Origin of the sequence: Waltera intestinalis, from assembly GCF_009695995.1 — a bacterium.
Taxonomy (GTDB): domain Bacteria; phylum Bacillota; class Clostridia; order Lachnospirales; family Lachnospiraceae; genus Acetatifactor; species Acetatifactor intestinalis.
In genome coordinates this window covers 1-57671 of record NZ_VUMU01000009.1, presented here as the reverse complement: position 1 = coordinate 57671, position 57671 = coordinate 1, and the positions used below count along the sequence as shown (strand labels likewise).

The following is a 57671-nucleotide window of genomic DNA, read 5'->3' as shown; positions in this document are numbered from 1 at the left end:
TCAGCCTCGTTGATCTTATCGCCTTTTGCGAATACCAGAACTTTTACAGTCTTACCGGTTCCGTTAGGCAGTACAACTGCGCCACGGATCTGCTGCTCAGCGTGACGTCCGTCACAACCGGTTCTGATGTGAACCTCGATGGTCTCATCGAATTTAGCAGTTGCAGTTTTCTTAACCAGAGCGATAGCATCGTTAGGCTCATAGAATGTAGCGCGATCTACCAGCTTGGCAGCTTCGGTATATTTCTTACCATGTTTCATTATTTTACCTCCTAGGTTCCAGCGGCAATCTCATTGTCGATTGCCTCCCAAATATTTATAAGTTACTCCTCAACAACAATACCCATGCTGCGTGCAGTACCAGCGATCATGCTCATAGCTGCTTCCAGGCTTGCTGCATTCAGATCCGGCATCTTCATCTCAGCGATCTCCTGAAGCTTAGCCTTGGAAATGGTAGCTACCTTGGTCTTGTTGGGAACGCCGGAACCGGACTTGATGTTGCAGGCTTTCTTTAACAGTACTGCTGCAGGGGGAGTCTTTGTAACGAAACTAAAGCTTCTGTCTGCATATACAGTAATAACTACGGGAATGATAAGATCTCCCTTGTCTGCTGTTCTTGCGTTGAACTGCTTTGTAAATTCAACGATGTTCACCCCGTGCTGTCCAAGTGCAGGACCAACAGGGGGAGCCGGTGTTGCTTTGCCGGCAGGGATCTGTAACTTGATATATCCTTCTACTTTCTTTGCCATTGTGGCACCTCCTATAATGTGGTAATTCGGCGCAGGCTGCCTTGTTACTTGCCTCCTGCTCCCACTGGAACGTTGCCGTTCCTTTTGTGCTGCCTCTCTCAGGCCCTTGCGGATCCGAGAGTTTATATTTTATTCCGGAAGTCTCCGGAAGAAAATATCTTTGTAAGCTTCATTAAAGCTTTCTGACCTCTGCAAAGCTGATTTCCACAGGGGTCTCTCTTCCAAACAGTTCTACATTGATCGTAGCTGTCTGTTTGCCATAGTCCAGTTTCTGCACCACGCCGACAGTATCTTTCCATACTCCGGCCACAACAGCAATGCTGTCGCCCTCGCCAAAGTCGATCGATACATTTTCGGTCTTAATGCCCAAAGGCTTCATCTCAGCTTCTGTAAGAGGTACAGGTTTACTTCCGGGACCTACGAATCCGGTCACGCCACGGGTATTACGAACGACATACCAGGTATCATCGTTCATTTCCATATTAAGAAGTACGTATCCGGGGAACATCTTCTTGGATACCGTCTTGCGGGCTCCGTCCTTCAGTTCCACCACATCCTGCATAGGGACTCTTACTTCAAGAATCTGTTCTGCCAGATTCTTGTTGTTCTCTATGGTCTTCTCGATATTGGCTTTGACCTTGTTCTCATATCCTGAATAGGTATGGACTACATACCATTTTGCCTCTGCCATACAATCACCCTCGCTCTATAATGATGTTAAGAAGTTTACGCCGTACTGAATAAAATAATCCAGCACCGCAATAATCACACCAACTACAACTGAAATTGCAACAACCGCTACGGATTGCTTCAATGTGGATTGTCTGTCTGGCCATGAAATTTTCTTAAATTCAGCTTTTGCGCCTTTGAAGAAACTGGGGCGCTTCTGTTTTTCTGCGGAATCTCCCATTTCGACCTCCCATGCTAGAACGGCTGATTATTTGGTTTCTTTGTGCAATGTATGTGTTTTGCAGAATCTACAATACTTCTTGGTTTCCATTCTATCAGGATGAGTCTTCTTATCCTTGGTAGTATTGTAGTTACGCTGCTTGCACTCGGTACATGCTAAAGTAATTTTTGTACGCATTTTTCTACCTCCACGTGTTTTCTGATCTCTAAATTTAAGCATAAAAAAAAGACCTAAATCTCATCTCGCTTGGATACTATAACATAATCCTCGGCTTTCGTCAACTGTTTTCCCGAAAATCCAGCTGTTTTTCTTGTTTCTTCTTATTATATATGCTATAATAGCCTCGTAAAAGTGGATGACTGTATTTTTTCATAAAATATCCTTGATCACGGAGGAGAAAGGAGATATCTATGGGTTCTGTTCTCAACACGGTATACAACAACTATCTGGCGGCATATTCTCCCAGACAGCTGACGAAGTATGACACACATAAAAAAAGCGAACTCCGCAGCGTATATAATTCCATTGTAAAACTGAACAAAGATGCTCCCTGGTATCTTCCGACCACCAACAAGGACACACAGCACTACGCCGTATCTCTGAAGGAAAATGCCCGTGAGCTTCATAACGCGATCGCACAGCTCGGCGGTCTGGAGCAGGACAGCATGTTCCGTAAAAAAAGTGCTTATTCCACAGACACCGAAGTAGCAGAAGCAGCCTATATTGGTTCCGACGCTTTGACAAGTACTTCTCCGGAATTTGATCTTGAGGTAAAAGAACTGGCTACCCCGCAGGAGAACCTGGGATATTTTCTCCCGGATCTGGCTACCACGCTTTCCCCTGCGACCTACTCCTTTGATATTTCCATCAACGATATGAACTATGAATTCCAGTTCAATATCAACGAAGGAGATACGAACCGCCAGATCATGGATCGTCTCTCCAGGCTGATCAACAATGCGGATATCGGTATCCAGGCAAATGTTGCAGAGTCCGATTCCCGTTACGCGCTCCGGCTGACCTCTGATGCGACCGGTGTACCGGCCAACAAGGCATATCATTTCCGCGTAAGTGACGATCACACCAGCAAAGCCTCCGGTGTCGTAGGCAATATGGGGTTGAATTATATCAGCCATTCTGCCGGCAATGCATGCTTCCTGATCAATGGTGAAGAGCGTTCTTCTTCCTCCAACCATTTCACGGTTGGCAAGCTGTTCGATGTACAGATCAAAGCCGTAAGTCCCGAAGATAAGCCGGTGCATATTGGTCTGAAGACAGACACCGAATCCATCACTGACAATATCAACCAGCTGATCGGCAGCTACAATAGCTTCATTCGGTCTGCAGCTTCTTATCTGGAGACCCAGTCCAGAAGCAGACAGCTGGTCCGTGAATTTTCATCAATTGCTTCCCATTACGGCACTTCTCTGGAAAATATGGGAATGCACCTGCAGGATGACGGTATTCTCTCTGTCAATGATGAAAAATTACAGCAGGCAGCGGCATCAGCAGGAAATGATCTATCATCTTTCAGCGTATTGAAGGATTTCAGCAGTTCCCTGTTGCGTAAGAGCGATCAGGTCTCCCTGAACCCTATGGATTATGTAGACAAAAAAATAGTGGCCTACAAAAATCCCGGTCACAATTTTATCAGTCCCTACACCACCAGTGCTTACAGCGGCATGATGTTTAACAGCTACTGCTGATCCTTTCACAGATCAAAGCAGTAGCTGTTTTTGTTTGTCTTTATTTTGTTTTTTTCGCCTTGGCCTTGTACTTATCGATCTGTACAAAATCGTCCATCAGTTCCAGGATCTTATCACGTCCCGTCTGATTCAGCTTCACATAATTCTGCATAACACGATTTTCCAAAAGCTGTGCCCCCAGAGATGCATCTCTCTCCAGAGAGGAAAAATCCACAGGATTCAGGCTCAGCTTGTCGCACATTTTGATCACTGTTCCGTACGCCATCCCTTCAATACCGCGCTCAAGAGCGGTTACCAGTGTACTGTAAGGAATGTTCATCTCCATTGCAAACTGTCTGACACTGCGATACTGTCTTAAAATTTCTTTCTTTAAAATCTCCGCCTTAGTCATATTTATTCCTCCGCATATCCTCCATAATTGGTACAGCTTTAATATACGATTTTGCGTTTTCCATTTCAAGTTAAAAACAGAAAATTAAGAATTTCGACGAAATTTTAACAATATTTTTATATTTCTTCCAGCTGCTCCAACCAGATCCTGGCGCAGGCGTCAGACGGCATCCGCAGGTCTCCTCTGGGCGACAATGCCACGCTTCCCACCTTGGGGCCGTCCGGCAGACAGGACCGTTTAAATTGCTGGGCAAAGAATCTTCGGTAGAAATTTATCAACCATTTTTTAATGATTTCGTCACTGTATCTTCCCGAAAATGTATCTTTTGCAATCCTGTAGATCTTATCCGGAGCATATCCGCAGCGAAGCATATAATATAAGAAGAAATCATGCAGTTCGTAAGGCCCTACCAGATCTTCCGTCTTCTGTGCAATGTTTCCTTCCACCGGCGGGAGCAGCTCCGGACTGACCGGGGTATCCAGCACATCCTTCAATACTGCCGTAAGTTCCCTGTTTTCACAGGTATCCGCATAATAGTCCACCAGATGCCGCACCAGTGTCTTGGGTACACCGGCATTGACGCCATACATGGACATATGGTCTCCGTTGTAGGTGGCCCAGCCCAGTGCCAGTTCCGACATATCTCCTGTACCGATGACCAGTGCATTTTCCTTGTTTGCGATGTCCATCAGCACCTGCGTGCGTTCCCTGGCCTGCCCGTTTTCATAGGTAACATCATGGCATCCCATATCCTGCCCGATATCGGCAAAATGTCTGGTCACAGATTCTCTGATATCCACTTCCCGCAGGGTTACACCCAGAGTCTCCGCCAACAGGCAGGCATTTTCATACGTCCGGTCCGTTGTTCCGAAGCAGGGCATGGTCACTGCTATAATTCCTTTTCTGGAAAGTTGCAGCAGGTCAAAGGTACGTACCGTCACCAGCAGTGCCAATGTGGAATCCAATCCTCCGGAGATTCCGAGGACCGCCGTCTTTAATCCGGTATGCGCATACCTTTTCTTCAGTCCGTATGCCTGAATGGACAAAATATCCTCGCACCGTCTGTTTCGAAGTGCAGGATCCTCCGGCACAAAAGGATGTGCGGCAAATTTGCGATCCAACCGGGTCTGTGCAAGCTTTACGGAAAAAGGGACCACGCGGTAATCTTTCTCCGGCTTCTGTCCGAACATTCCCATTCTTCTGCGTTCATTCACAATTCGAAGCACATCCAGATCCGCATATACAATTCCGGAAGAGAATCGGGATGACTGTACAAGCAGCGTACCATTCTCCGCGATCAGGTCATGTCCTCCGAATACCAGATCCTGGGTGGATTCTCCCTCTCCTGCGGAAGTATAGATATATCCGCACAGGAGTCTTGCGCTTGCAGATTTTACCAATAACATGCGATAGTCATCTTTGGAGACGGTCTCATTGGATGCAGAGAGGTTTGCGATCACCGTGGCTCCCGCAAGTGCATGAGATGTGGAAGGAGGTTCCGCCACCCACAGATCCTCGCAGATTTCACAGCCGATCACCAGTTCCGGAAGTTCTGTGCAGCGAAACAGAAGGTTTATTCCAAAGGGAATTTTCCGCCCGGATAATTGATATTCCGTTACGGTCTCCTCCCCGGGAGTGAAATGTCTTCCCTCATAAAATTCTCCGTAGGAAGGAATGTTTTTCTTCGGGATCATTCCCAGGATATCTCCGTGATGTAATACCGCCGCAACATTGTATAACCGGCCGTCTTTCTCTATCGGAAGTCCCACCAGTATCACGGCATCCATTTTTGCAGTCTGCGCCGTGATCCGAAGCAATGCTTCCTTTGCCTCTTCCAACAACAGGTTCTGAAGAAACAGATCCCCACAGGTATACCCCGTGATACACAGTTCCGGAAATACCACTATTTTTGCTCCATGAGAGACCGCTTCCTCCATCTGTTCACAGATCACCTGTGCATTATAAACCGGATCCGCCACCCGGATCGCCGGTGTGGCGGATGCTGCTTTGACAAATCCCTGTTTCATAGACTTCCTCGCTTTACAGAATCAATCCTGAATCATTTCCTTTAATTCATCCACGGTAAAGTTATAGTTTTTATTACAAAAATGGCAATTCACTTCTATCTCTTTGCCATCATCGATCATGGACTGCAATTCTTCTCTTCCGATACTGATCAGAGCTTTTCTCACACGGTCTTTGCTGCAATTACAGGAAAATTCCACCGGAAGTGTATCCGTAACTTCCAGATCCATTCCCTCCAGCAGAACACCCAGCATTTCCTCCGGTGTCTTGCCGGCATCCAGCATTGTGGTGACGGAAGCAAGATTTTTGATATTCTCCTCCAGCTTACTGATCGTCTCCTCCTCTGCAAAAGGCATCAACTGCACAATAAAACCGCCGGCCTGTCTTACGGTATTATCTCTGTTCATCAACACTCCCAGTCCCACAACAGAGGGAACCTGCTCAGATACTGCAAAATAATAAGTCAGATCCTCTGCGATCTCACCGGTCTGAAGATCCGTCTGTCCCACATAGGGGTCTTTCAGGCCCATGTCGCGGATCACGCTCAAGACACCGGCGCCCACTGCACCGCCCACATCCAGTTTGCCCTGGGCATTGGCAGGCAGGATCACATCCGGCACATTGGCATACCCCTTCACATGTCCGTTCCTATCCGCAGTCACCGTCAGTCCGCCGATAGGACCATTTCCTTTGATCTGCAGGGTGATCAGTTCATCGTCTCCCTTCAGCATACTGCCCATCATAACCCCGGCACTGAGCAGTCTTCCCAACGCTGCCGTAACCACGGGGCTTGTATTATGTGCCGCCCGTGCAGTCTCCACTGTCTCTCTTGTAGTGCATGCGAATGCCCGGATCTGTGCATTTGCTGCAGTTGCACGTACCATATAATCTTTCATTTATTTCACGTACCTTTCTGTCGGCAGCTCCTTTTGCTGCTCTTTTGCTACAATATATACTCTCTCGCTGGTCGCCGTTGCTGCCTCTCCGGTATCGGAATCCATGATTTCGAGGACTTTAAGTCCGGCCTGTTCCAACAGCGCCCTCATCTGTTCCGCAGTATATCCACGTTGCAAATGTGTCTCAGTGAATCTGCGGAAAATATCTTCCTCTTCCTGCACGAAAATGGTGAGATCATACTCATTGATCTCCTCTTCGGGATCATAATAATTCTCCCAGATAAAACTGCAATCCTGTCTGTTCTCCGCAATAGTGGTATTACCGATGACTTCCCGGTATTTGTAGGCGGTATTAAAATCAAAGATAAATACCCCGCCGGGATAGAGATAATTGTTCACCAGCCGGAATACCTGCAAAAGTTCCTCTTCTTCCAAAATATAATTGATGGAATCACAGACGCTGATCACCGTACCCACGGTAGAATACAGATCCAGTTCCCGCATATCCTGATGCAGATAAAGGATCTCCGAACCGCTCTCCGCTTTTTTATCCATGGCAATATTCAGCATTTCTTCAGAATTATCCACGCCAATGCAGTCATAGCCTTTTTGATACAGCATTTCCGTCAACGTACCTGTGCCGCAACCCAGATCCACCACCAGATTACGCTCGGAATCCAGAATTCCCTCCGCATCCCGCTCCGGCTTCGACACTCCATAGGCTGCGATCAGCCGGTCCAGACGTTCGCACCACATTTCATAAGGGGTATTGTCCATGAGTTCATCATATACTCTTGCAAAATCGGTATAAATCTCTTCTGTGTTTTCCATAGCTACAGCATCTCCGTTTTCTTAAAAAATAGTCCCAAGTGCCCCGAACACTCCCATGCTGAGCAGTCCCATGATCACACCTGCCAGTACTACTCCCAACATCACGGCAATCACGCTGGACTTAAAGTCCATGTCTAACAGACTGGCTGCCAGAGTTCCGGTCCATGCACCGGTTCCGGGAAGCGGAATTCCCACAAACAGAAGCAGTGCCACGAACAGACCTCTTCCGGCCTTCTCCTGCAGCTTCTGTCCACCCTTGTGGCCTTTTTCCAGACAAAAAGTAAAGAACTTACCGATGACCGGCTTGTCTGCGCCCCACTCCAATACTTTTCTGGCAAAAAAGAAAATAAAAGGCACCGGAAGCATATTTCCCAGGATACAGATAATGTAGCTGGGCAACAGCGGCAGATTCATTCCCACCGCAATGGGAACAGCGCCTCGAAGTTCAATCAACGGAACCATAGATACCAGAAAAATGATCAAATACTTTTTTAACATGTGTTTACTCCAATTCTTTTATTTTTTAATTATACCCGCTTTTCCAGATATTCTTTCAGAAAAGCGATCAGACGGTCCATTTCCTCATCCGTACCGACCGAGATACGCAGGGAGTTGGAAATGCGGGGTTTGTTCCAGTGTCTGACATAAATATCCGCCTCTCGAAGTGCCCGGAACAATTCTTCTGCCGGAACTTCCTTATGAGAAGCAAAGATAAAGTTTGCCTTGGAATCCGGGAAAGTAAATCCCAGGCTCGTCAGTTCCTTTTTCACCCGCTCTCTCGTAGCTATAATTTTAGCCGTGGTTGCTTTAAAATAAGTATCATCCTTCACTGCTTCCACGCCCATTACCTGCGAAGGCAGGTTCATGGTGTAGGAGTTAAAGGAAAACTTCACGTCATTCAGATAGTGGATCAGTTTCTCGTTGCCGATGCAGAAACCGATACGCATTCCCGCCATAGCTCTGGACTTGGAAAACGTCTGAACGACCAACAGATTTTCGTACTTTTTAAGTAACGGCAGTGCACTTTTGCCACCGAAATCCACATAAGCCTCGTCCACGATCACTACCACATCCGGATTTGCCTGCAGGATCTCCTCAACTGTTTCAAGAGATTCCTCCACGCCGGTAGGAGCGTTGGGATTCGGGAAGATGACACCGCCGTTAGGCTGTTTATAATCTTCCGGATGGATATGCCAGTTTTCATCCAATGCACAGGTGCGATATGGGATCCGGTACAGATCTGCCCATACATCATAAAAGGAATAGGTGACATCCGGGAACAGAATCGGCTTACCACTGTTAAAAAAAGTCATAAAGGCCATAGACAATACATCGTCCGAACCGACTCCCACGAATACCTGCTCCGGTTTTACATCATAATATGCTGCCAGGGCATCCACCAGCGGCTGGGCATTTGAATCCGGATATAATCTGAGTGCTGCACTCTCCATATTTTCCGCCGCTTTTCGCACCCCGGGTGCGGGAGGATACGGGCATTCATTTGTATTTAATTTAATCATATTGGGCCGGTTCGGCTGTTCCCCTGCCACATAAGGAACTACCTTACGTACATTTTCTTCCCATTTCATAATTTCACTCCTCACTCCTGCTATTCAACTCTTCCCGATAGCTTGCTGCCTGTTCCGAAAGTCCCAGGCGATCATAGCATCGAACCAGTCCCTCCAGCGGTTCTGCCCCGGAAGTCCTTAGTGCCAGTACCGGCTGCGTTTCATATACCGCATTGTAATACCAGATGACCGCTTCCTCCAAGTCCCCGGATGTCTCGTAGAAATGCCCCAATTCGCAGCAGATCTCCGAGCAGCCGTCTCCGGCGATCACCTTTAAGGTGTATTTGAAAAAGCTCACCGCATCTCCCCGCAGTCTTGCCGCTTTTGCTGCCACACAACAGCCTTCCGTGATCTCATCTCCGCTTCTGTCCGGAGAAGCCACCTGCATCTGAAAATAGTTCTCCGCCTCCAGAAAATCCCTGTCCGCTCCACCCAGGAACAATTCTCTTGCATACATTCCATACAACCTTCTGGAAAGCTGTCTTCCTGCTGCGATCTGTTTACGGAAATTGGCAATATCCCTGCCTGCATGATTCTGCTCCGGCATATGGGTGATCACAATATCACTGTCATAGACAACCGGTTCCAGCCGGACCATTTCATGAATTGGTTCTTCCCATATAAAATTTCTCAGTCTCTTAAACAGCTTCGGTCGATATTCTTCATCAAAATTATAAACCGTACCGTTGTGCAGCTGGTTGCCGTATTTCATCTGTACAATTTCAATTTCGGGCAGAAGCGTTTCTTTTAACACCTGAAACCTTGCCCGGTTCTCTTCCGAGAGAACCTCATCCGCATCTGCGGAATAAATATACTCACAAGTTGCCTTGGAAAAAGCAAAATTCCTCGCTGCACTGAAATCATCGATCCATGTAAAATCATAAACCCGATCCGTGTATGTCTGTGCGATCCGTCTGGTCGCATCCACAGAACCTGTATCCACGATGACGATCTCATCCACCAGATCTTTTACGCTGTCCAGACATCTTGCCAGGATCCGTTCTTCATTTTTCACGATCATGCATAAAGAAATTGTGATCATCTGCATTCACCGTTCCTTTATAACATCTTATAATACCTTAGATAAAAATTCCTGTAATCTGGGACTCTGCGGATTGGTGAAAAATTCCTGAGGGGTATTCTCCTCCACAATATTTCCGCCATCCATGAAAAGCACTTTTGTACCTACTTCTCTGGCAAATCCCATTTCGTGCGTTACGACCACCATTGTCATACCGCTCTCCGCCAGTTCCTTCATAACTTCCAGAACTTCTCCGACCATCTCCGGATCCAGTGCGGAAGTCGGTTCATCGAATAGCATTACTCTTGGATTCATGGCAAGAGATCTTACAATGGCAATTCTCTGTTTCTGTCCGCCGCTGAGGGATGCGGGATAAGCATCTGCTTTTTCCTCCAGTCCTACACGTTTTAACAGTTTCAGAGCATTTTCCTTTGCTTCTTCTTCGCCCATCAGCTTTAACTTCACAGGCGCCAGCGTAATATTATTCATGATCGTAAGGTTATTGAACAGATTAAAATGCTGGAACACCATTCCCATATGCTGACGGACTTTATTAATGTCAATCTTAGGGTCTGTGATATTCTGTCCGTCGAACCATATTTCACCACTGGTAGGTCTCTCCAGCAGGTTCAGGCAACGTAAAAATGTACTTTTGCCGGATCCGGAGGGGCCCACTACTACGATTTTTTCACCGGGATGAATATGATAACTTACCCCTTTTAACACCTGATTATCTTCAAAGCTTTTATGCAGATCTTTAACGATTATCACTCTTACGCAGTCTCCTTTCCAGTTTTGCAAGCAGGATGGACAATACCTTGGTCAATACAAAATAGATGAAGGCAATACCAAGCAGCGGTGTAAATACATCGAACAGCTTGGAAGTCATCTGATTGGCCACACGGGTAAGATCGCTCATTCCTACATAACCCACAATAGATGTCTCCTTGATCAACACGATAAATTCGTTGCCCAGCGGAGGCAGAATGCTCTTGAATGCCTGAGGAATAATGATATAACGCATGGTCTGGAATTTATTCAATCCCAGAGATCTTCCCGCTTCCATCTGTCCTTTATCCACCGCCAGAATTCCCGCTCTGACGATTTCTGCCACGTATGCTCCGGAATTAATACCGAACGTCAGGCTGGCGATCAGAACACTGTTTTTGCAGGTAGCCAGAATACCGGACCACATGATCAGCAATTGGACCGTGGTAGGCGTACCTCGGATAATATCAATATAGGCGCTCGCAATACGGGATGCTATAGTCTTCGAACCGTTTTTTCTCGTAGACAATTTTAAAAATGCTGCAATCGTTCCAATCAGGATACCAAGCAGTGCCGCAAAAAAAGAAACCTCTAAGGTTACTCCCAGGCCTTTCAGATAAAGCTTCCATCTGTCAGCTTCAATGAAGGCTGCATAAATATGTTGCCAGATATTTTGCATGTTATTTCCTATGCCTTTCTTGTAAATGTATAAATTTCCATTGCCTACCTTAATATAGCAAAAAGAAGAGAATGGCACAAGCCATTCTCTTCTTTTTTCGTGTATATTTTGTATAAAAATTACTCTCCGATGTACTGAGCTACCAGAGCATCAAAGGTACCATCTGCCTTAAGGTCTTCCAGTGCCTGATTGATCTGATCTACCAGTTCGCTTCCCTTGGGAAGTGCGATCGCATATTCCTCGGTCTCGAATCCAAACTCTGCACCATCGATGATCTTAACTTTGCCTTCGAACTTGGTGTTGAATACTTCTGCAGGGTTTTTGTCGATAATAACAGCATCTACTCTGCCATTTACCAGATCATTTACAGCATCTACAGCTCTGTTGTAAGTCTGAGCGGTAGCACCTTCAATATCTTCTGCCAAAAACATACCGGTAGTTCCCAGCTGACATCCAATGGTCTTATTCTTCAGATCATCTGCAGTTGCAATATCGGAATCTGCTGCAACGATCACATACTGTACTGCCTCGTAATAAGGATTGGAGAAATCCACCTGCTCCTTACGCTCGTCAGTTACGGTCATACCAGCGATAGCACCGTCAATTCTGTTGCCGATAGAGCTTACCAGAGAGTCGAACTCCATGTTCTCTACCTGAACTTCCATGCCCAGCTTCTCACCTACTGCCTTGATCAGAGCGACATCAAATCCATCGGGTTCTCCGTCATCACCAACATACTCAAAGGGAGGGAACTCAGCATTTGTACCGAATACCAGTACGCCGCCCTCTGTCTTATCGGCTGCTTCCGTTGTTGCAGCAGCTTCCGTTGTTGCGACAGCAGTCTCTGCCACACTGCTTTCAGCAGCCTGAGAACTCTCATTGGTTGCGGAATCAGAACCACAGCCTGTCAGCATTGCTGTGCACATTACAGTTGCAAGTAACATTGCGATTGCTTTTTTCATAATATTTTCCTCCTGTCTGTGTTTTGGAAACCACTATGGTTTCTAAACTTTAGTTACTATAGCACTTTTTAAAAAGATACGCAACTGTTTATGCATAAATATACGTTGTTCTAAAAACACTTTCGAGGAACGTTACGGAAAAAAATGCTGTGATAATATAAGGAATAAACGGCTGTGGTTCGCGCAGTCTGCCTCTTGGAGTAACATTTCCCCGAAACAGCTGCACGATTGTCAATAACACGACTGAGAGAAACATCTGTAGCAGAACCCCCACCATTCCGACTGCATTTCCGCACTCCGCCAAAGCACAGACCGAAAATGCATGACAATCCGCTTTTCCGTACATTCTGCTGAAGAGAAGCTGCTGCAGCATGACAAACACCAGTACAGCGACGATACCATGAAATCCTCCACCCGCCGTCAGTCCCAGGATTCCGGCCCACGGGAGGCACCACCACCATACATAATTATACACCCAGCAATTTCTACGATCCATGTATGCCGCACTCAGAAGGCCTCCGGCCAGCAGACAGCCGGCCAGCAGTCTGAGATTACTCACGACCCACCCATATTCTGTGCATTGCTCCGAATAGTTTACGGCCATCGCACCGAACACAGTCATGACATACATGAAAATCCTGTCACTTCCGTACCATTTTTCTTTATTCCCGCCAACTTTCAGCAGCCACTTTGCACTGCCTGAAATGATGATCGTCGCAAGTACTATTTTCCCCATGTCATCACCTCAGTCTGGTCCGCAGGTCCTCCAATACACTGCCTTTTACTCCGATCACGCTGATTCCTGGATGGTCCTCAAGCTTTTTATCTCCTTTATATGCCTTCACCGTAACTTCAAAATTCTCGTTTTCAGGAGTATACAAAGGCACCATAAACTGTAACTGTTCCGTAATACGATATCCCGGCTTGTCCCTATAGTCAAAAATACGATTCAGCTCCGGGCACAGATCTGTCATTTCTTTGGGGAAGATCACTTCCACACGATCCGCATATCCCCAGACTGTAAAAGTCAAGATACCGCTCTCACCGCAACGGAAGGCTGCATCCTGTGGTTCCCGTATTCTGATAATGTCAGCCTCCAATCCGAATTCCGTCGTTCCTTCGGATATTTCCGTTTCATTTCCCACCTGATCGCATGCATATGCAAACACAGTAAAGTCTCCGCTGAACAGAGCATCATCTTCTGTGATTTCCATCCGTATACTGCCATCTGCATCCGGATGATATGTTTTACTTACAGTATTGTCTGTATTTTGTATATTCACATAAAACTCCTTCACTCCACTGACAGCATCACTAGCCGTTATTGTTACATTCACCTTTCCGTCCCGCCTGTCGATCAGTTCCCTGTTCTCCAGCATTTCCATTCCATATATCACCGGCGGCTCTCCATCCGCGATCAGAGTAATCTTATTTTTTTCATCCAGTTCATGAAGCGAATAGATTTTACCTGCAACGGAATCGGCCTCTGCAATGGGAATTACTTGTATCCTCTGTCCGGACCGGTCCCCTGTGATCGTAAATTTTTGTACACCGGTAAGACTTTTACCTGAATCTGAGCGAACAGTAAATGAATACGGATATTGCTGTAATACTGTGGTTCCTTCCGTAGCATAAATTAAACCTTCAGCATCTGTGCGGACAGTTTCCACAGCTGTATCTGACGAAGGCGTACGGATAATATTCCGGGCTATTGTCCCTTCTTGTGTCCTTGTCTCATAAATTGTCTCATTCAGCTGATATTGCAAAGAGGCCACCCCTTTCAGATATGCCTGATGCTTTAATGTGATCGGAGTTCTTCCGTCAGCGCGTACATACCAGCACCTTTCTTCCGATGACGGAGCTACATTTCCGTCTTCTCCTTCCGGAATCAACTGGCCGGTATAAATCTTCCATGGCACCTCTGTTTCTTTGATGGTGAAATGTGTTGTAGCTCCTATATTTCCGGCAACATCTACTGCTGCCACATGGAGATACTTCGTGATTTTGTCAGCTGTCACATTTGTATGCGGTTCTGTGTTGAAATGTCCGTTAATTTTCGTTACATTCGTATCTTTTGCGTCATCTATAACCAGATAATATCCTGCAATCCCACTGGTCAATCTGTTTTGTGTAATATTCGATTCACAAAGCCGTACTGTACTTCCGGTCAGATATGATTCTGCCTTGTGATAATATACCGTTCCATTGTCCTTCGGCACCTGCCAGGTAACACGTACGCTTTTTTCATCTATTGCCTCATAAATCGCTTCTGCCGGTATTTTATCCGGCAGTGCACAATCTGTTGCCACAATACCGTTTAAATGTGATGTTTCCTGATATCCTACCATTTGGGATCGAATCTCCACACTTCCGTCGCCTCTGTTATTACCACTCATGCTTTCAAATATTTGTACACAATCCTCATTCACATAGTTACTTCCTCCATAGGCCGGTTTAGACGACAGCACCTGGCCTTCCGTATATCCACAGGTCGATGTCATTCCGCCGGTGAAATTCAATCCGGTAAGAGATGATGAAAACCAGGCATTGCTGCAATCGTGATAAAACTTAAAGTGCAAATATACTTTTGTAGTTCCCTCCGGCAAGTTAAAGTGAAATGTTCCTGAAAATTTACTTGTGCCCGGAGCTCCACCCCAGGAGCCATCCTCATTCTGCCACGAAGAGTTTGGTGTCTCACTCAAAGCATACACTGCATCCCGGAAGGTTCCGGATAGAATGATTCTTCCCGCCTGATTCAAAATACAATATTCTGATCTGTTCAGTGAAAATCTGCACCCATTCCCCCAACTGTCAGCATATACAGATACATTTAATTTGGTATTTCCTCTGGTATCAATCCCCTGATATCCGCTGGTATTCCATCCATCTGCGGCCCAATGAGGCCGGGCCCAGCCTGCTCTGATAACATGGTAAGTGTTGTCATCATCCTTTGTATGCCCTCCGACACTGGTGGCGGTATATGTATTACTGTGTGAAGCGTTAGCATACACAAAATGCTGCCAATTTCCGAAAGCCGGCGTATAAGAAGCATCCCGATAGCATCCGTTCGTATGATGATGGACGATTTTCTCCCCGGCACTTCCTCCCAGGTATCCGGCACCGCCACCGGCCATTCCATCCTGTCCGTCACTGTTTTCTGTCACTCCCGCCATACTTCCTCCGGCACCGCCGTTTCCCGCAGGAGATGCACCGCCGCCTCCCCCGGCGATCAGCAGAATCCCTTTGCGGTCCGACACAACGCTTGTCTTCCCGCCTCCGTTTCCGTAATCCGTGGCGCTGCCACCTCCGTTCACTCCATTCTGACCGCCCACAAAATAGGTAAGCTTCTCTCCCTGTTGCAGCCAGAATGTACCCGTAACACTCCCTCCGTATCCTCCACTGTTTGACTCATAATTTTGTCCCTGGGCCCCTTTCGCCGTTATCGTATAGAGACCTGTATACGGAATAAGAAATGTTTTTTCTTTTCCTGTATATTCCTCCTTTTTGTTCACCTCCGCTGCATTACTGATATCGTCTGCCGTATTCACTCTGGTCCAGGCACCATTCTCCCGTTTCTGAAACAGAAGATACGATTTGTCTTTTTGATCTGCCTGCGACCATGTCAGATCTACCGCCCCTTTTCCCTCGTTGGCTCTGTAATTGTCCGTCGATTGTAGCTGCAATGTCACCCAATGAGCATACAATGTCAGTGAGGCGGAGGGGATGATCCTGTCCCCCGGAGCGCCCGCCGGCTGCGTAAACTTTGTATCATAATACCATCCGCCGAACGACCAGCCTTCTCTGGATGTGGCCGGCAATGTGACCGGATCCGGCTGATATACTGCTTTTACCGTATCCGTATGTCCGTCTGCAGCGGGAAATATATAACTCCCCCCGTCTATCTGTCCCTGGAATGGCAGGATCCTCATCCATTCTTCGAAATGATTAGTCCCCCTGACCGGTGCCACCGGCGTACCTCCGTTGGTCTCAAACTTTATAAGACAGCCTTCCGGTGGTTCTATATGTGCTTCCTGCAATGCATATTTTTTTTGATACTCCCCTGTAACTGAAAAAACACTTTCTCCGTTATAGCTTCCTCCTGCTGCATCTATCTTCAAAGTACTTTTACAGGGACGCCATTGTGCGTAGAGAATCACCGTGCCGTTGTCTTCCTCCGTCCATGTGGTCCTGTCTTTGTAATCAGCCGTAGACAGATTGTATATTTCTGCACGATCCCCATAAGAGATACCGCTTCCGTCCGGCCTGGTATTCCATCCGGTGAACACATATCCGATCCGGGAATAATTATTTACCACAAGATGTGTGACCGGCGTTACTTCTTTTCCCTCATAAAGTACAGCATTATCATACATATGATAGCTTTCTTCCATAAAGCCATGGCAGGACTCAGCATTTGCATCATAGATAATCCTATACTGATTGTTTGAGATTGTCTTACATCGGTGTGGTGAAAATGTAACTCCCTGTTCCAGATTACTACAAAACGGACACAAATAATAATAGGTCACAGGGTTTTCTTCGCTACCCAGATCCATATACTGTATCGTCTCCGCCGCTTCCCTGCTCATATAAATATTCCACCATTCTATCGGTTCTCCGCAATCCGCACACAACGGCTTCCAGCCGGAATAATAATACCTATGACATTTTTTCATGCCAAACGAAATACCATGCCATCCGAGGGGTGCTCCATATGCATTATGAATACATTGTGCACCGCGCAAAACAACCTGCCATGCCCCTATGGGTACTTCCCCTCTCCGGCTGGATCTGTAATAATGTTCTCCCTCCTGTAATGCCTCCAGGGAAGATTTGATTCCGGTATACACTGTCGTTGTTTCGTTTTCGTCATACCATTTATAGTTCCGGTCCCCAGCACAGGTTGTCCATGCTTTCCCGTCCGGGCTGAATGATACATAACTGCTGTTGTAAATCGTCTTTTTTTCGGAGGCCTGTACATGCCCGCCCGGAAGCAACAGCACAATTCCCAGTGCAATTCCCATGATGCTGTACAATGCACAGCGTATTTTCTCCGTCATGCCGCTTCTCCTTCCTGGTGTATCCCGGGGCACTGTCAATCGCAGACCTTAACGACTCTGAGCGATCCTTTTGCCAGATTTCTGTAAAAATCATCTACTTTACCGTTGTCCATGTAAACATTGATCCTCTGCGCAGGAGTCGTTGTATCTCCACTGTCTATCGCATTTCCGTTTTGATCGAAAACCTGCTGCACGAACAAATTCTTCCAGACCGGCTTTTCTTTGGCTGTTTCTTCTTTATCAATACAATAAATATGAATCCTGTCCCCCGCTCGCAGGACTCCTCCCACTGCCTGATACAGATCTTCCGCACGAAATCCGGCAATTACAGCTTCTTCCATCTCTCCGGTGATCTGTTCTTCACTTTCCAGCATTCCCCGGGTCACAACACTGCCTTTTTCAATCCGGTGTACCGCTATTCTGCCTGTGATTTCATCCATATTCTTTATTGCCGTGTCCGGTACGATCTTGCGGTCGATCTCTACCGTCTGTACATAATTCAGGATGTTGTCTTCCGTGATGCTTTCTCCCTTCGGGAGATCGTCGATTGTTACACAGACTGTGATTTTCTCATACTCGGTCAGAACCTTTTTTTCTGCCTGAAGCATTATGATAAATACTGCTGCCGCCGCTATGAATGCCGCCAGAATACTTCCGTTCCATATTTTATTTTTTGTGCTTTTACTCATTTCCCGTAACTTTATTTTCTGTAATTTCATTTTCCTTCTCCCTGTTGTCATTTCTTATAACATCTACCAGTTTTCCCTTATGAGCCATCACGTGTGTCCCCAGAAATCCTTCCACAGGATAAGCGATCTCACTGTACACACCGGTTTCTTCAATCAGCTGACCGTTCGGTGCATGAACATTTCCAACATTTCCGCTCCATACAGATACCGTTCCATCCCGATCTCTCTGCCATATCTCTACCAGATCGGACGTGACATTATAGATTGTGTAATTCTGTATTTCCACCTGTCCAGAGATCATTCTCCGGTTCTGTGCCATAAAATGATTATCCAGTCCGAGATTTTCTCTCAGTGCATGACAGTACCTCTCATATGCCTGTTCGGGATCTGTTATGAGTACTTTTTGCGTAATGCCGTATTCTTCTATATCGATGACAGCCGAGGCCAGATTCGACAATGCCAGGGCATCTTCCATATACATGGCAGATTCTCTGTACAAAGCAACCTGCAGCTGCATACATAACAGTATTGCCAAAAACAGTATCAGGAACAGTCCAAGCACCCAGGAAGCCTGCCCCCGTTCTCTAGTTTTTCGCTGTAGATACTCTTTTTTCATAAATTTCATAAGTTTCCCCCAGCCGGCCATGAATCTGCAATACAACGTCATTTCCGTATCCCGCCGGATTTAATGTACTTCCCTCATAATCAATCCCTGTCATCCCCAGCTTCTCCAGTTCTGCGGTCAGCTGCGTCTGATCCTGAGCCGCCAGATAGCCGACCGTTTCCATCTTGAGCAGATAACATCGTGCCAGCTGACCCACTTCCGCCTTTTTGGCAATCAACTGTACATTTTCCATATAACTTATCATTACCGCGGTGAGTGCCAGGATGCACAGTCCCATTGTCAGTATTTCTCCTACGTTTCCGGCTTCTTTTTTTCGTCCTGTCATACACTCTCCTGCCTTATACACCGGTGAGAATATCTGCCGCTTTTGTCTGCATTGCCGTCACGATCGTCTGTATAAACGTCGTCAGACTGTCTTTCATGACCACACACAGCAACAATGCAATAATGCATAGTCCGACTGTCACCAGAATCCCATCGATTCCCGGTTCTCTGCTTAAGGCATGTTTTTTAATTCCGCCCACAATCTTTTCCCAATTTCCGTGTTTTTTCTCTTTCATTTTATTTCGTTCCTTTCGTATTTTAATATTTTTATATTTTGTATTTTTGTTTTTTCATTGGCCGGCTGTTTAGAATTTCACTGCCGCACGGAACATATATCCCACACAGGCATACAAAATCACTCCCAAAGTCGCGCCCAGCATCCCCAACTGGTAAAATGTAATGCTGCGGTCCAGTGCATTTTTCTGATGATTTAGGACTGTTATCTCCATATCCTTCAGCTGTTCTCCCATATCTCCCAGGAGTTCCACAGCTTGTCCGGATTCCCCCGCCTGGATCAGTGTGATGCACAATGCATCAATTTGCCGGTTATCAAACTTTCCCTGAAAAGCTGACAAAGCCGTCATAAGATCAGACTGCATTACAAGATCCCCCGCCAGTTCTATCAGGGCCTGTTGCAGGCGCCGTCCTTTCACACTCTGACAACATTCCGTCAGAGCATCCGCGACATAAATACCGGCACGGATCTGTACCTCCAATGCCTGATAGATCAGCTTGATCTCCGTCAACATATTGCGATTATCCCTCTCATTCATATATATCAACAGCAGTTCCGGCAGAAAATACAGCACCGTTGCTGCCAAAACAGCGTATCCGCATCCGATTTTCAACAGACTGATCGCCCCCAAAAAAGCCAGCACGATTCTACCTGTTAAGTACTTCATGGGAGTAATCGTTTTTCCAAAATGATATTTTGCTCCGTTACGGATCAATTTTCTCTCTGTCTTTTCCGCCCAGCCGATATAGCCTTTGCTTTCCCGTATCATTCCCGTAAATTCTTCCATGGTGTGCAGCAGGATTTCCGGTGTTTTACTCCTTCCCAGACGAAAAACAAACACTCCGCCGAAGACAGCTCCCAATATCTGCGGTATCCAAATAGTTTTCCAGTACATTCTCTCATTCTCCTCACATTTTGGTATCTACACAACATTTGTGTTTATCTTCGAAACCCATATACCTTGCGCAGGAACAATCCAAATATGATCCCATAGATTCCCAATGCCAGGTGTCCGGGTAACGTATCTGTTACGATCTTCCAGACAGATACATCGATCAGACGATCCACTGTCATCAGAGCGAATACCGACATTGCCGCCAGCAGTCCCATATTGATCGCTGCTTCCCTCAGCATTCCTTTTCGTTCCTCCTCTGTCCTAAGATATTCCCGCACAGAACGTCTGCTACTGTCTACCAGTGTTGTCAGATCTGCCATGTAACGTATACTGATCTCCAGATTTCTGGCAAGTTCTTTGAACTTCGGATGTTCCACCTTTTCCGCCATTGCCAGCAGTGCCGTGGAGGAATTTCCCGTCATCTGCGCCTCATAGGCGCATTCCTCCATCACTCCTTTCAGTGGCTCTTCCATATATTTACTCACCTGCCCCAGGACACCGGTGATCTCCCCGGCAGTCAGGCTGTAATTTCCCAGGAAATTCAGGCACTTTAAAATATTGTCATTTACCGACCGGTATTCCAAGAAACGAAAGGTGTTCAGGAGAATCATCTCGACAGCCATTGTGATCATCAGATACAAAAGTGAAGTTATCATTTTGCACCCAAGCACCTGTGTCCCTCCGAAGACAGCCGCAATCAGCAGTACATTTCCGGCAACCCATTTTTCTGCTGTAAAATGGGGCATTCTTCTGCGCAATCCACTGTACCGTAAAACCTCTTCTATCCTGTACCAGACATTATTTTTTTGTTGAAATTCCATCAGACGGTGCCGGTTCTCTACTGCTCTCAGTTGTGACGCACGATCCATTCCTTCCCTGGTCCGGTGCAACAGCTCCCATAGCTTCTCCAGCCACCTCATCCGGCCAAACAGAAGCAAAAAGCCCATAAATAATAAACAGACAATCCATACGTATATGATCATAAGTTCCTCCTGTGTAATGATCAAAACAACCTCTCATATTCCAGATTCTCTTTCTCTGCGTTCCAGCCCAGGCAGGCAAATATTTCCTTGACCCTGTAATGTTCCATGAAGATCAGTGTCTGAAAGCAGTCCATCATTTTCATCAACTCATTGCGTGAGTATCTACTGTCATACATTGCATAATCCACTATTTTCTCCGGAGCTCTGTCAGCGGACGGAGCATGCACTGTAGCGGCACAGATCTGTCCCGTATAAGCTGCATTCAGAAGATACAGTGCCTCTCCGCCCTTCACTTCTCCGATAATGAAAAAATCCACATCCATGGTAAGACCGGCAATGCTGATATGCTTCAGATCATAATTCACTGAGCTCTCCGAAGCACCCGGCAGGGAATGCAGAAACATCATATCCGGATGGAAAAGTGTCGTCAGTTCATCCGCCTGTTGGGCCACCAGTATCGCCATATCATCCGGCAAAGTCTCTTTAAGTGCATTCAGCAGTGTCGTTTTCCCGGAGGAATTGCCTCCGCAGATCAGTGTGGACCCCTGCCGGAACCTTTGCACCAGCAGTTCCGCCGTTGCCCTGTCCATCATGTTCTTCTCCACCAGTTGCGCCATCATCGGAAAATTCTTCGGAACTTTACGAATACAGAGATAAGGTTCGCTGTATGTATTCACGATCGGCATGGACAGTGTAAAACGAAATATAAAATCCGGATGACTTTCCGTATCCGTAAATCGCTGAATCGCATTCAGATTGGAAATATTCACCTGATTTCTGGTCGCTATATAATCAATAAACTGCCGATATTCTTTCTCGGAAGCAAAGGCAATGCCTGCATCCATACGTTTCCCCTCTCTCTTGATCCGAATGCAGTCATGGCTGACTACACGGATATCCGAAATACTCCCATCATCCATGAGCGGTGACAATCTGGAATAGCCGAACACATATTGCTCGAATTCTTTTAAAAGATCCGCCTGTTTTTCCACCGGTAAATGATAATTCTGCTCTATGTGTTTCAAAACTTCCCGTAAAAATTGTTCCTTACTCAGAATTCCTTTTTTCACCTGCACCAAAAGAATCTGCTTTTGCGTAAGGAAATCCTCTACTAATCGCTGTAAATCCTCTTCCATTTTTCCTCCAATCGCATATTTTGTTGTAGCCGTTCCCTGTTATTACTTCTTCTGTAATGTGATGTGTGGTCGAACATGACCGGATAAAAGATGCCGACGCTCTGACTGTCCCGTCGGGTAATATGCAGATTACTCCTTCTGCCATGATATGTCAACGCTTTCAAAACTATTTCCTGATTTTCGGAATAGTGCCCAAACAAAAACCGCAGTCCGGGGATTTTTCACTGAAAATCCTGTCAGACTGCGGTCTCGCACCTTGTATATTTTGTCTTTGTCTATTTTGTCCTATCATACTCACATTCCTGTTGCAACAGCAATGCATCAAACGCCTCCACCGGCATAGGATGGTGAAACAGAAAGCCTTGTGCATCTGTACAACCGCATCCCAAAAGAAAGCTCTTCTGTTCCTCTGTTTCCACTCCCTCAATCACGATATGTACTCCCAGCTGCTGCAGCATGACAATGGTATTGCGGATAATTATCCGGCTCTTATCCTTTTCCAGATCCCGGATAAACTCTCTGTCGATCTTGATTTCATCCAGTGTCTGGTTCTTCAGCATATTCATAGTCGAATAACCGGTTCCGAAGTCATCCATGGACACCAGGAATCCCCGCTCCCGCAGGCTTTCCATGCGGCGATACATACCTGCCTCGTCCTCCAGGAAGGCGCTCTCTGTCAGTTCCAACGGAACATACTCCGGCGGAACATCATATTCCTCCCTGAGACGGATCAGTGTCTCTGCCAGTTTTTCATCATAGGCATGTAATCGGGATACATTGATGGAAATGGGGACAAGCATCCGGTCTTCCCGGTGCAATTTTCCCAGATAAGCAAACACCTTCTCCCAGATATATTCATCTACATTGATGATAAATCCGTTTTTCTCCAGTACGGGAATAAACTCTCCCGGTGGCACCAGTCCCTTTTCCGGATGTTTCCAGCGCACAAGCGCCTCGCCTCCGATCACTCTTCCGTCCCTCATATCGACCTTGGGCTGCACATACAGCTGTAGTTCTCCGTTCTCCAGTGCGGACACGATATCATTTTCCACCTGGCGTTCTCGCATCTTCTGACTACGCATTTTTTCGTCAAATACTGCATATGTCCGATATACTTTGCCTTTGATACTGTTCATAGCCATCGTGGCGCAATCCTTCAGATAGCTGATGGCAGGGGCTCTCTCCGGTGAGATTCCGATTCCAAAGGATGGTTGTACACGGTAAGCGAACGGAAAGTCAGTTATCTTTTTTCTGATCTCCCGCACAATAATTTCCAGTTCCTCTACTTCCTCATAGCTTGTGCATAAGCAAAAGATATCTGCTCTGATATGGCAGGCATAGCTATCCGGCCTGTTATTCTCATACCAGTCAAAGCAAGACGCAATAAATCTTAGCAATCTGTCTCCTTCGTCTCTGCCGCAGAACTCATTCACAGCCTTAAACTGTACAATATCCATAATTATGACACTGTATTTTTTATCCGGCTGCTGCTTGATCATTTCACCGCACAGATAGAAAAAAGAATTGATATTATGCAGATTTGTCAGCCCTGTTCTGTTTTTTTCTACATTTTCTTCCGCCATTTTTCTAAGAGAATACAGATATAATTCTTCTTTTCCGGCATCTGTTTTCTGCGGAGAAGATTCAATGATTTCCTCTGTTGCTTTCTGATACGTCATAGGCACCCTCCTCAAAACATAAATCAGTCCCGATGAATGCTTTTATTATACTTCATTTTGTTGATTTTTTCTACTATATGCCGATTTTTATTGTTTTTTTTAGGAAAAATGATATAATATGGGTGTCTGTAAAGTTATTTCAGAGAGGAGCGTACTTTATGTTTTTACTTTTAGCCGGCGGACTCTTGATCATCCTTTTGGCAGTAGTGATCGCCGTAGTATCCTCCGTGGTATCCGCAGTTGCGGCAGCTACCGACGATGCAGAAGACTGACATTCCGGACTTCGGATTGTCAGTTTTCTTCTCCCCGTTCGATTCTCGCCGCCAGGTCTTCCAAGTACATCCAGCGTTCCATCTTTTCTTCCAGCTGCTGTTCCGCAGCCTCTTTTTCCTGTGTCAATTCATTGAGTCTCACGAAATCACTGGCATATTTTGAAAAATCTGCTTCCAAAGTTGCAATTTTATCCTCTAATGCCGCCATTTCGCCTTCAATGGATTCATAGTCTTTCTGTTCCTGGTAAGTGAATTTTAATTTGCGTTTCTGTCCGTTTTTCCAGTTTTTAGAAGTAGTTTCCTCATCGGCGTTCTTCGGCTGGGATGCTGCCGCCGTTCCTGTGCTCTCTGTGTTCCCCTCCGCAGCTTTCCTATTGGCATAATCTGTGTAACCGCCCTCATACTGCACCATGCGGGTATCCTCCAGGGCGAAGATCCTGCGGACCACACGATCCAGAAAATACCGGTCATGGGACACGACGATGACAATGCCTGGGAACGTGTCCAGATAATCCTCCAGTACCTGCAGGGTGGCAATGTCCAGATCGTTAGTCGGCTCATCCAGGATCAAAACATTCGGTGCCCCCATCAGGACTTTGCATAACTGCAGTCTGCGCCGCTCTCCACCGGACAGTTTTCCCAGCTGTCCGTACTGGTCCTCCCCGGAAAAAAGAAACCTCTCCAGCATTCTCGCTGCCGTGATCTGCCCATCCTCCGTGATGATATATTCTGCCACATCCCGGATGTAATCAATGACTCTCTGCTCCGGATGCATCATGGTGTCGTCGATCTCCTGGGCATAATATCCCAGCTTCACGGTCTGTCCGATCTCGATGTGTCCGCTGTCCGGAGCCACTTCACCCAGGATCATTTTCATTAACGTAGTCTTGCCGCTTCCGTTGGGTCCGATGAATCCCACCCGGTCATCCTTGCCGAACAGATAAGTAAAATCGCGGATCAGGACTTTATCCCCATAACTCTTGGACACATTCTCGATCTCCACGGTGGTCCGTCCCAGTCTTGATGCTGCGGAGGTCAGTTCCACCTTACCGTCCGTCACAGGACCTTTCACATTTTTCAGTTCCTCAAAACGCTGTAATCTCGCCTTCTGCTTCGTGGAGCGGGCTCTGGCACCGCGCTGCACCCAGGCAAGCTCATTCCGTAAGATGTTCAAACGCTTTTTCTCACTGGCCTGCGCCATCTCTTCCCGCTGCATTTTCAGTTCCAGATAGCCGGAATAGTTGGCATCATAAGAATAGATCTTCCCCTTGTCCAGCTCCAGGATCCGGTCAGTGACGCTGTCCAGGAAATACCGGTCGTGAGTGACCATGATCATGGCACCTTTTCTGCGGCGCAGCTGCTCCTCCAGCCAGTCGGACATGGAATTGTCCAGATGGTTGGTAGGCTCGTCCAATAACAGGATCTCCGCCGGGGACAACAGTACCGATACCAGTGCCAGACGCTTGCGCTGTCCGCCGGACAACTGCCCGCAGGGCTGGTCAAATTCCGTAACACCCAGTTTTGTCAGCATGCTTTTGGCATCCGCCTCGATGGTTCCTGCGTTTTCCTCCACGCGGTTGCCCCGCAACACCGCTTCCAGTACGGTCTCTTCCGGTGCGAACTCCGGATTCTGCGGCAGATAACGCACCAGACAGTGATTTGCCTTGATCACGGTACCGTCATCGGTCTCTTCCAGCCCGGCAATTATTTTTAATAGTGTAGATTTGCCGGTTCCGTTAATACCAATGATTCCGGCCTTTTCCCCTTCCTGTAGGAAAAAGGAGGCTCCGTCAAAAATCTTGCGTACTCCATAACTTTTGGTAATATTGTCAACAGTCAATATATTCATCTGTACTACCTCATATTTTCAGAATTAATTCTCTGGATGGCTTATCTAAACTTTTTTCTCAAAGAATCGTATCATTTTTCATGTGCTATGCTTCCAAATGTAGTATACTATAAATAATCTATTTTAGGAAAGAAGGTTTTCGCATGAACTTAAAAGATGCTGCTGCGAATCTGAATCAGGCACACCCGGAGGATACCCTGCATCCCCTCTATACTCCCTGGGGGGAATTGCTGATGCGATCCGGTTCTTATGATGATATCCTGTCCGAATATCCCCGGCCGCAGATGAGACGTACAGATTATCATATGCTGAACGGTCTTTGGGAATATGCCTTTGTGCCCGCAGATGGGAGCAGTTCCTCGGAGGATCCTGCACATTTTACCGCTCAGGGTATCATCCGGGTTCCTTTTTCTCCGGAAGCCCTGCTTTCCGGAGTTCGCAGACGGCTGGAGCCCACGGAGTACCTGTGGTACCACCGGAAACTTTCTTTTTCCACGGAAGAGCTTTCCCAAAAAGAGGAAAACATGCACTGCATTCTGCATTTTGACGCGGTAGATCAGGAGGCAACCGTTTTCCTCGGCACAAAGCAGCTTGGCATCCACAGTGGCGGCTACCTTCCTTTTTCCTTAGACATCACGGAGTATGTAAATGAGGATCCTGTATCCCTCTACGTAAAAGTCCGGGATCTGACCGACACCGGTTACGCCACCAGGGGAAAGCAGACCCTGAACCGCGGCGGCATGTTCTACACTGCCCAGAGCGGCATCTGGCAGAGCGTCTGGTACGAATGGGTTCCGGAAAACTATGTGATCAATTATAAGATCACTCCGGAGTACAACAAGGCTTCCGTAACCTTCGTTCTGTGTTCTCCAAAGCCGTTCAACCATCTGGAATTCCGGGTAAGTACCCCCTCCTGCGACGGAACCCTCGCGCAGGAAAATACCGGTTCACTCACGCGGATGCGTGTACGTAAAATTTCTGAGCAACAGGATTCCTTTGGGCTCACGCATACCACGGTAGTACTTTCTTTTCCCGCCAGCGTCACCTATTCCGCAGCAGATCCCGCTGATGCACCGGAGCCTGTGAATTTCAAGCCCTGGAGTCCGGAACACCCCTGGCTGTATCCCTTTACTCTGACTGCCGATGGTGATACCGTGGAAGGGTATTTTGCCATGCGCTGCTACTCCGTAGAGCGAGATTCTAAGGGTATCCCCCGCTTCTGCCTGAATCACAAGCCCTATTTTCTCCATGGGATCCTGGATCAGGGCTACTGGTCCGACGGACTGATGACCGCTCCCTGCGATGAGGCCTTTGTCTATGATATTAACCTTGCAAAAGGCCTGGGCTTCAACATGCTCCGGAAACATATCAAGATCGAGTCTCTGCGCTGGTATTACCACTGCGATCGTCTGGGAATGATCGTATGGCAGGATATGGTCAGCGGTGGCTCTACCTATCATATGCCCTGGGTGTGTTATATGCCAACATTGTTTCCCCACATGTCCGCCCACACGAAGGACAATCATTACGAACTGTTCTCCCGTAGCTCCGAGGAAGGCCGGAAAAGCTGGGAGCAGGAATGTTTAGACACCATAGATCATCTGTACAATGTGCCTTCCATTGCCGTGTGGGTGCCTTTCAACGAGGGCTGGGGGCAGTTCGATGCCGCCCGTATCGCGAAAATGGTGGCAAAAAAAGACCCCACCCGTCCGGTAGACCATGCCAGCGGCTGGTTTGACCAGAAAGGCGGGGATTTCCGAAGTATTCATAACTACTTCCGTCCGTTACAGGTAAGATTGGATGGAAAAAGGGCTTTCGTTATCTCGGAATATGGTGGCTACGCCTGCCATATCGCTGGGCATTCCAGTGTGAACCGCGTCTATGGATATCAAAAGTACGACACCCCGGAAGAAATGGCTGCTGCCCTGAAACAGTTATTTTCCAGGCAGTTATTTCCTCTGATCTCAAAGGGCTTGAGCGGTGCGGTATACACGCAGCTCTCCGATGTGGAGGAAGAAGTCAACGGCCTGGTGACTTACGACCGTCGTGTTGTCAAACTGCCTGTGGGACATCCGTTTGCGGCACCATCCTCTTTTGCAGCACCTTACTCACATGGAAATAAGCCGGAATAAGGAAGGCATCTGCCATCAGCCATGCAATGGGGCTGCCCAGGCATACCCCGGTGAAGCCGATGATGGGCACCAGTCCAAAGCCTGCTAATGATCTTGCTATCATTTCGAAGACACCCGCTAAAATGGCGAATTTCGGGAAACCCATACCCTGGATCAGGAAGCGGACAATATTCACCAGTGCAAGCGGAATATAGAATGCTGTATTCCATAACAGAAAAACACGCACGTTGGCAATGATCTCTGCCTCGCCGCCGTCCACGAACAGCTGCGCCAGCGGACCGCCGAAAAATACGGCGATCAGAAAAGCAATGACGGAATATCCCACACCCAGTGTTACACAGGCTTTCAGTCCCTTGCCGAGACGATACAGTTTACCGGCGCCCACATTCTGTCCACCGTAGGTTGCCATGGTAGAACCCATGGCATCAAAAGGACAGGCTAAGAAGCTGCCTATCCTGCCACCTGCAGTCATAGCCGCAACTGCCGCAGAACCTAAGGTGTTGGCTGCAGTCTGTAAGATTACGCTGCCGATGGCGGTAATGGAATATTGTAATCCCATGGGAACGCCCATGCCGCACAGCACCATCATCATATGTCCGTCCACTTTCCATTCTTCCCTGCGGATCCGCAGGATCTCGAACTTTTTCACCATATAGACCAGACACGCCACACCGGAGACTCCCTGGGAGATCACCGTTGCCCAGGCTGCCCCCGCCACGCCCATGTGCAGGGAGATAATAAAATACAGATCCAGCACAATATTAATAATGGAAGACAGCACCAGGAATACCACGGGAGTCTTGCTGTCGCCGGTAGCACGGATCACGCCTGCCACGATATTATACAGATACACTGTAGGGATACCGATGAAAATAATAAAAATATAATCATAAGCCCCATCAATAATATTCGCCGGTGTCTTCATCCAGACCAGAATATTCCGGCACAGAATTGCCGTCACCACGGTCATAACCACGGAAAATACCAGTCCCAGCCAGGCACAGTTCGCCACATACTTACGCATGCCCACATAATCTCCGGCACCGAATTTATGAGATACGGGGATGGCAAATCCGTTGCAGACACCCATGCAGAAACCGATAACCAGGAAGTTAATGGATCCGGTAGAGCCTACTGCCGCCAGATCATCCACACCTAAGAAACGTCCTACGATCATGGTATCTACCAGATTATAAAACTGCTGGAATAAAAATCCGAATAATAACGGCACAGCAAAACTGATGATAAGTTTCATGGGGTTGCCTTTTGTCAGGTCTTTTGTCATGGTAATATCCTCTCTGGTTTTGGTAGCTACGGTATTTATCAAGGTTTTCCGGTAACTTTCATAGCTCTTTATTTCTATCGTTGAGAGTATATACGCAGCGTTTCCAAATTGCAATATCTTTTTGCTGATTTTATCATTTTTCGTTATACTATTTTTTCTATTTTGCCAAGCGTTCCGCATAATATAACGCCTCTGCCGAACAACCCGGCAGAGGCGTTTATTGCATATATCAGTGTCTATTTATTTATGTAATTGTCCCTTATGCGAAAGGATTCTCGGTCGGATACAGCATTCCCTTCGGCTGGTTGAAATTCAGATCTTCTACCGGTACGCCAATGTACTTGAATACTTCGTACAGAGCCTTGCCGAAGTGTCCGAATGCTACGGCACCGTGGTGAGGGAAGTTCTTCTCGATCAGTACGTGACGATAGAAACGTCCCATCTCGGGAATAGCGAAAATACCGATACCGCCGAAGGATCTGGTCGCAACGGGAAGGACTTCACCCTGTGCAATGTAAGCGCGCAGCTTGCTGTCTGCAGTAGACTGTAAGCGGTAGAAGGTGATGTCTCCGGGAAGAATATCTCCTTCCAGAGTACCCTGGGTAACTTCTTCAGGAAGGGTTCTTGCCATGATCATCTGGTACTTCATGTTGCAGGAGGTCAGCTTCTTGGAGTTGGTATTGCCGCAATGGAAGCCCATGAAGGTATCATTGTGAGTATAGTTAAATTTACCCTTGATGGACTCTTCGTACATATCATCGGGAACGGTATTGTTAATATCTAACAGAGTTACGGTATCTGCGCTGACACAGGTTCCGATGAACTCACTTAAGCAGCCGTAGATATCTACCTCACAGGATACGGGAATTCCCATACCGGTGAGACGGCTGTTCACATAGCAGGGTACGAAACCAAACTGGGTCTGGAATGCAGGCCAGCATTTGCCGGCAATCGCTACATACTTACGATACCCCTTGTGCGCCTCGATCCAGTCTAACAGGGTCAGCTCATACTGAGCCAGCTTAGGCAGTACTTCGGGCTTATGATTGCCTGCGCCCAGCTCTGCTTCCATCTCTTTTACCTTAGCCGGAATTCTCTCATCTCCGTCATGCTTCTTGAAAGCTTCGAACAGATCCAGCTCGGAGTTCTCCTCGATCTCCACACCCAGATTGTACAGCTGCTTGATCGGTGCGTTACAAGCTAAGAAATTCAGAGGTCTGGGTCCAAAGGAAATGATCTTCAGATCGCTTAAGCCCACGATAGCTCTTGCAATGGGAATGAACTCATGCAGCATATCTGCGCACTCTGCTGCAGTTCCCACAGGATTCTCAGGGATATAAGCCTTGATATTACGAAGCTTTAAGTTGTAACTGGCATTCAGCATACCGCAGTAAGCATCGCCTCTGCCTCCTACCAGATCGTTCTGGGTCTCTTCTGCTGCCGCGATGAACATGGCAGGACCGTCAAAATGCTTTGCCAGTAAGGTCTCGGAGATCTCGGGGCCGAAGTTGCCCAGATATACGCACAGTGCATTACAACCTGCCTTCTTAATATCTTCCAATGCCTGCACCATATGGATCTCGCTCTCCACGATACATACGGGACACTCATAGACACTGTCGGTGCCGTACTTCTCGGTGTAAGCCTTCATCAGAGCTTTTCTTCTGTTCACGGAAAGGCTCTCGGGGAAACAGTCACGGCTGACAGCCACAACGCCAATTTTTACTTCGGGTAAATTACTCATTTTGTAATCCTCCTGTTTTCGTTTTCTTTTTCTCTAGATTATTATTTATTTTGCCGCAGATTCCGCCCATCCACAGAGCGAAATCCAGCGTTCAAACCCTGCTACATCATGCCCACTATTTGCTGACATCCAAATTCTCTCCAATCAGTCCGATAAAGCTTCCCTCGGAAAGTCCGCCCTCCGCATGACCGATCAACCACTTATTCGTAGCGGCAAGCAGTGCATCCTCACTGGGAGCGCGGCCATGATCCACTTTCTGATGGGTTCCCTGAAGCGGATAATTGGTGCCCTGGGGCAATACAATTGCCACCTGAAATCCCTGTCCGTCTACGCCGCAGGGAGCATAATGCAGAGAAGTAGCGAAGACTTCCACACCGGTACCCGCCGGTACTAAAAATGCTTCCATCTTAGAAGTATCATAGGTAAAATCCTCTGCCACATCTGCCAACTGTCCGAGGAGCAGAATGGCATCCGTAGCTGCCACATTGATCTCAGAACTTCTGTGATATTCCACAGCATTTAATTTGGAATTATGACCATTACAATAGCCGATCTGTATGGGCATCTCTCCGTAGGTGACCGTCTCCAGTTCTTTTTTCACAGGTAGTGCTTCCAGTGCGTTGACCCCGGGCTCATATACCACTTCCTCGGGAATCGGAGTCTTCTTCATCTCCTCCACCAGTTCTGTGAAATTCACGTTGGTGATCACTCTGCCGTATTTTCGAAACGCAGGATCCTTTACCGACAAAATTTTCATTCTACTCTACCAACCTTTCTCTATTATAGCACAATCTGAAAATAACGAGGTTCATTTTGTTATGTCGTTGTTTGATTTTTCTATGATATTATTTAATAATCTCAAATAGCGGTTTGCATGCCGGATAGATCTGGCGGAATTTCTGATAACGATCTTCATACTTCGCTGTCAGCTCCGGATCCGGTTCTACGGTTCCTGTGACTTTCACAAACTTCTCCGCAATTTCTTCCACACTTGCATATTCGCCGCAGGCTACCGCTGCCAGCATGGCACCACCCATGGCCGGACCCTCTTCACTCTCAATCACATCCACCTTCAGATTCAGGATGTTGGCGATCATCTTCTTCCACAGCGGGCTCTTCGCTCCGCCGCCGCAGATCTTGGTCCGTTCCAGATGGATCCCCAGAGATTTCGCCACCTCCAGAGAATCTCTCAGGGCAAATGCTACACCTTCCAATACCGCCTGGGTCATATCGGCTCTTGAGGTGTCCATGGTCATGCCGATAAAGGTACCTCTGGCATTGGGATCGTTATGTGGAGAACGCTCACCCATGAGGTACGGCAGGAAATAGACATGATTCTCTCCAAGCTTACTGATCTGTGCCTGTTCCGCGGCGTAATCCTTCGTTCCGATGATCTCATCCATCCACCACTTATTGCAGGATGCAGCACTTAACATGCAGCCCATAAGATGATAATGACCGTCTGCATGTGCAAAAGAATGCAGAGCATTGTTCTGATCCACACCGAAATGATCAGAAGAGATAAAAATCGTTCCACTGGTTCCCAGAGAAATATTACACATATTATCCCCAACGGTTCCGGTTCCCACAGCCGCTGCCGCATTGTCTCCGGCTCCCGCCGCTACCACTACATTGTGTGGAAGTCCAAGTTCGTCTGCCACCTCAGGCAATACGCAGCCCACCTTTTCATAGCTTTCATAACAGGTTGCCAGCTGCTCTTCCCTCACACCGCAGATCTCACACATTTCCTTTGACCAGCAGCGATTCTTCACATCAAACAAGAGCATACCGGAAGCATCCGATACATCCGTACAATGTACACCGGTCAGCCTATACGCAATGTAATCCTTCGGAAGCATGATCTTTTTAATCCTTGCAAAATTCTCCGGCTCATTCTTTTTCACCCAGAGGATCTTCGGTGCGGTAAAACCGGTAAAGGAGATATTCGCGGTATACTCCGACAGCTTATCCTTGCCGATCACGTTGTTCAGGTAGTCACATTCCTCGGTGGTTCTGCCGTCATTCCATAGAATCGCCGGGCGGATCACCTGATCCTTCTCGTCCAGAATGACAAGTCCATGCATCTGTCCTCCAAAGCTGATGCCTGCCACCTGATTCTTGTCTGCGTCTTTTAAAAGCTCCCGGATGCCCTCCATGGTCTGTTCATACCAGTCCTGAGGATTCTGTTCCGACCAGCCGGGATGCGGGAAATACAAGGGGTATTCCCGGGATACAATATTGCAAATATTCCCCTGACTATCCATTAACAGCAACTTTACCGCTGACGTACCAAGATCAATCCCAATATATAGCATACTCTTCCTCCCATTTTAATCTGTACGGCATTTTTTGTCCCATAAGTTTCATTTTATTTATGTTTACTGTTTACTTCCGTTTCGCCGCCTTTATGTGCTCGTGCACGCTATGTTTTAATCATAACTGCTGTGAGAAATATTTTCAAGTAGAAATTTTATTTTTCCTATGATTTTCTCAAAAAAGTGAAGCTGTATGCTCCCGATGTCCGTCTATCCAAACCGTGCTCGGACAAGTGTGCAACATTCATTGACTTTATGTGGAAATTGTGATACTTTTATAACAAAATATAGGGGGCTTTTTATGGCTACAATCAAAGAAATTGCAGCTCTTGCCGGAGTATCCCGCGGCACCGTGGACCGTGTCTTGAATGATCGCGGCGCAGTAAACCCGGAGACTGCAGAGAAAATCAGAAAAATAGCAAAAGAACTGGACTATAAACCCAATCGTGCCGGTCTGGTCCTGGCTGCCCAGAAAAAGAGATTGAAGTTAGGCGTCATTCTGTTTTCCACCGGGAATCCCTTTTTCCAGGATGTATTGGCAGGAATCGATGAAAAAGCGGAAGAGCTGGCAAATTACAACTGCACTGTAATTACAAAACAGATCTCCTTCGGTGTGGAGGCACAGCTGCAGACAATCGACGAGCTACTGGCGGAAGAGGTAAACGGCATCGCCATGACTCCTTATAATGACGCCCGGATCCGCAACCGTATCAATACGTTATATGAACAAGGCATTCCTGTAGTCACGCTGAATACAGACATTGAAGATTCCAGACGCCTCGCTTATGTGGGCAGCAATTATACCCGCAGTGGTGCCACTGCCGCCGGGCTTTTACAACTGATGACTTCCGGTACGGTAAACATTGGAATCGTCACCGGTTCTTCCAATATCCTCTGCCATACGGAGCGCATTGCCGGATTTATGAAAACCTTAGTCCCTTACCGTGACCGGATCCACGTGATAGACACGGTGGAGATCCACGACGATGAAGTGGAAAGCTACGAGAAGACCACTGCACTGTTATCAGAACACCCCGAGATCAATGCGCTGTTTTTTGCTGCCGGCGGTGTCTATGGCGGCTGCCGCAGTGTGGAAGCTTTGGAGCGAAAAGGTTCCGTCCGGATCATTGCTTTCGATCTGGTCCCTACCACGAGACAGATGTTGGAAAATGGTACGATTGCCGCTACTATCTGCCAGCAGCCAAAAATTCAGGGCAGCAAACCGCTTTCCCTGCTGTTCACCTATCTGACCACCGGAGAGACTCCGGAGAAGGAATACAATTATACCGCGGTGGATATCCGGATCAAAGAAAATCTCTAAAACTTTCTTAAGATTCTTCCGACACCCTTGTCATTCACAATATATAGTATTATAATATAGACGTTATCTACGAAATGTTGTTTTAAGGGGTACTAAAGCGGGGGAGTCTTTCATCAATGAATTTATCTGATTTGAAACGAAATGCATATATGTTGCGCGGTTCTGATGCAAAACGTGGTTACATGCGCTGGTGGCATTCTTTCCAGGGCGTTTGTCCAACGACGCAGGAGACCCGCACTTTTTTTGTGGAATATAGTATTCTGAATCCGGCTCTCGGAACCACACAGCCGATTCTCGGACAACACCCCTATTACAAACGGCATGGCATGAAGCCTTCTTATGTCTGTATCAAAGCAGGCGTTTTCCCTAAGAACGGTGACGGTGGGTTGCAATTGCAGTCCTACTATCCCATGACCTCTCTGCAGGTAGCACAGGATCCTTTTTATATGCAGATTGAGGAATGTGTCTTAAGTGAAAATCGCATCAGTGGTGCCATCGAGATCTCCGAGGATACCGCACGGCATCGCTCTCTGATGACCGATGCCGGCAGTTTTGTATGGGATCTGGAAATGCACAAGGCGGTAGCCTGCCATACCGGATATATTGCAAATGCGTTTTTTACGGTGATTCATGCGTTGGAAAGCTTCTGGCACGGTGAGGGAATCCGGACCTTTTTCCGCGGAACTGTTAATTTAAACGGTGTCACCTATGATATTACACCGGAGACTTCCTACGGCTATGCAGACAAGCATTGGGGACGCAGCTACAATCAGCCATGGCTGCAGTTTGCTTCCGGTCATCTGATCAGTGAACGCAGTGGTCGTGAGCTGAAGCATTCCGCTCTCGCCATCGACGGCTGTTGTCCGAAGTTTTTATTTTTCCCCATGCGGCGAAGAATCCTTATGCAGCTGACTTATACCGGAGAAGATTTCGAATATCATTTCGGCAAACCGCTTACGTTGCCCCGTTGCAAATGGAAGGTAAAAGAAACCAACAAACGTTTTATCTGGCATTTCAAAGCGCAGAACCGTACTTCCGTCATACGCATCTCAGGAAGCTGCAGTAAGGAACAGATGATGCCCCTGCTCTATGAAAATCCGGATGGAAAAGTCTCTCCCGCTCCTCTATGGGAGGGCGGCACTGCTGTCGGAACCATTGAATTGTATCGAAGAGTCGGCGGTTCTTTGGAGTTAATTGACAGACTTCAATTTGAAAATGGATTGTGTGCTTATCAAAGCTTTTAATTTTCCGCGTAAAAAACTGCTGCCGCAGATTTCTCTGACGACAGCAGTTTTTATATGTCTTTTGATGATTTAAATTGCCTCTTCCGGCTCTTCTAATGCTTTCTCGTAACTCTCCAGGATTACTTTCTGTAAATTCTCTCTGGTGGAAGAATTGATGGGATGTGCAATATCCCGATATTCTCCATCCGTTGCCTTCTTGCTGGGCATTGCAATGAATAATCCTTTTTCGCCTTCAATCACTTTAATATCATGCACTACGAATTCGTCATCCAGTGTAATGGATACAACCGCTTTCATCTTGCCTTCCTTGGTGATCTTACGAACACGTACATCTGTAATCTGCATTTGCTAACCCCCCTGGTATTGTTGCAGTGATCCCTACGCATTTTTCCGCCCTGCGGGCTCTCGAAATGCTACAGATATCCGGATCACTTAAATGACATACCTTTCATTACGTTCTACTACAATCTTGACTTCGCCTTCTCCCACAAAGTACGAATTTGCCCGGATCGTATCACGGCTCTCCACAATACAATTCTCAATATGCGTGTTATCTCCAATATATACGTCATTGAGGATAATGGAATTCTTGATCACACAATTATTGCCAATATAGCTCTTTTTGAAAATGACGGAATTCTCTACCACACCATTCACGATACATCCGCTGGATACCAGGCTGTTGCGTACCTGGGAACCGGGATTGTATTTTGCGGGGGGCAGATCGTCTACCTTGGAATATACATCCGGATACTGTTTGAAGAAGTAATTTCTCACATCTGCTTTCAGGAAATCCATGTTGGTACTGTAATAATCGTCTACCGATGCGATATTTCTCCAGTAATCCTTGATCTTATATCCGTAGATTCTCTTCAGATCCTTGTAGCGGATCAGAATATCTCTTACAAAATCATAGCGGTCTTCCTCAGCACACTTCTCGATCATCTCAATGAGCAGTCGCCGACGCACCACATAAATACCGCAGGAGATGGTATTGGTCTTGGCCTGCAGAGGCTTTTCCTCAAATTCTTCAATACGGCTTTCCTCATTCATGCGGATCGTACCGAAACGCTCTACATTGGTACCGGCTTCCATATCGCGACAGACTACAGTGATATCTGCCTTTTTCTCAATGTGATATTCCAGCACCTTATTGTAATCCAGCTTATATACACAGTCACCGGAAGCAATGACCACATAAGGTTCATGGCTGTTCTTTAGGAAGCTGAGATTCTGATAAATAGCATCCGCAGTTCCTCTGTACCAGTTGCTGTTCTCTGCTGTCACAGCGGGAGTGAATACATACAATCCACCCTGTTTGCGTCCGAAATCCCACCATTTGGAGGAGTTCAGATGTTCGTTCAGACTTCTTGCATTATACTGGGTAAATACTGCCACTTTCTGAATATGAGAGTTGGTCATGTTACTCAGTGTAAAGTCAATACTGCGGTAGCTACCTGCGATAGGCATAGCGCATATTGCTCTCTTCTGGGAGAGTTCCCGCATTCTGTGATTGTTACCGCCTGCTAAAATAATTCCAATCGCTCTCACTGCTATTCACCTGCCTTAATTAATGTTTTGCCGCTTGCGAGCTGGGAATCCTTATAATCTGCAGCAGCTGTCACTCCGGATATCACTGAGTTTTTGCCTACGCTGATACCGTCAGGAATCACGCTCTTCTCACCGATGGTTACAAGTCCGTGGTTGTAAATATGAGGTGCAGTATCATTCTCTGTTTCTTCACCAACACCCAATTTTACTTGATTACCTACCACAACGTTCTCTGCGATAATTGCCTTATTGATCTCGCATCCTTCACCGATCTGTGTCTGGTTCATGATAATGGAATCGCGGATCACGGTTCCCTTACCGATCGTTACGCCGCATCCGATGACGGAATTATATACCTCTCCATAGATATCGGAACCTTCGCCGATGATACTTCTCTCTACCACACTGTCCCCAGCGATGTAATCGGGGGGCTGGATCTCACTCTTGGTATAGATCTTCCAGTACTCCTCATACAGGTTGAACTCGGGCACAATATCAATCAGTTCCATATTGGCTTCCCAATAGGAGCTTAAGGTACCTACGTCCTTCCAGTAACCGGTGAACTCGTATGCATACAGCGGAGCTCCCTTTTCATGACAATAAGGAATGACATGCTTGCCGAAATCCAGTGCCGGCTGATCTGCCATAGCAATCAATGCTTCCTTCAATGTCTTCCAGTTGAATATGTAAATACCCATACTTGCAAGATTGCTTCTGGGATGTTCCGGTTTCTCTTCAAACTCGGTGATACGATGGTTCTCATCTGCGATCATGATACCGAAACGGCTTGCCTCCTCAATGGGAACCGGCATTACCGCAATGGTAACCTCTGCATTGTTAGCCTTATGGAAGTCCAACATGACTTCATAATCCATCTTATAAATATGATCTCCGGAAAGGATCAGAACATATTCGGGATTGTAGCTCTCCATATATTCCAGGTTCTGATAGATCGCATTTGCAGTACCTGTATACCATTCACTGTTGCTACTCTTCTCATAGGGAGGCAGTACGGTCACACCTCCGATATTGCGATCCAGATCCCAGGGAATACCGATCCCGATATGGGTATTCAGTCTGAGCGGCTGATACTGTGTCAGTACGCCTACCGTATCCACTCCCGAATTAATACAATTAGAAAGGGGAAAATCGATAATGCGGTACTTACCTCCAAATGCAACGGCAGGCTTGGCAACCTTGGATGTCAGAACACCAAGACGGCTTCCCTGTCCTCCAGCCAATAGCATAGCTATCATTTCTTTCTTAATCATATCCTCACCTCTATCCAGCCTTCCACCTGTTGTAATAAATAGTCTCTTACGGCTATTATCCGATGTATCCATCTGACTCGAAAAAGCGTCTGCTCTTTCCTTCGGATGTGATAATTTGATTATATCACATCAATACCTGAAAGTGAATATTTATTACTAGGATTTTTTGCCTTTTTACAATTTTTATATTCATTTTTTACATAATTGTCGTTCCATTTTTTATCTTTTTGTAAATTTCTACCAGTTTCGCACAGAGCAACTTTGCGCAAAATTGTAATGTTACACATTTTTTCAAAATCATGCCTACGGATTGTTTTTTTTCGTCTATATGTATATAATGTTAATTAATAAGTAATGCCATTACATTATATTAAGGAAGTGTCAACATGTATCAGATAGACTTTAATCACCCCTCGTCCATTTATTTTGTAGGTATCGGCGGTATCAGTATGAGTGGTCTCGCAGAGATCCTTGCGGATGCCGGTTTTCGTGTCTCCGGCTCCGACCGTTCCAAAAGCCCCCTTACCGAGACTCTGGAAAGAAAGGGGATTACTGTATTTTATGGACAACGTGCCGCGAATATTACTGATGATATCGACTGCGTCGTATTTACCAGTGCGATCCATAAGGATAATCCCGAATATATCGCCACGATGGAAAAAGGCATCCCGCATCTGACCAGAGCCCAGCTCTTAGGTGAGATCATGCAGAATTACAAAACACCCATCGCTATCAGCGGTACCCATGGCAAGACCACCACGACCTCCATGGTCAGTGAGATCCTGCTGCATGCCGGCACAGATCCCACTCTGTCCATCGGTGGAATGTTAAAAAGTATCGGCGGCAATATCCGCGTAGGCAGTACCGACCTGTTCGTTACGGAAGCCTGCGAATATACCAACAGTTTTTTAAGCTTTTTCCCCAGGATCGGTATGATCTTAAATATCGAAGAGGATCATCTGGACTTTTTCAAGGATATTAACGATATCAGAAATTCTTTCCATAAGTTTGCAAAACTCCTGCCCGCAGACGGCTGTCTGATCATCAACGGTGCCATTGACAAACTGCAGGAGATCACAGGGGATCTTGACTGCCGTGTGATCACTTTTAATAAAGAAGCTGTCAACAGTGACGGTTCTGCTGCAGACTATTATCCTTCAGATATTACTTATGATGAATTGGGGCATCCTTCCTTTACGCTTCATTGCCATGGCGAGGTATCCGGCAGTTTTTCCCTGCAGGTTCCCGGAGAACACAATGTCTGCAATGCAGTAGCTTCCATTGCATTAGCCGATCTGTTGTCGATTGACCGTGGAATTACCGTTTCTGCACTGCACGGCTTCACGGGCACGGACCGTAGATTTGAATATAAGGGAACCATCGGTGGCGTTACCATTATCGATGACTACGCGCATCATCCCACAGAGATCGCAGCCACTCTGCATGCCGCAGCCAACTACCCTCACAAGACTCTCTGGTGCATCTTCCAGCCCCATACCTACACCAGAACCAAGGCGTTTATGAAAGATTTCGCCAAAGCCTTAAGTCTGGCAGACAAGGTCGTCCTGGCAGACATCTATGCCGCCCGCGAAACCGACACCCTGGGAATCAGTTCTGAGACCCTGCAGGCAGAGATCCAGGCACTGGGGCATGAATGCTACTATTTTCCTTCTTTTGATGAAATTGAAAACTTTTTATTAGAAAATTGCATAAACGGTGACCTGTTGATAACTATGGGTGCCGGAGATGTAGTAAAAATCGGTGAAAACCTGCTCGGCAAATAGTTATCCACATTATCCACAGAGAATGTTTGGGATTATCCCTTCTTTCCCTGTGGATATTTTATTGTTTTCTTGTGGATAATTCCGTGTCGAATTTTGACGCATATTTGCCGATATATAAGCTTTTTCCGATACACCGTCTGTAGGTATCCACAATATCCACCGTTTCCACATTTTGCTTCGCGTGTCCGCAAGCCCAGTGTTTACAAGGTTTTCCGGCAAATTGACTATTTCTTTTTCACAGGTCTTATGCTATACTTGGTCTTACTTTGAAAAAGGAATGATTTGTGAAATTTGTGAAAGAAGGTATTGTGTGTTATGGCACGAATAGCGCTCTATAAGGATAATTATGCAGATTCGACGGTAGTGTCCAATCTGTTTATTGATGAATATATGAAGGATGCCAACGACGCACAGCTGAAGGTCTATTTCTATCTGCTGCGCATGCTGAATGCGGATCAGGCCATCAGTGTGTCCGGAATTGCGGACAAGTTCAACCACACGGAAAAGGATGTGATCCGTGCATTGAAATATTGGGAGAAGCAGCAGATTCTGGATCTGGACTTTGATGAGAATAAGGCTCTGGTAGGTATCCATCTCCGTGATCTGAGCGCCCAGGCCACCCCTGCCCCCCAGCACAATGTACTGTTAACTTCCGGTTCCGTACAGGCGCAGAATACTGCAGGAAGCTCCATGATCAGCGCTGCTGCACAGCGTGTGCAGACTACACCGCAGGAGGCAACTCCTGTCTATACCAAGCCCGCCTATTCCCTGGATCAGTTGCGGGAATTTAAAGAGAGAGAAGAGACTTCCCAGCTTTTGTTCATCGCAGAAGCATATATCGGTAAACCTCTGACCCCCTCCGAGATCAAAACGATTCTGTTCTTCACAGATGTGCTGCATTTTTCGGATGATCTGATCGATTATCTGCTGCAGTACTGCGTAGAACGTGGAAAGAAAGATTTCAAATACATAGAAAAAGTTGCTGTCAACTGGGCAGAGGAGGGTATCACCACGCCAAAACAGGCGCAAAAATTCTCTACCCGTTACGATAAAAATGTCTATTCCATCATGAACAGCTTAGGACGCAGTACTGCTCCCACAGCAAAGGAACTGGAATTCATCAATCGCTGGACCAGAGAGTACGGCTTCAGTACCGATATTATATTGGAAGCCTGTGAGCGCAGTTCCCTTGCTACGGACAGACATCGTTTCGAGTATGCCGAAGGAATCTTAAGCAGCTGGAGAGACGCAGGGATCCATCACAAGGCGGATATCCAACAGGCGGATGCCACTTACCAGAAGAAAAAGGCCACAAAGCCTGCTGCCGTATCCTCCAACCGTTTCACGCAATTTGCCCAGAACAGTTATGACTTTGCCGCTCTGGAAAAAGAAATTTTAAGTAATTAACCGAAATATTTGCAGGTAAAGGGGAACATGTCGTGTCACTGACTAACGCACAATACAATTCCATTATGAAAGACTACGAACAGACCAGGGACCGCAATCGTCATCTGGCGGAGCAGCGCCGCCGGGAGGTCTATACAAAGCTTCCAGAATACGGCAGGCTGGATGAATCTGTTGGTGAGCTATCCGTAGCCCAGGCAAAGCTTTTATTAAACGGTGATGATGAGGCGCTTACCAGGCTGCGCTTTTCTCTGAAGGATATTTCCCGCCGGAAAAAGGAATTGCTCGTCTCGGCCGGTTATCCTGCCGATTATTTAGAACCGGTCTACACCTGCCCGGATTGTAAGGATACCGGTTATATCGAAGGCGACAATGGTCTTCGCAAAAAATGTCATTGTTTTCATCAGCAGGAACTGGATATTCTCTATGAGCAGTCTCATATCCGGGACATGATCGCTTCCGAGAATTTTTCCAGCCTGTCTTACGAATACTATCATGGAGAAGATCTGGCGCATTTTCGAAAATGCGTCGATGTCTGTCACAATTTTGTACAAAACTTCAAACAAGACTACCACAATTTATTCTTTTATGGTACAGTAGGTACTGGCAAAAGCTTTTTGTCGGGATGTATCGCCAGTGAATTGCTGCAGAGCGGGCATTCCGTGATCTATTTCAGTGCTTCCGGGTTATTTGATACCCTTGCTCGTTATACTTTTAACGCCGGGGCAAAGGAAGCTCTCTCCGGATTCTACGAGGATATCTACAGCTGTGATCTGCTGATCATTGATGACCTCGGCACGGAGATGACCAATACTTTTGTGGCATCCCAGCTGTTCTCCTGTCTGAATGAGAGGCATTTGCGGAAAAACTCCACAATCATCTCTACAAATTTGAGTCTGGAAGAATTACGTGACCGTTATTCCGACCGTGTATTTTCCCGCATCACAAGTCATTATGACCTGTGTAAACTGACCGGTCCGGATATTCGCATGTACAAAAAGCGTATGCAAAATATATCTGACAATTAATTGTATGAACTGAACAGTATACAGAATCAGAAAGTGAGGATTACCCCAATGGCGAATCGTGAAGAAAAAAGAAATCTGGAGACTATCCCGGTAGGCTCTCTGGGCATTATTTCCCTGCCCGGCTGTAAGCCTTTAGGCGAAAAGGTAGACCAGTATCTTGTAAAATGGAGAGCAGAAAGAGAAAGCGAGCACAAAGAATCTCTGGCTTTTGCAGGTTATCAGAGAGACTCTTATCTGTTGGACGCAAAAGTACCCCGTTTCGGTTCCGGTGAAGCAAAGGGTCAGATCTTAGAATCTGTCCGTGGTACCGATCTCTACCTGTTAGTAGATGTACTGAACTACTCCATGACTTATTCCCTGTGTGGTAATGAGAATCATATGTCTCCCGATGATCACTATCAGGATCTGAAGCGTATCATCGCAGCAGTCGGTGGTAAGGCCCGTCGTATTACGGTCATCATGCCTTTCCTGTACGAGAGTCGTCAGCACAAGAGAACTTCCCGTGAGTCTCTGGACTGCGCACTGGCACTGCAGGAGCTGGTAAGCATGGGTGTAGACAACATCATCACTTTTGATGCTCACGATCCCCGTGTACAAAATGCAATTCCTCTGCACGGTTTCGAGACTATACAGCCTGCATATCAGTTCATCAAGGGTCTGCTTCGCAATGTGAAGGATCTGCAGTTAGATTCCAACCATATGATGGTCATCAGCCCGGACGAAGGCGGTATGGGACGTGCTATTTATGTAGCCAACGTTTTAGGTCTGGATATGGGTATGTTCTATAAGAGAAGAGATTACACCCGCATCGTCAACGGTCGTAACCCCATCGTAGCTCATGAGTTCCTGGGCACTAGCGTAGAGGGCAAGGATATGATCATCATTGATGATATGATCTCCTCCGGTGAAAGTATGTTGGAAGTTGCCGCTGCTCTGAAGGAGCGCAAGGCAAATAAGATCTTCGTCTTCTCCACCTTTGGTCTCTTCACCAACGGTCTGGACAAGTTCGACAAAGCTTATGAGAACGGCATCATCGATAAGGTACTGACCACCAACCTGATCTACCAGACTCCGGAATTACTTCAGAGAGAATGGTACATCAACTGCGATATGAGTAAGTACATCGCTTACATCATTGATACTTTGAACCACGATTCTTCCATCAGTGATCTGCTGAATCCGAATGAGAGAATTCAGAATATCGTTGCAAAATATAAGAAGGGTGAGCTGTAAAGCTCACCCTTTTATTTTAACTTTCCATTTACAGCATTCCAAGCGCCGATAGCAACGCACCGATGATAATGCAGAAATCCGAGCAGTTGAATACAATCTTGCGGAACGCCTGCCATTTCACCGGGAAGCTCACGTAATCCACCACGTAACCTCTGTGAAGGCGGTCATAGGTATTGCTGAATGCACCTCCAAGTGACAGCGCTAGTCCCAGTCGCAGCAAATTGTTGCCTCGACGTCCCAGACTCACAATAAAGACAACGGTCAATATCAGTGTAAATGCCAGTGAAAAAACAGCCACCAGACGCCTTCTCTTCTGTCCGGCATTGAGCATCATGCCTTTGTTATGATGCTTTCGGATCAGAAATTTTCCCTTGCAGATTGCTCGTTCGTCCCGCTCGTCCACATGCGACTCTATATAATTTTTCAGGAAAAAATCTCCCCAGAAAATTCCTGCCAGTATCACAAGGCATACCACTGTCATATAATATTCCGCTCCTTTTTCACGCCATCCGTATTTCCCCTTGAAATCCGCTTATTCGTGCTCTGCTTTCCGATTCTTTATCTTCAGAAACGCCAGAAGTGCTCCATACAATACTCCAGCCACAGGCCATACAACCCAGGTAATGTCCCAACGCATCGTCGGCAGGCTGATAGCCAGATAAAGCGCTGTCCAGACACACCAGTAAATTGCTGTCACATGCTCATACTTCCGGTTGACTGCCTTATTCTCCACAGTATAATCCCCCTCCTGAAACAATTTCTGAAAACCGCCCCAGATAATACCGGACCACACGAACAGCCATACAGCGATCGCCACTACAATGAGCAAAACATCCGTAGCAAGGATTACCGCATAACCATTATTCCCGAAAAAAATGGATACTATCAGCAAAGGTACCACTCCCAGGATACACAATACAACACCCAGGGTTATGCAGATCCGGTAGGTTCCCGCAAAGGTTTCTTTTGCTTTCTCCACGATTCCGGATACCCCATATTGCAGTGTCAGCTTTTCTTTTTCCAGATATTCATATTTATTGTACGGGATTCCGGTGAGAAGAAATACCGCTACCGCAACTACCACCATCAGTAATAGTACGATAAGACCGATTCCTCCCGCAGCATTTTCTGTGACAGCTCCTCTTTTGGCACCTGCCATTCCCAACAACCACAACAATACAACAGGAGAGAGCACACATAAGGATACTGCCGGAGCAATGTGGGCAGCATATTTTTTCGTAGCTTCCAGAAACGTATTGGCTTCCTCCACCGTGATCACTTTTCCCTCTGTGATCTCCGGTGTCATTCCATCGGCGAATTCCGTCTCTTCCATTTCATCTTTTAATAAGTAATCCGTAGTAACTCCGAACAGCTGGCTCATACCGACAATGCGTTCCAGATCCGGGATTGAGGCTCCACTCTCCCATTTGGATACAGACTGTCTGGAAATGTCCAGGCGTTCTGCCAGTTCCTCCTGGGACCACCCATATTTCTTACGCAACATTATTATTTTTTCTGACAGGATCATTTTCATTCTCTCCTTCTTTTATTAATGTTTTCTTGTGCACACATAGATCGTCGACATAGGAAAATCATAACAAAAGAGCCGGTTGACAACTACCAAGTGCCCTTGAAATTTTGTCAACCGGCAGTTGCGTTTCCGGATTTTTCTGAAATTTACAGCAATATTACTGTACTTCACGGATCAGACAGTATTGCTTTAACGGGAAATTCTTCTCCATCACACCATATACTTTGAATCCGAACTTTTCATAGAATTCCACGTTTTTTGGATTATGTGTTTCGAGGGAGATCATCAGTTTGTGCTTCTGGGCATAGTCAATGGCTTCCTCCAGAAGTTCCGCCGCGATCCCATGATGTTGCATGGATGGATCCACCGCCAGATAAATGATATGCAGACGCTGATTCTGATGTAGCTGATCCGTCCAGCTGGAATTCAGATAATCCTCACCCTTCATAAAATTCCGAAATGTCTTTAACGAAGGATCCTCCTTGATCAGATAGGAATCCGTCTGTAAAGCAGCCATGGCCTCTGTAAAATAGAACTGAAATACATTGTACGGCTCCGCTTCATCCGATACCACCAATACACTGTTCAGATCCGCGCTGTCTGCGAAGATCTCACAGGTCGCATAAAATTCATCCATGTCACATTTAAACAGCTCCGGCATCAGATTTTTACGGACTTCCGGATCCGGAATCAGCGTCTCGTACAACGGATCGTGTGCAAAGCACTGATTCAGCATTTTCTCCACTTTCGGAAGGTCTTCCTTCTGCACACGATATAACTTATCACTTTCCATAATTGTATTTACCGTTATCTCCTTATTATGATGATGTCAGTCCCCAGCTTTGTTGTCTGTGGATCGTTCCGTGCTCTGCTCTCGCCATCATTACAATTCGAATATCTCTGTCACAGATTTCTCCATTTGTTGCACGATATTCATCAGGCTGACCACAAGCTTGCTACATGCATGCTCCAGGCTGGTAATTTCTTCCCGGTAGTCCATTTCCTTCATACCGGATCCTGTCAACGTCTCCAGTTTTTTTTCTTTTTGGAGAAGCTGCTTGACCGTTCCATATAGATTTTCATGCTCCGGCAGCCTTCCGTAACCCCATTTCAGGCGATCCTTCGGCTGATGGAATACATAATCCGTAAAATGCCTATATACTTCTTCATCAAAATTAAAGGCATAGGCATTGTTGTCTACCTGATAAAGCTTACGAAGTGCGGAGGAAAGTCTCTGTTCTTTCAGATTTCTCACCGCTCCGCCCAGAAGTCTCAGATTTGCACTACATATCTCATGAGGATACAACACATTTCCGTACCAGTCAATCTGCACAAAAGCGTCCTGCTCCTGTTTGAACCTTGCAAGCAACTTCTGTTCCAGTGGTCTGGTCTGCCGGAAAAGTCCCTCCGCCTCGTCGTATTTCCCATCTCTAAGCAACTGTTTGTAGTTACGGTTGTATTCCTCTACCGCTTCATATTCTTCCCGGCATCTTCTGAGCGCCCGGTCACTTAAAGTCTCCAGTTCCTCAATTTTTTCAAGCAAAACTCGCTTTTTCTCTCCCAGCTGCCCCGCCACATCGGCGCGGTAGCAGATCTCCCGACACTGTTCCAATCCCTTGCGAATCCGCTGCACCACCGGTGAAAACTGTAACGGTACCACTGCCGTTTCATCGAGTGCCAGGATCAGCAGAGCAAACAGCTCGTGATGCAGACGATATACCTGTTCATCATAAAACTCATCGTTGTCAAACTGGGAATGGTAGTGGGTCTCCATAAAGCTTCCGCCGGTGAAATCATTTACCATGGACGGTACACCTGCGATCGCCATGGAAAAATCATCCGACCAGGTCTCGATCGGAGATGTCACTGCCGTCTCTTCCGGATAGGCTATCGTCAGATTCGGCAGATCCGCCAGATATTCCTCCAGGAAGCTAACATATTCATAGCAGCTGCGGATCCTCGCTCTGGTACCATGCGCCAGTGCAGGAAGTTCAAAGTTCAGATCTGCGATCACCTTCCCTACCCACTCCGGATGTGCGGTAAATATCTGCTCATAAGCTCCCGTAGACCAGTCGAAATTGGAATCAACCACGCCCCATTCCTCGGATGCCATGGCACAGATCACAATGGTATTGTTCGGTTGAAAACCACTGTCCCGCAACGCCTTTGCAATACCAAACATCAGAGCGACCGCTGTATTGTCATCCTGGAATCCGTCAAAATAGGAGTCATAGTGCGCAGACAAAAGCACCATGCGGTCAGGATGTTTTCCGGGAATCCTTCCCACAATATTATAAGTCGTGCAGTTTCTGGTCACCCTGGATTCCGCATCAAAGGTGACCGTTATTTCCTCCTGATCACGCAGCAGCTCCAGCAGGCCGGCCGCATCTTTTCTGGAAATGGAAAAAGCGGGAGCATCCTCCGGTCCGGCGATATCCTGTGCATTCAGAGCTTCATCGTCGATTTCGCCGTAGCCGCCGCTCTGCACTGCGATCAGGGCAACGGCTCCTTTCAGATGTGCCTGGTATACCGGATAATTGATCCACCACTCATCTCTCTGGTTAATCTCCACCAATACCAGTTTATCCCTGACATCTTTTCCCTGATAGTCCGTCTCCGTTCCTTTTCCCAGATACATCATGGAAAATTCCTTCGGGCCATCGGTGACAAAGGTTGTCTGATAGGCTCCCAGCTCTACTGACACGGTCTCCCCGGCTGCATTCGTGTAGCTTAACGCCGCCTTATGAAATTCCCAACCGTCTACCGTCACAGCATCCTTTGTAACCTCAGACAGTCCGATTTTTTCCATTTCTGTCTTCAGCATCTCTCCGGTCTCAAATTCTGCCTTAGAACCCGCCGGGCGATACCCCAGTGTCGGATGTGAACGGTATTGTTCCATTCGTTTTGCCAGTTCATACGAATACGGTATATCCAGATTCTGTAACACCTTTTTCTGTAAAGTCACCCCGTTGTCATGCATATTCTGTCACTCCTGTTTCTATCCTGTCCGTTCTGTCGCAGGAACCGTTACTTATTTTTTTACCATAGAATTCATATTTTCAGTAATTTTCTGCAGAATCTCTCTGTTTCTCTCTTCCGCTTCCAGTGTCTCACTGGCATGGGCAGACACTTCTTCCGTAGTCGCTGAGATTGTCTGAATGGAATCCACGATCTCCTGGTTGGCTGTTTTCAGAGCTTCTACTGTCTGAAGCATCTCACCCAGATTATCCACGATCGCATAGCTGCTGTCTTCAATTGCCGTGAAACTGTCCGCCGCACGCATCGTTCCTTCCCTTTGGCTGACGATACCGTCTATCATCTGACGGATGACCGTCACCACTTCTCCAATCGCTCCGGATACATTTTGGATCAACTCCGCGATGTTGCCTGTAGCATCCTTTGTCTGGGTGGCCATTCCCGAAATCTCCGTCGCCACTACGGAGAAACCGCGGCCGGCTTCACCGGCTCTGGCTGCCTCTATGCTGGCGTTCAGCGCCAGAAGACTGGTCTGATTAGCTATTTTGCTGATGATTTCCACGATGGAATGCATCTCCTGCATATAATGATCCAGCGTTTCCAGCTTCTGTGCCGCCAGTTCACTGTTTCTTGCAGAATCCTCTGCCTGCTCTTTCAGACCTGTCATCTCTTCTTTTCCGGCATCCAGCATTTCTATCGTATGTTCCATATTGCTTCCGATCGTCTCTGCCACTTCACTCACAGTATTTACTTTTTCCTGAATAGCCTCCGTCTGGGACGTCTGCTGCTGAATCGCCGCTGCAGACTCCCCGGAACCTGCAGACACCTCCTCCATGGCTGTTTTGGTACTGTCAAAAGCAGTTTCCAGTTTATTCAATTCCGCTGTGATATCAGCTACTGAAGTCTCCATCCGGCTGCTCATTTCCATGACCTCACGTAAGGTTGCTTCCGCGCGGTCCTGCGCAGCTGTAATGCTCTCTATATTTTCATCGGTGTTCTTTTGGTTGGATATGGTAGCATAGATGGATGTAATGCACAGCAGAATCATTACCGAAATCTGTATAAATCCTGCGTCCTGCCCCAGATAGCCAAATCCCCCTTGTGTGGCTCCCAGGAGCACCACCAGGATATTCTCTACCACCGTCCCCACATTAATAAGTACAAATGCCTTGACATCATGATAAGGCATGACTGCAAACATCATGGGAATTACAAATGCATACACCATGTTGCACTGTGCCGTAAAAAGCAGCACCGTATAAAACAACGCAAATCCGATCAGTGACAGATGTTTTATAGCTTTGGTCGCATGATCCCTCTTCCAACAAATAAATTCTGCCAAAACCGGTATAATTCCAAGAAGTATTAGCACTACCAATACCGGAGCCGATACTATGTGCTCAACGAATCCGATCACGCTAATGAAAAGCATACATGCATTGATCACACCATGTGCTATCATGGCCACCCGGTTATTTCGTTCCATCTCTTTCATTTGCATTCTCCTTTTCTCCCGTATGATGTATTCATTCCTTATATCTCTTATATTGTAATTCATGATGGTATCTCCGTCAATAAACCACACGAAAATGCAGTCCGGTTTTCTGTGAAAATCGGACTGCATTTTCTGTCATTTATATGTTATCTCCCTGCCGTACAACTTCCGGCACCCTCTTTATACCTTGAAAACATCCAGCACCTTTTCCAACTTGTCCGCTAATACCAGCAGGTTCTCAGAAGAAGTCATCAGTTCTGTCATGGTATCACTCATTCCATGAGCCGCTTGCATGGTACTGTCTGCGGATGCTGCATTCTGTTCGGAGATTGCCGACAATCCTTCCACCACATCACGGATCGCACTTCCGGACTGTCTTAAGACATCCATCTTCTCCCGGATACCGCCGATATGTTGCAGGGAATTCTCCACACCATCCGCTACTGCCGCAGTCTTCACACCGGTCTCCTCTAACTTGCTCTGCTGGTGATTCATGTTGGCTTCCACTTCACCCATGATCTCCACCATTCTGCCGGAAGACTCCATGATATTTTGAATGATCTGCTCAATCTCGGTTGCAGAGCGCTTGGACTGGTCAGCCAGCTTACTGATCTGCTCTGCCACCACTGCGAAGCCTCTTCCCGCTTCCCCGGCTCTGGCTGCTTCAATGCTGGCATTCAATGACAGCAGATCTGTCTCGTCCGCAATATCCTGAATCATGGATACTGCCTTGGTGATATTCTGAATCGCTCCGCTCATATCCTTAATCTGTTCCGCTACCCGCAGGACAGATTCCTTGGTGCTTTCGTTGGAGCTGTTCAGTTCCTTCATGATCTCTTCGGAAGCTTTCTCCGCTTCTGCCATCCTGCCGGCATAATCCGTCAGAGAATTCACTTTGTCAGAGATATACTCGATTTGTTCGCCGATACGTACCACGTTCGTATTGGCATCCGTTGTTTCGTCTGCCTGGTTCCTGGCACCTTCAGAGATCTCCCCTACTGCCTGGTATACGTCGTTGACAGATTCCTGGGTATCCTGCGCCATCTTGATCAGTTTGTTGGAAGATACTGTCAGATTATCCGCGGAATCCTTGATATCCGTCACAATGGTGCGCAGCGTCTTCTGCAATTTCACAGAGATCCGGTAGACATCTCCCAATTCGTCCTTTTTTCGGCACTGCTTTTCATCCGGTTCTGCATCCAGTTCTCCGTTCATGATCCTGCCCAGGAAATGCTTCGTCTTCTTCATGGTCTTCACCATGCTACGGGATAATACGCTTACCAGCGTTGCCGCCACAAGAACGCATACTACAGCGATCAGGATAATATCCTTGACCTGCATCGAGATTGTATCCTTGACATTCTGCATCGGCGTCGCCACTTCGATGGCACCGATCACAGAGCCATCAGAATTGATCAATGGCTGATAATATACATAATAATCTACTTCGGAAATGTTGCAGTCCGTCAGGAACAAAGCCTCCCCAGTCTGAATCTGTGCATAGACATCGTCTTCCAACGCCGTACCGTTAATACGTCCTCCTTCCGGCTTGGTCAATGTCGTGATCAGACGCATATTTCCATACAGAAAAGACACCTGGAAGCCTGTCTTCTCCCGCAATCCATCGATCAACTGTGTCTCCCCGGAAATGGATGTGCCTCCCTTGCACACCTTGCCTCCCTTATCTCTGGTGTAATCGCCTTCATACAGATTCGTGTAGGTTTCATCCACACTGACACCAACGATCCGCAGAGACTGCTCAATCTGTTTCTCAATTCCGGTCTCTAATGCTTTAGCCCCCACCGTAGCCACCAGTGCACACACAATGATCATTGGTAGAAGGCTCAGCGCCAGTATCTTTTTGGAAATTGTAAAAAATGGCTTTTTCTTCCCTTTTACTTCCGTTTTCTTGTTCTCTGTCTTCTTCATACTTACCACATCTGCCTTTCTGTAAAAGACTTCGTCACATTTGGTCTATCTCGAAAACGTTTAAGTATTTTCTCGGTGAAATCATTGTAACATTTTCCATATAGTAATACAATTCGACAAAATTACAAGTATTTTACTGTCAGATTTGGTTATTTTTCCTCAACGTTAAGTAAAAACAACTTTTTTGTTTACGAAACAGTTAAGTTTTTCTGCTTCCAGACCGGCATACGCAGTATCTTTATCAATAGCGGAATGATCATGATAAACCACACAATAGGCTCTGCCGCGATGACACCCGGGTATCCGAACATGGGAACCAGCGTCGCCGCGATCACAATTTTCCCTATCATCTCCAGAGAGCTGGAGATCAGCGGTACGATCCGCTCTCCAAGTCCCTGCATGGAGTTTCTCACAATACAGATTACCGCTGTCACATAATAGAACAGTGTATCTACCTTCAGATATAATGTGGCATTGTAGATCACTTCCGGATTTTTGCTGCCGGTGACCAGCCATACCAGCCAGTCACCGATGGTATAAGCAGTCACAATATTAAGCGTACACCAGATGCAGGTATAACCGGTTGCCAACAGGATTCCTCTGCGGATCCGGTCGATTTTGCCGGCTCCCAGATTTTGTCCGCAATAGGTCGCCATTGTCTGACCGAAGACGCTGAACATGATCATGAAGATTTCAGAGATCTTGCGGGCTGCCGTATGGGCAATGATAATATTCTGTCCCAGCTTATTGATGGAGGTGTGCAATGTCAATGTACCGATATTGACCAGCGAGCTCATGAATCCCATGGAAAGACCGGAGCTTAACATATTGCGGAGCATTCCGGCATCCTGCAGCTTCAGATCATCCACACGTATCCGCAGAATTTCATACTTTTTCCACAGATAGACCGCACACACCACCACAGCGATCAGCTGCGACAGCACAGTAGCAACTGCGGCACCCAGCACTCCCATATGCAGCACCACGATCAGAAGCAGATCTCCTCCGATATTCAGCACCACCGACACCGCCAGCACGATCAGCGGGGTCACGGTATCTCCGATCGCTCTTAAAGTCGCAGATAATACATCATATAATAAAGTAATAACAAGTCCCGCTATGATCACGGATACATACTGTGTTGCTGTATTCAGCAGATTTTCCGGCACATTCAGGAATCTGAGGATCGGCTGCAAAAATACAAGCCCTCCAATCGTCAATACCACAGCTGCCAATAGGCCAAGCACCAGAGAATTGCCTAAGGATCTGCGCAATCTGTCCATATCCTTCGCTCCGAAGCACTGTGCCGAAATAATAGCAAAGCCATTGCACATTCCCATCAGGAACTGTACGATCAGATTGCTCAGCGTCGTCGTGGCCCCCACTGCCGCCAGGGCATTATCTCCCAGAAAAGTACCTACGATGCGGGTATCTGCCAGACTGTAAGTAAGTTGCAATAAATTGGCCAAAAAAATAGGAAGGGCAAACGTCAGTATCAAAACTGACGGTCTGCCCTTTGTAAGATCTTTCATATAGTTCCTCACTTCTACACTTCCGAGAAAAATATAGATTTTCCCGCATGATAGGGCTACAGAACTTTTTTAAAACTTTTTCTTGGCATTGTCAAGGTATTTCTTGGTCTCAGCCACCACAACACCATTTAATGCCAACAGTGCGATCAGATTCGGGATTGCCATCAGACCGTTGAAGATATCTGCGATGGTCCATACTGCCTTAACAGTCATGTAGGGTCCGATGAATACGCAGGCAATGTAGATCCAACGGTATACTTTGATTGCCTTCGGCTTCTGACCGATCAGGTATTCCAGGCATCTCTCGCTGTAGTAATCCCATCCGAGGATCGTGGTAAATGCAAAGAATACCAGACATACCATCAGGATAAAGGATGCAATAGAGCTGTTAAAAGGCAGTCCCTGCTGGAAAGCTCTGGTGGTAACATCCACGCCGTCCAGACCTACGTTCCAGGAATCGGTAATTACAATCGTAAGACCGGTCATGGTACAAATGATCAGGGTATCGATAATGGTACCCATCATGGAGATCAGGCCCTGCTTGGCAGGAGAATCGGTCTGCGCTGCAGCCGCTGCGATAGGTGCACTACCGATACCGGCTTCGTTGGAGAAAATACCTCTCGCAATACCCTTCTGCATTGCCATGATAACCGCTCCCAAAGCACCGCCGGCTACGGCACGCATACCAAACGCACTCTGTACGATGGTTACGATAGCTGCCGGAATGGCAGTTACATTAAAGATCAGTACTAACAGACAGGCTACTACATAAGTCACTGCCATAAAAGGAACGATGACCTGTGCCACAGTGGAGATACGCTTTAATCCACCGATAACAACCAGTGCCACACAGATGGTCAAAAGGATTCCGGAGACCACCACACTCCAGGAATAGTCCATGCCGAAGAGCTGTACGGTATGTTCATTGTTCACATCGAAGAAATTATGTACCGCACTGGTGATACCGTTGATCTGGGTAAAGGTTCCGATACCGAACAATCCTACGCATACACCCATAAAAGCGAAGATCTTCGCCAGCCATTTCCAGTTCTTGCCCATACCGTTCTCGATATAGTAGAAGGGTCCGCCGATGATGTGTCCGTCCTCTGCTACCACACGATACTTCACCGCCAGCAGGCACTCGGAATACTTCGTAGCCGTACCTACCAGCGCAGCGATCCACATCCAGAACAAAGCTCCGGGACCGCCTGCTACAATAGCCGTTGCCACACCAACGATATTACCGGTTCCGATGGTAGCGGACAATGCCGTACACAGTGCCGCGAAACTGGATACTTCGCCGTCTTCGCCCGACTTTTCATTGGCAATTAAGTGTTTGATTGCATGGGGAAGCTTCGTGATCTGCAAAAAATGAAGTCTGGCTGTGAGAAAAAGGCCCGTAGCCAGAATGAGGACGATCAGGGGGATGCCCCAGACGAAATCATCCACTGTGGTCAGAAAGTTACTAATCATGTCTAACATATTCCCTCTCCTTCCGTCACCTCTTGTGACGTCCTATCGTAGATTGATTTCTTCCGAAGAGAATGGGAATAAGCATATAGATGCTCTGTCCTTTTGCCTGAGAGATTGGCAGCTTTACTGCCGTACACCTTCGGCGCCTTCTATACGGAAATATGATAATTGCTTTCCGTGGAAGGACTCTCCAGAGTAAATCTTTACCGCGCTAAAGCGGCAACAAAATCACAATAGCATACTTTTTCACCCATTGCAACGTTTTTTTATCTTTAGTCATTGATCTGACCAACACAGACATTGACTTTTATGGTACCTGATTACTATAATATAATTCATATGAATACTAACACGAACAATCACAAAACTTCATATTCCATTACACGTGGACTGTTTTTCCTGATCATGTGTTCTGTGATTTTTACGGTACTGTACTACAGTCTGCCCAGGCAGAACCGTGAGCCGGCAATATCGGATTATATTGACTTTTCAGAAGGCTGGACCACCTCCGATGGAAGCCCCGTTGATTTTTCCCATATCAGCGGCACCTGCACAGTGACCAAGAAGCTTCCTGCGCTGACTCACGACATGGCACTTTTCTTTTTTTATAAAAGTTCCAATGTGACGATCCTGATAGACGACCGGCTGATCTATGAGACCATGCAGCCGGAGAGTGTTTTCTTCGGCAAGACACCGGGAGCCTCTTATGTCTCTCTGCCGATCTACCGGGAAGATTCCGGGCGCACGCTCACCCTGGTGATCGATAATCCTTACGGAGACGGCAGTGGCAAGATCAATGATATGTATCTGGGACGTAGTGAAGATATCCTGATAAGCCGCATCCGCAACAAGGCACCCGGATTCGGCATCAGCTTCCTGATCGCCCATCTTGGTCTGGCATTTATCCTGTTTTATCTGCCATTACACAAGAAGCACATCATCGGCAGCGAGATGCTTTATCTGGGATTGTTTGCCCTGAATATCGGTATCTTCATGTTGGCAGATAACCGTATGCTGCAGCTGATCCTGCGTAACAGTCATATCTATCATACGATTGCGGAACTTTTTATGATGCTGATCACCATCCCACTGTTTCTGTACCTTGGCAAAATGTATACAGAGTACTCCCCTGTGATGGTACAGACAGTATGCCTTATCAGTGTCATGGATTTCAGTATACGTTTCTGCCTGAATCTGACCGGTCAAAAGGACTTCCATGAAAGTCTCCGTCTGACCCATATTACTTTTAGCATTCTGATCGCGCTTGTTATCTACGTCATCGGCAAGGGATTTTATCAGAATCAAAAGCAGCATCTGAAGCACAATCTATATCATAACCTTGGAATTCTGTGTCTGTGCTTTGGCGTTCTACTGGATATCCTGCTGCTATGGTTCGGCAGTGCTCCCGAGACCAGCTTCTTCACACGGATCGGTGTGCTTCTGTTCCTGATCATGGAAGCAGTCCATGTTACCCTGCGCCTCATGACCAACTATCAGGAAGGCGTTCGCATGCAGCTGCTCAGCCGCCTGGCTTATCGCGATGGCCTGACTGACCTGCTGAACCGTACTTCCTATATGGAAGAATTGAAAAGACTGGACGCATCCCATAATTTTCATGTGTTGCTGGCACTGTACGATGTGAATAACCTCAAATATGTGAACGACACCTACGGTCACCAAAGCGGTGATGAAATGATCCGCCGGGTAGCGGATACTCTGTCGGCACATCTCGGTTCCTTAGGAAAATGTTACCGGATCGGCGGAGATGAGTTCGTATTTCTGTCGACCGCAGCCGATTCTGAAAAAGAATTTCTCAAGCTGCAAAGAGATTTCGAAGCGTCTCTGGGAGTTCTGAAGCTTCCGGACGGTTCCGAGCATCCCATTACTGTAGCCATGGGATATTCCGTACTGCCCCATAACATGCCCCGTTCCATGGACGATGTGGTCCGGGAAGCCGATGTCAAAATGTACGAAGCGAAACGACGAATGAAAACAGAAAATCGATCATAAGCGTTGCAGATCTTATTTCATTTTGTAATGTAACTTGAGAGTTACGAGCCATGCAAAGTCAAAACGAAAACAGCGATCTGGGAGCTTGCTCACAAGTCGCTGTTTTTGTTTTTGACTTTATACGGCGACAGCCGTCAATGAAATAAATGTGGAGCGCCCTT

Annotated in this window: 50 protein-coding genes and 1 riboswitch (1 of these 51 running past the window's edge); of the genes, 9 read left to right on the top strand and 41 right to left on the bottom strand. The window is 46.9% G+C overall.

What is annotated here, in order from left to right:
- The 5 genes from rplA to rpmG all read right to left on the bottom strand — a co-directional run.
- Window positions 1–260: the start of a 50S ribosomal protein L1 gene (rplA, locus tag FYJ59_RS08655; protein ID WP_022153712.1), read on the bottom strand. Its footprint begins 430 nt before the window's first position; only the first 260 of its 690 coding nucleotides appear in the window; it begins with the start codon at window positions 258–260; its stop codon lies beyond the left edge, outside the window.
- A 62-nt stretch (window positions 261–322) separates the two neighbouring features.
- Entirely contained in the window at window positions 323–748 is a 426-nt protein-coding gene (gene rplK / locus FYJ59_RS08650) for a 50S ribosomal protein L11 (RefSeq protein WP_022153713.1), read from the bottom strand.
- Window positions 749–920: 172 nt separating this feature from the next.
- On the bottom strand, window positions 921–1439 hold the full coding sequence (nusG, locus tag FYJ59_RS08645) for a transcription termination/antitermination protein NusG (RefSeq protein WP_022153714.1): 519 nt from the start codon (window positions 1437–1439) through the stop codon (window positions 921–923).
- A gap of 15 nt (window positions 1440–1454) precedes the next feature.
- The gene (gene secE, locus FYJ59_RS08640; RefSeq protein ID WP_022153715.1) at window positions 1455–1658 is read right to left on the bottom strand and encodes a preprotein translocase subunit SecE; all 204 of its coding nucleotides are present in this window, start codon (window positions 1656–1658) and stop codon (window positions 1455–1457) included.
- A gap of 27 nt (window positions 1659–1685) precedes the next feature.
- On the bottom strand, window positions 1686–1835 hold the full coding sequence (rpmG, locus tag FYJ59_RS08635; RefSeq protein ID WP_022153716.1) for a 50S ribosomal protein L33: 150 nt from the start codon (window positions 1833–1835) through the stop codon (window positions 1686–1688).
- A gap of 233 nt (window positions 1836–2068) precedes the next feature.
- On the opposite strand from rpmG, the gene fliD reads away from it, so the two are divergent.
- Window positions 2069–3364 carry a flagellar filament capping protein FliD gene (gene fliD, locus FYJ59_RS08630; protein ID WP_154496484.1) on the top strand — a complete coding sequence of 432 codons (1296 nt, stop codon included), beginning with the start codon at window positions 2069–2071 and terminating at the stop codon, window positions 3362–3364.
- Window positions 3365–3404: 40 nt separating this feature from the next.
- Here the strand turns inward: fliD and FYJ59_RS08625 are convergent, their stop codons facing one another.
- From FYJ59_RS08625 to FYJ59_RS08525, 21 genes are all read right to left on the bottom strand, one after another.
- Entirely contained in the window at window positions 3405–3755 is a 351-nt protein-coding gene (locus FYJ59_RS08625; RefSeq protein WP_022153718.1) for a transcriptional regulator, read from the bottom strand.
- Window positions 3756–3871: 116 nt separating this feature from the next.
- The gene (locus FYJ59_RS08620) at window positions 3872–5782 is read right to left on the bottom strand and encodes an NAD(+) synthase (RefSeq protein WP_154496483.1); all 1911 of its coding nucleotides are present in this window, start codon (window positions 5780–5782) and stop codon (window positions 3872–3874) included.
- Window positions 5783–5803: 21 nt separating this feature from the next.
- Window positions 5804–6676 carry an Hsp33 family molecular chaperone HslO gene (hslO, locus tag FYJ59_RS08615; protein WP_154496482.1) on the bottom strand — a complete coding sequence of 291 codons (873 nt, stop codon included), beginning with the start codon at window positions 6674–6676 and terminating at the stop codon, window positions 5804–5806.
- Window positions 6677–7507 (bottom strand): class I SAM-dependent DNA methyltransferase, encoded by an 831-nt coding sequence (locus FYJ59_RS08610; RefSeq protein ID WP_154496481.1) that lies wholly within the window; start codon window positions 7505–7507, stop codon window positions 6677–6679.
- Window positions 7508–7528: 21 nt separating this feature from the next.
- Window positions 7529–8005, bottom strand: coding sequence for a COG2426 family protein (locus tag FYJ59_RS08605; RefSeq protein ID WP_154496480.1), 477 nt, complete (start codon window positions 8003–8005; stop codon window positions 7529–7531).
- Between the two features lie 29 nt (window positions 8006–8034).
- The gene (gene hisC, locus FYJ59_RS08600; protein WP_148447211.1) at window positions 8035–9099 is read right to left on the bottom strand and encodes a histidinol-phosphate transaminase; all 1065 of its coding nucleotides are present in this window, start codon (window positions 9097–9099) and stop codon (window positions 8035–8037) included.
- Window position 9100: 1 nt separating this feature from the next.
- Window positions 9101–10123, bottom strand: coding sequence for a glycosyltransferase family 2 protein (locus FYJ59_RS08595; RefSeq protein WP_205839504.1), 1023 nt, complete (start codon window positions 10121–10123; stop codon window positions 9101–9103).
- 21 nt (window positions 10124–10144) lie between these two features.
- On the bottom strand, window positions 10145–10867 hold the full coding sequence (locus FYJ59_RS08590; protein WP_022153725.1) for an amino acid ABC transporter ATP-binding protein: 723 nt from the start codon (window positions 10865–10867) through the stop codon (window positions 10145–10147).
- Window positions 10854–11543 carry an amino acid ABC transporter permease gene (locus tag FYJ59_RS08585; protein WP_022153726.1) on the bottom strand — a complete coding sequence of 230 codons (690 nt, stop codon included), beginning with the start codon at window positions 11541–11543 and terminating at the stop codon, window positions 10854–10856. Before FYJ59_RS08585 ends, FYJ59_RS08590 begins: the two co-directional genes overlap by 14 nt.
- A 119-nt stretch (window positions 11544–11662) precedes the next feature.
- Complete coding sequence (locus FYJ59_RS08580) at window positions 11663–12505, bottom strand: basic amino acid ABC transporter substrate-binding protein (RefSeq protein ID WP_154496478.1); 843 nt, start codon at window positions 12503–12505, stop codon at window positions 11663–11665.
- Between the two features lie 88 nt (window positions 12506–12593).
- Window positions 12594–13241, bottom strand: a complete 648-nt coding sequence (locus FYJ59_RS08575) for a hypothetical protein (protein WP_154496477.1) — start codon at window positions 13239–13241, stop codon at window positions 12594–12596.
- A 4-nt stretch (window positions 13242–13245) separates the two neighbouring features.
- Complete coding sequence (locus FYJ59_RS08570; RefSeq protein WP_154496476.1) at window positions 13246–17565, bottom strand: InlB B-repeat-containing protein; 4320 nt, start codon at window positions 17563–17565, stop codon at window positions 13246–13248.
- 35 nt (window positions 17566–17600) lie between these two features.
- Window positions 17601–18284 (bottom strand): SAF domain-containing protein, encoded by a 684-nt coding sequence (locus FYJ59_RS08565; RefSeq protein WP_205839503.1) that lies wholly within the window; start codon window positions 18282–18284, stop codon window positions 17601–17603.
- The gene (locus tag FYJ59_RS08560) at window positions 18247–18879 is read right to left on the bottom strand and encodes a hypothetical protein (protein ID WP_154496474.1); all 633 of its coding nucleotides are present in this window, start codon (window positions 18877–18879) and stop codon (window positions 18247–18249) included. Before FYJ59_RS08560 ends, FYJ59_RS08565 begins: the two co-directional genes overlap by 38 nt.
- Window positions 18839–19204 carry a hypothetical protein gene (locus tag FYJ59_RS08555; RefSeq protein WP_154496473.1) on the bottom strand — a complete coding sequence of 122 codons (366 nt, stop codon included), beginning with the start codon at window positions 19202–19204 and terminating at the stop codon, window positions 18839–18841. The genes FYJ59_RS08560 and FYJ59_RS08555 overlap by 41 nt, the downstream gene beginning before the upstream one ends.
- Window positions 19205–19217: 13 nt before the next feature.
- Entirely contained in the window at window positions 19218–19439 is a 222-nt protein-coding gene (locus tag FYJ59_RS08550; RefSeq protein WP_154496472.1) for a hypothetical protein, read from the bottom strand.
- Window positions 19440–19508: 69 nt separating this feature from the next.
- Entirely contained in the window at window positions 19509–20333 is an 825-nt protein-coding gene (locus FYJ59_RS08545) for a type II secretion system F family protein (RefSeq protein WP_154496471.1), read from the bottom strand.
- Between the two features lie 44 nt (window positions 20334–20377).
- Complete coding sequence (locus FYJ59_RS08540) at window positions 20378–21316, bottom strand: type II secretion system F family protein (protein WP_022153735.1); 939 nt, start codon at window positions 21314–21316, stop codon at window positions 20378–20380.
- Between the two features lie 20 nt (window positions 21317–21336).
- A complete protein-coding gene (locus tag FYJ59_RS08535) occupies window positions 21337–22452 on the bottom strand; it encodes an ATPase, T2SS/T4P/T4SS family (protein WP_022153736.1) in 1116 nt (371 codons plus the stop codon).
- Window positions 22453–22727: 275 nt separating this feature from the next.
- Window positions 22728–24131, bottom strand: a complete 1404-nt coding sequence (locus tag FYJ59_RS08530; protein ID WP_154496470.1) for a putative bifunctional diguanylate cyclase/phosphodiesterase — start codon at window positions 24129–24131, stop codon at window positions 22728–22730.
- A 291-nt stretch (window positions 24132–24422) separates the two neighbouring features.
- Window positions 24423–26252 (bottom strand): ABC-F family ATP-binding cassette domain-containing protein, encoded by a 1830-nt coding sequence (locus FYJ59_RS08525; RefSeq protein WP_154496469.1) that lies wholly within the window; start codon window positions 26250–26252, stop codon window positions 24423–24425.
- Between the two features lie 143 nt (window positions 26253–26395).
- Between FYJ59_RS08525 and FYJ59_RS08520 the strand changes: the two genes are divergently transcribed.
- The gene (locus tag FYJ59_RS08520) at window positions 26396–28384 is read left to right on the top strand and encodes a glycoside hydrolase family 2 protein (RefSeq protein ID WP_154496468.1); all 1989 of its coding nucleotides are present in this window, start codon (window positions 26396–26398) and stop codon (window positions 28382–28384) included.
- Here the strand turns inward: FYJ59_RS08520 and FYJ59_RS08515 are convergent.
- The 4 genes from FYJ59_RS08515 to xylB all read right to left on the bottom strand — a co-directional run bounded on the left by FYJ59_RS08515 (window position 28305) and on the right by xylB (window position 33728).
- Window positions 28305–29669 (bottom strand): MATE family efflux transporter, encoded by a 1365-nt coding sequence (locus FYJ59_RS08515; RefSeq protein WP_154496467.1) that lies wholly within the window; start codon window positions 29667–29669, stop codon window positions 28305–28307. The two genes, FYJ59_RS08520 and FYJ59_RS08515, sit on opposite strands and share 80 nt — an antisense overlap.
- A 259-nt stretch (window positions 29670–29928) precedes the next feature.
- Window positions 29929–31413 carry an L-fucose/L-arabinose isomerase family protein gene (locus FYJ59_RS08510; protein WP_118550016.1) on the bottom strand — a complete coding sequence of 495 codons (1485 nt, stop codon included), beginning with the start codon at window positions 31411–31413 and terminating at the stop codon, window positions 29929–29931.
- A gap of 115 nt (window positions 31414–31528) precedes the next feature.
- On the bottom strand, window positions 31529–32170 hold the full coding sequence (locus FYJ59_RS08505) for a DUF4867 family protein (protein ID WP_154496466.1): 642 nt from the start codon (window positions 32168–32170) through the stop codon (window positions 31529–31531).
- Window positions 32171–32258: 88 nt separating this feature from the next.
- A complete protein-coding gene (gene xylB / locus FYJ59_RS08500) occupies window positions 32259–33728 on the bottom strand; it encodes a xylulokinase (RefSeq protein ID WP_022153744.1) in 1470 nt (489 codons plus the stop codon).
- A gap of 301 nt (window positions 33729–34029) precedes the next feature.
- Here xylB and FYJ59_RS08495 point away from each other — a divergent pair, with 301 nt between their 5' ends.
- Window positions 34030–35049: a LacI family DNA-binding transcriptional regulator gene (locus FYJ59_RS08495; RefSeq protein WP_154496465.1), complete on the top strand. Its 1020-nt coding sequence runs from the start codon at window positions 34030–34032 to the stop codon at window positions 35047–35049.
- Between the two features lie 116 nt (window positions 35050–35165).
- Window positions 35166–36293 (top strand): hypothetical protein, encoded by a 1128-nt coding sequence (locus FYJ59_RS08490; RefSeq protein WP_154496464.1) that lies wholly within the window; start codon window positions 35166–35168, stop codon window positions 36291–36293.
- A gap of 69 nt (window positions 36294–36362) precedes the next feature.
- Here the strand turns inward: FYJ59_RS08490 and spoVG are convergent, their stop codons facing one another.
- The 3 genes from spoVG to FYJ59_RS08475 form a co-directional block, all read right to left on the bottom strand.
- Window positions 36363–36638, bottom strand: a complete 276-nt coding sequence (gene spoVG, locus FYJ59_RS08485) for a septation regulator SpoVG (RefSeq protein WP_022153747.1) — start codon at window positions 36636–36638, stop codon at window positions 36363–36365.
- 87 nt (window positions 36639–36725) lie between these two features.
- Window positions 36726–37844, bottom strand: a complete 1119-nt coding sequence (gene glgD, locus FYJ59_RS08480) for a glucose-1-phosphate adenylyltransferase subunit GlgD (protein WP_022153748.1) — start codon at window positions 37842–37844, stop codon at window positions 36726–36728.
- A gap of 2 nt (window positions 37845–37846) precedes the next feature.
- Window positions 37847–39115: a glucose-1-phosphate adenylyltransferase gene (locus tag FYJ59_RS08475; protein ID WP_154496463.1), complete on the bottom strand. Its 1269-nt coding sequence runs from the start codon at window positions 39113–39115 to the stop codon at window positions 37847–37849.
- A gap of 386 nt (window positions 39116–39501) precedes the next feature.
- Between FYJ59_RS08475 and murC the strand changes: the two genes are divergently transcribed.
- The 4 genes from murC (at window position 39502) to FYJ59_RS08455 (ending at window position 44564) form a co-directional block, all read left to right on the top strand.
- Window positions 39502–40899 carry a UDP-N-acetylmuramate--L-alanine ligase gene (gene murC / locus FYJ59_RS08470; RefSeq protein WP_154496462.1) on the top strand — a complete coding sequence of 466 codons (1398 nt, stop codon included), beginning with the start codon at window positions 39502–39504 and terminating at the stop codon, window positions 40897–40899.
- Between the two features lie 315 nt (window positions 40900–41214).
- A complete protein-coding gene (locus FYJ59_RS08465; protein WP_154496461.1) occupies window positions 41215–42306 on the top strand; it encodes a DnaD domain protein in 1092 nt (363 codons plus the stop codon).
- A gap of 32 nt (window positions 42307–42338) precedes the next feature.
- Complete coding sequence (locus FYJ59_RS08460; RefSeq protein ID WP_328597221.1) at window positions 42339–43331, top strand: ATP-binding protein; 993 nt, start codon at window positions 42339–42341, stop codon at window positions 43329–43331.
- A 48-nt stretch (window positions 43332–43379) separates the two neighbouring features.
- A complete protein-coding gene (locus FYJ59_RS08455; RefSeq protein WP_154496460.1) occupies window positions 43380–44564 on the top strand; it encodes a ribose-phosphate pyrophosphokinase in 1185 nt (394 codons plus the stop codon).
- Window positions 44565–44592: 28 nt separating this feature from the next.
- Here FYJ59_RS08455 and FYJ59_RS08450 read toward each other — a convergent pair whose 3' ends face one another.
- The 8 genes from FYJ59_RS08450 to FYJ59_RS08415 form a co-directional block, all read right to left on the bottom strand.
- On the bottom strand, window positions 44593–45045 hold the full coding sequence (locus FYJ59_RS08450) for a signal peptidase II (protein ID WP_154496459.1): 453 nt from the start codon (window positions 45043–45045) through the stop codon (window positions 44593–44595).
- A gap of 51 nt (window positions 45046–45096) precedes the next feature.
- The gene (locus tag FYJ59_RS08445) at window positions 45097–46092 is read right to left on the bottom strand and encodes a helix-turn-helix domain-containing protein (protein WP_205839502.1); all 996 of its coding nucleotides are present in this window, start codon (window positions 46090–46092) and stop codon (window positions 45097–45099) included.
- 160 nt (window positions 46093–46252) lie between these two features.
- The gene (locus FYJ59_RS08440; RefSeq protein WP_022153995.1) at window positions 46253–46888 is read right to left on the bottom strand and encodes a GNAT family N-acetyltransferase; all 636 of its coding nucleotides are present in this window, start codon (window positions 46886–46888) and stop codon (window positions 46253–46255) included.
- 90 nt (window positions 46889–46978) lie between these two features.
- Window positions 46979–49075, bottom strand: coding sequence for a M28 family peptidase (locus FYJ59_RS08435; protein ID WP_154496457.1), 2097 nt, complete (start codon window positions 49073–49075; stop codon window positions 46979–46981).
- A gap of 51 nt (window positions 49076–49126) precedes the next feature.
- Window positions 49127–50566: a methyl-accepting chemotaxis protein gene (locus tag FYJ59_RS08430; RefSeq protein ID WP_205839501.1), complete on the bottom strand. Its 1440-nt coding sequence runs from the start codon at window positions 50564–50566 to the stop codon at window positions 49127–49129.
- Window positions 50567–50746: 180 nt separating this feature from the next.
- The gene (locus tag FYJ59_RS08425) at window positions 50747–52495 is read right to left on the bottom strand and encodes a methyl-accepting chemotaxis protein (RefSeq protein ID WP_154496455.1); all 1749 of its coding nucleotides are present in this window, start codon (window positions 52493–52495) and stop codon (window positions 50747–50749) included.
- Window positions 52496–52683: 188 nt separating this feature from the next.
- A complete protein-coding gene (locus tag FYJ59_RS08420; RefSeq protein WP_154496454.1) occupies window positions 52684–54027 on the bottom strand; it encodes an MATE family efflux transporter in 1344 nt (447 codons plus the stop codon).
- A gap of 69 nt (window positions 54028–54096) precedes the next feature.
- Window positions 54097–55509, bottom strand: a complete 1413-nt coding sequence (locus FYJ59_RS08415) for an alanine/glycine:cation symporter family protein (RefSeq protein ID WP_154496452.1) — start codon at window positions 55507–55509, stop codon at window positions 54097–54099.
- Window positions 55510–55584: 75 nt separating this feature from the next.
- Window positions 55585–55704: riboswitch (glycine riboswitch) on the bottom strand.
- A gap of 135 nt (window positions 55705–55839) precedes the next feature.
- Between FYJ59_RS08415 and FYJ59_RS08410 the strand changes: the two genes are divergently transcribed.
- Window positions 55840–57510: a sensor domain-containing diguanylate cyclase gene (locus FYJ59_RS08410; protein ID WP_205839500.1), complete on the top strand. Its 1671-nt coding sequence runs from the start codon at window positions 55840–55842 to the stop codon at window positions 57508–57510.
- The last annotated feature ends 161 nt before the right edge of the window (window positions 57511–57671 follow it).

Bases quoted from the DNA above. Each gene is read 5' to 3' on its own strand.
- rplK (WP_022153713.1), bottom strand. From the start codon at position 748: ATGGCAAAGAAAGTAGAAGGATATATCAAGTTACAGATCCCTGCCGGC.
- nusG (WP_022153714.1), bottom strand. From the start codon at position 1,439: ATGGCAGAGGCAAAATGGTATGTAGTCCATACCTATTCAGGATATGAG.
- secE (WP_022153715.1), bottom strand. From the start codon at position 1,658: ATGGGAGATTCCGCAGAAAAACAGAAGCGCCCCAGTTTCTTCAAAGGC.
- rpmG (WP_022153716.1), bottom strand. From the start codon at position 1,835: ATGCGTACAAAAATTACTTTAGCATGTACCGAGTGCAAGCAGCGTAAC.
- fliD (WP_154496484.1), top strand. From the start codon at position 2,069: ATGGGTTCTGTTCTCAACACGGTATACAACAACTATCTGGCGGCATAT.
- FYJ59_RS08625 (WP_022153718.1), bottom strand. From the start codon at position 3,755: ATGACTAAGGCGGAGATTTTAAAGAAAGAAATTTTAAGACAGTATCGC.
- FYJ59_RS08620 (WP_154496483.1), bottom strand. From the start codon at position 5,782: ATGAAACAGGGATTTGTCAAAGCAGCATCCGCCACACCGGCGATCCGG.
- hslO (WP_154496482.1), bottom strand. From the start codon at position 6,676: ATGAAAGATTATATGGTACGTGCAACTGCAGCAAATGCACAGATCCGG.
- FYJ59_RS08610 (WP_154496481.1), bottom strand. From the start codon at position 7,507: ATGGAAAACACAGAAGAGATTTATACCGATTTTGCAAGAGTATATGAT.
- FYJ59_RS08605 (WP_154496480.1), bottom strand. From the start codon at position 8,005: ATGTTAAAAAAGTATTTGATCATTTTTCTGGTATCTATGGTTCCGTTG.
- FYJ59_RS08595 (WP_205839504.1), bottom strand. From the start codon at position 10,123: ATGCAGATGATCACAATTTCTTTATGCATGATCGTGAAAAATGAAGAA.
- FYJ59_RS08585 (WP_022153726.1), bottom strand. From the start codon at position 11,543: ATGCAAAATATCTGGCAACATATTTATGCAGCCTTCATTGAAGCTGAC.
- FYJ59_RS08580 (WP_154496478.1), bottom strand. From the start codon at position 12,505: ATGAAAAAAGCAATCGCAATGTTACTTGCAACTGTAATGTGCACAGCA.
- FYJ59_RS08575 (WP_154496477.1), bottom strand. From the start codon at position 13,241: ATGGGGAAAATAGTACTTGCGACGATCATCATTTCAGGCAGTGCAAAG.
- FYJ59_RS08570 (WP_154496476.1), bottom strand. From the start codon at position 17,565: ATGACGGAGAAAATACGCTGTGCATTGTACAGCATCATGGGAATTGCA.
- FYJ59_RS08565 (WP_205839503.1), bottom strand. From the start codon at position 18,284: ATGAAATTACAGAAAATAAAGTTACGGGAAATGAGTAAAAGCACAAAA.
- FYJ59_RS08560 (WP_154496474.1), bottom strand. From the start codon at position 18,879: ATGAAATTTATGAAAAAAGAGTATCTACAGCGAAAAACTAGAGAACGG.
- FYJ59_RS08555 (WP_154496473.1), bottom strand. From the start codon at position 19,204: ATGACAGGACGAAAAAAAGAAGCCGGAAACGTAGGAGAAATACTGACA.
- FYJ59_RS08550 (WP_154496472.1), bottom strand. From the start codon at position 19,439: ATGAAAGAGAAAAAACACGGAAATTGGGAAAAGATTGTGGGCGGAATT.
- FYJ59_RS08545 (WP_154496471.1), bottom strand. From the start codon at position 20,333: ATGTACTGGAAAACTATTTGGATACCGCAGATATTGGGAGCTGTCTTC.
- FYJ59_RS08540 (WP_022153735.1), bottom strand. From the start codon at position 21,316: ATGATCATATACGTATGGATTGTCTGTTTATTATTTATGGGCTTTTTG.
- FYJ59_RS08535 (WP_022153736.1), bottom strand. From the start codon at position 22,452: ATGGAAGAGGATTTACAGCGATTAGTAGAGGATTTCCTTACGCAAAAG.
- FYJ59_RS08530 (WP_154496470.1), bottom strand. From the start codon at position 24,131: ATGACGTATCAGAAAGCAACAGAGGAAATCATTGAATCTTCTCCGCAG.
- FYJ59_RS08525 (WP_154496469.1), bottom strand. From the start codon at position 26,252: ATGAATATATTGACTGTTGACAATATTACCAAAAGTTATGGAGTACGC.
- FYJ59_RS08520 (WP_154496468.1), top strand. From the start codon at position 26,396: ATGAACTTAAAAGATGCTGCTGCGAATCTGAATCAGGCACACCCGGAG.
- FYJ59_RS08515 (WP_154496467.1), bottom strand. From the start codon at position 29,669: ATGACAAAAGACCTGACAAAAGGCAACCCCATGAAACTTATCATCAGT.
- FYJ59_RS08510 (WP_118550016.1), bottom strand. From the start codon at position 31,413: ATGAGTAATTTACCCGAAGTAAAAATTGGCGTTGTGGCTGTCAGCCGT.
- FYJ59_RS08505 (WP_154496466.1), bottom strand. From the start codon at position 32,170: ATGAAAATTTTGTCGGTAAAGGATCCTGCGTTTCGAAAATACGGCAGA.
- xylB (WP_022153744.1), bottom strand. From the start codon at position 33,728: ATGCTATATATTGGGATTGATCTTGGTACGTCAGCGGTAAAGTTGCTG.
- FYJ59_RS08495 (WP_154496465.1), top strand. From the start codon at position 34,030: ATGGCTACAATCAAAGAAATTGCAGCTCTTGCCGGAGTATCCCGCGGC.
- FYJ59_RS08490 (WP_154496464.1), top strand. From the start codon at position 35,166: ATGAATTTATCTGATTTGAAACGAAATGCATATATGTTGCGCGGTTCT.
- spoVG (WP_022153747.1), bottom strand. From the start codon at position 36,638: ATGCAGATTACAGATGTACGTGTTCGTAAGATCACCAAGGAAGGCAAG.
- FYJ59_RS08475 (WP_154496463.1), bottom strand. From the start codon at position 39,115: ATGATTAAGAAAGAAATGATAGCTATGCTATTGGCTGGAGGACAGGGA.
- murC (WP_154496462.1), top strand. From the start codon at position 39,502: ATGTATCAGATAGACTTTAATCACCCCTCGTCCATTTATTTTGTAGGT.
- FYJ59_RS08465 (WP_154496461.1), top strand. From the start codon at position 41,215: ATGGCACGAATAGCGCTCTATAAGGATAATTATGCAGATTCGACGGTA.
- FYJ59_RS08455 (WP_154496460.1), top strand. From the start codon at position 43,380: ATGGCGAATCGTGAAGAAAAAAGAAATCTGGAGACTATCCCGGTAGGC.
- FYJ59_RS08450 (WP_154496459.1), bottom strand. From the start codon at position 45,045: ATGACAGTGGTATGCCTTGTGATACTGGCAGGAATTTTCTGGGGAGAT.
- FYJ59_RS08445 (WP_205839502.1), bottom strand. From the start codon at position 46,092: ATGATCCTGTCAGAAAAAATAATAATGTTGCGTAAGAAATATGGGTGG.
- FYJ59_RS08440 (WP_022153995.1), bottom strand. From the start codon at position 46,888: ATGGAAAGTGATAAGTTATATCGTGTGCAGAAGGAAGACCTTCCGAAA.
- FYJ59_RS08435 (WP_154496457.1), bottom strand. From the start codon at position 49,075: ATGCATGACAACGGGGTGACTTTACAGAAAAAGGTGTTACAGAATCTG.
- FYJ59_RS08430 (WP_205839501.1), bottom strand. From the start codon at position 50,566: ATGAAAGAGATGGAACGAAATAACCGGGTGGCCATGATAGCACATGGT.
- FYJ59_RS08425 (WP_154496455.1), bottom strand. From the start codon at position 52,495: ATGAAGAAGACAGAGAACAAGAAAACGGAAGTAAAAGGGAAGAAAAAG.
- FYJ59_RS08420 (WP_154496454.1), bottom strand. From the start codon at position 54,027: ATGAAAGATCTTACAAAGGGCAGACCGTCAGTTTTGATACTGACGTTT.
- FYJ59_RS08415 (WP_154496452.1), bottom strand. From the start codon at position 55,509: ATGTTAGACATGATTAGTAACTTTCTGACCACAGTGGATGATTTCGTC.
- FYJ59_RS08410 (WP_205839500.1), top strand. From the start codon at position 55,840: ATGAATACTAACACGAACAATCACAAAACTTCATATTCCATTACACGT.